Source organism: Streptomyces sp. MA5143a (genome assembly GCF_900290235.1).
Taxonomy (GTDB): Bacteria; Actinomycetota; Actinomycetes; order Streptomycetales; family Streptomycetaceae; genus Streptomyces.
In genome coordinates, this window is sequence record NZ_OLMK01000029.1 from 56,784 (window position 1) to 112,751 (window position 55,968).

52 protein-coding genes (2 of these 52 running past the window's edge) are annotated in these 55,968 nt (G+C 71.9%); 23 read left to right on the plus strand and 29 right to left on the minus strand.

Annotated elements, in window-relative coordinates; all coding sequences use genetic code 11:
* The 6 genes from SMA5143A_RS15010 to SMA5143A_RS15035 form a co-directional block, all read right to left on the minus strand.
* On the minus strand, positions 1-1,171 hold the 5' portion of the coding sequence (locus SMA5143A_RS15010) for an ArnT family glycosyltransferase (RefSeq protein WP_107463419.1). The gene continues 488 nt to the left of window position 1, outside the view; the window shows 1,171 of its 1,659 coding nt (coding positions 1-1,171); it begins with the start codon at positions 1,169-1,171; its stop codon lies off the left edge, out of view.
* The gene (locus SMA5143A_RS15015) at positions 1,168-2,430 is read right to left on the minus strand and encodes a glycosyltransferase (RefSeq protein WP_107463420.1); all 1,263 of its coding nucleotides are present in this window, start codon (positions 2,428-2,430) and stop codon (positions 1,168-1,170) included. Before SMA5143A_RS15015 ends, SMA5143A_RS15010 begins: the two co-directional genes overlap by 4 nt.
* 234 nt (positions 2,431-2,664) lie before the next feature.
* Entirely contained in the window at positions 2,665-4,707 is a 2,043-nt protein-coding gene (locus tag SMA5143A_RS15020; RefSeq protein ID WP_181361860.1) for a thioredoxin domain-containing protein, read from the minus strand.
* 96 nt (positions 4,708-4,803) lie between these two features.
* Positions 4,804-5,577, minus strand: a complete 774-nt coding sequence (locus SMA5143A_RS15025) for a peptidoglycan recognition protein family protein (RefSeq protein WP_107463422.1) — start codon at positions 5,575-5,577, stop codon at positions 4,804-4,806.
* Positions 5,578-5,599: 22 nt separating this feature from the next.
* Entirely contained in the window at positions 5,600-6,031 is a 432-nt protein-coding gene (locus tag SMA5143A_RS15030; RefSeq protein ID WP_107463423.1) for a peptidoglycan-binding domain-containing protein, read from the minus strand.
* A gap of 89 nt (positions 6,032-6,120) precedes the next feature.
* Complete coding sequence (locus SMA5143A_RS15035) at positions 6,121-6,585, minus strand: peptidoglycan-binding domain-containing protein (RefSeq protein ID WP_107463424.1); 465 nt, start codon at positions 6,583-6,585, stop codon at positions 6,121-6,123.
* 183 nt (positions 6,586-6,768) lie between these two features.
* Between SMA5143A_RS15035 and SMA5143A_RS15040 the strand changes: the two genes are divergently transcribed.
* Together SMA5143A_RS15040 and SMA5143A_RS15045 are read left to right on the plus strand one after the other, a co-directional pair.
* Positions 6,769-7,779: an ArsR/SmtB family transcription factor gene (locus SMA5143A_RS15040; protein WP_107463425.1), complete on the plus strand. Its 1,011-nt coding sequence runs from the start codon at positions 6,769-6,771 to the stop codon at positions 7,777-7,779.
* 262 nt (positions 7,780-8,041) lie between these two features.
* On the plus strand, positions 8,042-11,287 hold the full coding sequence (locus SMA5143A_RS15045; protein WP_107463426.1) for a tetratricopeptide repeat protein: 3,246 nt from the start codon (positions 8,042-8,044) through the stop codon (positions 11,285-11,287).
* Between the two features lie 223 nt (positions 11,288-11,510).
* Here SMA5143A_RS15045 and SMA5143A_RS15050 read toward each other — a convergent pair whose 3' ends face one another.
* Together SMA5143A_RS15050 and mca are read right to left on the minus strand one after the other, a co-directional pair.
* Positions 11,511-11,762, minus strand: a complete 252-nt coding sequence (locus SMA5143A_RS15050) for a hypothetical protein (protein WP_107463427.1) — start codon at positions 11,760-11,762, stop codon at positions 11,511-11,513.
* Positions 11,763-11,783: 21 nt separating this feature from the next.
* On the minus strand, positions 11,784-12,635 hold the full coding sequence (mca, locus tag SMA5143A_RS15055; RefSeq protein ID WP_181361864.1) for a mycothiol conjugate amidase Mca: 852 nt from the start codon (positions 12,633-12,635) through the stop codon (positions 11,784-11,786).
* Positions 12,636-12,882: 247 nt separating this feature from the next.
* Between mca and SMA5143A_RS15060 the strand changes: the two genes are divergently transcribed.
* The 3 genes from SMA5143A_RS15060 (at position 12,883) to arr (ending at position 14,548) form a co-directional block, all read left to right on the plus strand.
* Entirely contained in the window at positions 12,883-13,281 is a 399-nt protein-coding gene (locus tag SMA5143A_RS15060) for a DUF4307 domain-containing protein (RefSeq protein WP_107463429.1), read from the plus strand.
* Positions 13,282-13,468: 187 nt separating this feature from the next.
* Positions 13,469-13,969: a transcription elongation factor GreA gene (greA, locus tag SMA5143A_RS15065; RefSeq protein ID WP_099967197.1), complete on the plus strand. Its 501-nt coding sequence runs from the start codon at positions 13,469-13,471 to the stop codon at positions 13,967-13,969.
* A gap of 168 nt (positions 13,970-14,137) precedes the next feature.
* Positions 14,138-14,548, plus strand: coding sequence for an NAD(+)--rifampin ADP-ribosyltransferase (gene arr / locus SMA5143A_RS15070; protein WP_107463430.1), 411 nt, complete (start codon positions 14,138-14,140; stop codon positions 14,546-14,548).
* Positions 14,549-14,587: 39 nt separating this feature from the next.
* Here the strand turns inward: arr and SMA5143A_RS15075 are convergent, their stop codons facing one another.
* The 3 genes from SMA5143A_RS15075 to ilvA form a co-directional block, all read right to left on the minus strand.
* Complete coding sequence (locus SMA5143A_RS15075) at positions 14,588-15,385, minus strand: ABC transporter permease (protein ID WP_107463469.1); 798 nt, start codon at positions 15,383-15,385, stop codon at positions 14,588-14,590.
* 5 nt (positions 15,386-15,390) lie between these two features.
* The gene (locus SMA5143A_RS15080; protein ID WP_107463431.1) at positions 15,391-16,407 is read right to left on the minus strand and encodes an ATP-binding cassette domain-containing protein; all 1,017 of its coding nucleotides are present in this window, start codon (positions 16,405-16,407) and stop codon (positions 15,391-15,393) included.
* A gap of 194 nt (positions 16,408-16,601) precedes the next feature.
* A complete protein-coding gene (ilvA, locus tag SMA5143A_RS15085) occupies positions 16,602-17,831 on the minus strand; it encodes a threonine ammonia-lyase (protein ID WP_107463432.1) in 1,230 nt (409 codons plus the stop codon).
* A gap of 164 nt (positions 17,832-17,995) precedes the next feature.
* Between ilvA and SMA5143A_RS15090 the strand changes: the two genes are divergently transcribed.
* The 3 genes from SMA5143A_RS15090 to SMA5143A_RS15100 all read left to right on the plus strand — a co-directional run bounded on the left by SMA5143A_RS15090 (position 17,996) and on the right by SMA5143A_RS15100 (position 19,419).
* A complete protein-coding gene (locus SMA5143A_RS15090; protein ID WP_180303777.1) occupies positions 17,996-18,490 on the plus strand; it encodes a MarR family winged helix-turn-helix transcriptional regulator in 495 nt (164 codons plus the stop codon).
* 192 nt (positions 18,491-18,682) lie between these two features.
* The gene (locus SMA5143A_RS15095) at positions 18,683-19,174 is read left to right on the plus strand and encodes a sigma factor-like helix-turn-helix DNA-binding protein (protein WP_181361861.1); all 492 of its coding nucleotides are present in this window, start codon (positions 18,683-18,685) and stop codon (positions 19,172-19,174) included.
* Positions 19,171-19,419 (plus strand): hypothetical protein, encoded by a 249-nt coding sequence (locus SMA5143A_RS15100; protein ID WP_107463433.1) that lies wholly within the window; start codon positions 19,171-19,173, stop codon positions 19,417-19,419. Before SMA5143A_RS15095 ends, SMA5143A_RS15100 begins: the two co-directional genes overlap by 4 nt.
* A gap of 16 nt (positions 19,420-19,435) precedes the next feature.
* Here the strand turns inward: SMA5143A_RS15100 and SMA5143A_RS15105 are convergent, their stop codons facing one another.
* On the minus strand, positions 19,436-20,584 hold the full coding sequence (locus SMA5143A_RS15105) for a cystathionine gamma-synthase (protein WP_099967193.1): 1,149 nt from the start codon (positions 20,582-20,584) through the stop codon (positions 19,436-19,438).
* Positions 20,585-21,061: 477 nt separating this feature from the next.
* Between SMA5143A_RS15105 and SMA5143A_RS15110 the strand changes: the two genes are divergently transcribed.
* From SMA5143A_RS15110 to SMA5143A_RS15130, 5 genes are all read left to right on the plus strand, one after another.
* Positions 21,062-22,180 carry a hypothetical protein gene (locus tag SMA5143A_RS15110; protein ID WP_107463434.1) on the plus strand — a complete coding sequence of 373 codons (1,119 nt, stop codon included), beginning with the start codon at positions 21,062-21,064 and terminating at the stop codon, positions 22,178-22,180.
* A gap of 209 nt (positions 22,181-22,389) precedes the next feature.
* Complete coding sequence (locus SMA5143A_RS15115) at positions 22,390-24,033, plus strand: M48 family metalloprotease (RefSeq protein WP_107463435.1); 1,644 nt, start codon at positions 22,390-22,392, stop codon at positions 24,031-24,033.
* Complete coding sequence (locus tag SMA5143A_RS15120) at positions 24,030-25,124, plus strand: hypothetical protein (RefSeq protein ID WP_107463436.1); 1,095 nt, start codon at positions 24,030-24,032, stop codon at positions 25,122-25,124. The genes SMA5143A_RS15115 and SMA5143A_RS15120 overlap by 4 nt, the downstream gene beginning before the upstream one ends.
* Positions 25,125-25,214: 90 nt before the next feature.
* A complete protein-coding gene (gene msrA / locus SMA5143A_RS15125) occupies positions 25,215-25,880 on the plus strand; it encodes a peptide-methionine (S)-S-oxide reductase MsrA (protein ID WP_107463437.1) in 666 nt (221 codons plus the stop codon).
* Between the two features lie 35 nt (positions 25,881-25,915).
* Positions 25,916-26,563, plus strand: a complete 648-nt coding sequence (locus tag SMA5143A_RS15130) for a hypothetical protein (protein WP_146193907.1) — start codon at positions 25,916-25,918, stop codon at positions 26,561-26,563.
* Between the two features lie 39 nt (positions 26,564-26,602).
* Here SMA5143A_RS15130 and SMA5143A_RS15135 read toward each other — a convergent pair whose 3' ends face one another.
* The 3 genes from SMA5143A_RS15135 to SMA5143A_RS15145 form a co-directional block, all read right to left on the minus strand.
* Positions 26,603-27,055 (minus strand): DUF5707 domain-containing protein, encoded by a 453-nt coding sequence (locus SMA5143A_RS15135; RefSeq protein WP_107463439.1) that lies wholly within the window; start codon positions 27,053-27,055, stop codon positions 26,603-26,605.
* Between the two features lie 220 nt (positions 27,056-27,275).
* Positions 27,276-27,560 (minus strand): hypothetical protein, encoded by a 285-nt coding sequence (locus SMA5143A_RS15140; protein WP_107463440.1) that lies wholly within the window; start codon positions 27,558-27,560, stop codon positions 27,276-27,278.
* A 91-nt stretch (positions 27,561-27,651) separates the two neighbouring features.
* On the minus strand, positions 27,652-28,488 hold the full coding sequence (locus SMA5143A_RS15145; RefSeq protein ID WP_107463441.1) for an MBL fold metallo-hydrolase: 837 nt from the start codon (positions 28,486-28,488) through the stop codon (positions 27,652-27,654).
* A 275-nt stretch (positions 28,489-28,763) separates the two neighbouring features.
* On the opposite strand from SMA5143A_RS15145, the gene SMA5143A_RS15150 reads away from it, so the two are divergent.
* Complete coding sequence (locus SMA5143A_RS15150; protein WP_107463442.1) at positions 28,764-29,585, plus strand: hypothetical protein; 822 nt, start codon at positions 28,764-28,766, stop codon at positions 29,583-29,585.
* 192 nt (positions 29,586-29,777) lie between these two features.
* Here SMA5143A_RS15150 and SMA5143A_RS15160 read toward each other — a convergent pair whose 3' ends face one another.
* A complete protein-coding gene (locus tag SMA5143A_RS15160; RefSeq protein ID WP_107463444.1) occupies positions 29,778-30,821 on the minus strand; it encodes an NAD(P)-dependent alcohol dehydrogenase in 1,044 nt (347 codons plus the stop codon).
* Positions 30,822-30,994: 173 nt separating this feature from the next.
* Between SMA5143A_RS15160 and SMA5143A_RS15165 the strand changes: the two genes are divergently transcribed.
* Positions 30,995-31,921 carry a helix-turn-helix domain-containing protein gene (locus SMA5143A_RS15165; RefSeq protein WP_107463445.1) on the plus strand — a complete coding sequence of 309 codons (927 nt, stop codon included), beginning with the start codon at positions 30,995-30,997 and terminating at the stop codon, positions 31,919-31,921.
* Between the two features lie 72 nt (positions 31,922-31,993).
* On the opposite strand, the gene SMA5143A_RS15170 is transcribed toward SMA5143A_RS15165, so the two are convergent.
* The 5 genes from SMA5143A_RS15170 to SMA5143A_RS15190 all read right to left on the minus strand — a co-directional run bounded on the left by SMA5143A_RS15170 (position 31,994) and on the right by SMA5143A_RS15190 (position 39,839).
* Entirely contained in the window at positions 31,994-35,377 is a 3,384-nt protein-coding gene (locus SMA5143A_RS15170; RefSeq protein ID WP_107463446.1) for a S8 family peptidase, read from the minus strand.
* Between the two features lie 202 nt (positions 35,378-35,579).
* The gene (locus SMA5143A_RS15175; RefSeq protein WP_107463447.1) at positions 35,580-36,263 is read right to left on the minus strand and encodes an ABC transporter ATP-binding protein; all 684 of its coding nucleotides are present in this window, start codon (positions 36,261-36,263) and stop codon (positions 35,580-35,582) included.
* Positions 36,264-36,328: 65 nt separating this feature from the next.
* Entirely contained in the window at positions 36,329-37,825 is a 1,497-nt protein-coding gene (locus SMA5143A_RS15180) for an ABC transporter permease (RefSeq protein ID WP_107463448.1), read from the minus strand.
* 180 nt (positions 37,826-38,005) lie between these two features.
* Positions 38,006-39,274: a L,D-transpeptidase gene (locus tag SMA5143A_RS15185; RefSeq protein ID WP_107463449.1), complete on the minus strand. Its 1,269-nt coding sequence runs from the start codon at positions 39,272-39,274 to the stop codon at positions 38,006-38,008.
* Between the two features lie 220 nt (positions 39,275-39,494).
* On the minus strand, positions 39,495-39,839 hold the full coding sequence (locus SMA5143A_RS15190) for a hypothetical protein (RefSeq protein WP_107463450.1): 345 nt from the start codon (positions 39,837-39,839) through the stop codon (positions 39,495-39,497).
* Positions 39,840-39,949: 110 nt separating this feature from the next.
* Here SMA5143A_RS15190 and SMA5143A_RS15195 point away from each other — a divergent pair, with 110 nt between their 5' ends.
* Positions 39,950-40,288: a hypothetical protein gene (locus tag SMA5143A_RS15195; protein WP_181361862.1), complete on the plus strand. Its 339-nt coding sequence runs from the start codon at positions 39,950-39,952 to the stop codon at positions 40,286-40,288.
* A 90-nt stretch (positions 40,289-40,378) separates the two neighbouring features.
* On the opposite strand, the gene hutH is transcribed toward SMA5143A_RS15195, so the two are convergent.
* The 4 genes from hutH to SMA5143A_RS15215 form a co-directional block, all read right to left on the minus strand.
* Positions 40,379-41,917 (minus strand): histidine ammonia-lyase, encoded by a 1,539-nt coding sequence (gene hutH, locus SMA5143A_RS15200; RefSeq protein WP_107463451.1) that lies wholly within the window; start codon positions 41,915-41,917, stop codon positions 40,379-40,381.
* Between the two features lie 435 nt (positions 41,918-42,352).
* Positions 42,353-43,534 (minus strand): GGDEF domain-containing protein, encoded by a 1,182-nt coding sequence (locus tag SMA5143A_RS15205; protein ID WP_107463452.1) that lies wholly within the window; start codon positions 43,532-43,534, stop codon positions 42,353-42,355.
* Positions 43,535-43,630: 96 nt separating this feature from the next.
* Positions 43,631-44,458, minus strand: a complete 828-nt coding sequence (locus tag SMA5143A_RS15210) for an enoyl-CoA hydratase/isomerase family protein (RefSeq protein ID WP_107463453.1) — start codon at positions 44,456-44,458, stop codon at positions 43,631-43,633.
* 406 nt (positions 44,459-44,864) lie between these two features.
* Complete coding sequence (locus SMA5143A_RS15215) at positions 44,865-45,380, minus strand: hypothetical protein (protein WP_146193909.1); 516 nt, start codon at positions 45,378-45,380, stop codon at positions 44,865-44,867.
* Here SMA5143A_RS15215 and SMA5143A_RS15220 point away from each other — a divergent pair.
* A complete protein-coding gene (locus tag SMA5143A_RS15220; protein ID WP_258193536.1) occupies positions 45,370-46,038 on the plus strand; it encodes a hypothetical protein in 669 nt (222 codons plus the stop codon). The genes SMA5143A_RS15215 and SMA5143A_RS15220 overlap by 11 nt on opposite strands.
* Before the next feature lie 228 nt (positions 46,039-46,266).
* Here SMA5143A_RS15220 and SMA5143A_RS15225 read toward each other — a convergent pair whose 3' ends face one another.
* Entirely contained in the window at positions 46,267-47,403 is a 1,137-nt protein-coding gene (locus SMA5143A_RS15225) for an adenylate/guanylate cyclase domain-containing protein (RefSeq protein ID WP_107463455.1), read from the minus strand.
* Positions 47,404-47,685: 282 nt separating this feature from the next.
* A complete protein-coding gene (locus tag SMA5143A_RS15230; protein WP_107463456.1) occupies positions 47,686-48,555 on the minus strand; it encodes a biotin--[acetyl-CoA-carboxylase] ligase in 870 nt (289 codons plus the stop codon).
* 188 nt (positions 48,556-48,743) lie between these two features.
* Here SMA5143A_RS15230 and SMA5143A_RS15235 point away from each other — a divergent pair, with 188 nt between their 5' ends.
* The 4 genes from SMA5143A_RS15235 to SMA5143A_RS15250 all read left to right on the plus strand — a co-directional run bounded on the left by SMA5143A_RS15235 (position 48,744) and on the right by SMA5143A_RS15250 (position 51,442).
* A complete protein-coding gene (locus SMA5143A_RS15235) occupies positions 48,744-50,342 on the plus strand; it encodes an acyl-CoA carboxylase subunit beta (protein WP_107463457.1) in 1,599 nt (532 codons plus the stop codon).
* 14 nt (positions 50,343-50,356) lie between these two features.
* Positions 50,357-50,566 carry an acyl-CoA carboxylase epsilon subunit gene (locus SMA5143A_RS15240; RefSeq protein ID WP_055521845.1) on the plus strand — a complete coding sequence of 70 codons (210 nt, stop codon included), beginning with the start codon at positions 50,357-50,359 and terminating at the stop codon, positions 50,564-50,566.
* 71 nt (positions 50,567-50,637) lie between these two features.
* Entirely contained in the window at positions 50,638-50,766 is a 129-nt protein-coding gene (mmpB, locus tag SMA5143A_RS43860) for a morphogenic membrane protein MmpB (RefSeq protein WP_107463458.1), read from the plus strand.
* Between the two features lie 52 nt (positions 50,767-50,818).
* The gene (locus tag SMA5143A_RS15250; protein ID WP_107463459.1) at positions 50,819-51,442 is read left to right on the plus strand and encodes a Maf family protein; all 624 of its coding nucleotides are present in this window, start codon (positions 50,819-50,821) and stop codon (positions 51,440-51,442) included.
* Between the two features lie 64 nt (positions 51,443-51,506).
* Here SMA5143A_RS15250 and SMA5143A_RS15255 read toward each other — a convergent pair whose 3' ends face one another.
* Entirely contained in the window at positions 51,507-51,977 is a 471-nt protein-coding gene (locus SMA5143A_RS15255) for a hypothetical protein (RefSeq protein WP_258193537.1), read from the minus strand.
* Between the two features lie 380 nt (positions 51,978-52,357).
* Here SMA5143A_RS15255 and SMA5143A_RS15260 point away from each other — a divergent pair, with 380 nt between their 5' ends.
* Together SMA5143A_RS15260 and SMA5143A_RS15265 are read left to right on the plus strand one after the other, a co-directional pair.
* The gene (locus SMA5143A_RS15260; RefSeq protein ID WP_107463460.1) at positions 52,358-54,133 is read left to right on the plus strand and encodes an acetyl/propionyl/methylcrotonyl-CoA carboxylase subunit alpha; all 1,776 of its coding nucleotides are present in this window, start codon (positions 52,358-52,360) and stop codon (positions 54,131-54,133) included.
* Positions 54,134-54,340: 207 nt separating this feature from the next.
* Complete coding sequence (locus SMA5143A_RS15265; RefSeq protein WP_107463461.1) at positions 54,341-54,904, plus strand: TetR/AcrR family transcriptional regulator; 564 nt, start codon at positions 54,341-54,343, stop codon at positions 54,902-54,904.
* 711 nt (positions 54,905-55,615) lie between these two features.
* Here SMA5143A_RS15265 and SMA5143A_RS15270 read toward each other — a convergent pair.
* Positions 55,616-55,968: the 3' end of a DeoR/GlpR family DNA-binding transcription regulator gene (locus SMA5143A_RS15270; protein WP_107463462.1), read on the minus strand. Its footprint extends 655 nt past the window's final position; only the last 353 of its 1,008 coding nucleotides appear in the window; its start codon lies beyond the right edge, outside the window — the gene reads right to left on this strand; it ends in the stop codon at positions 55,616-55,618.

Genomic DNA, 55,968 nt, shown 5'->3' on the forward strand with positions numbered 1-55,968 from the left:
GTCGGCGGCGCAGGACCCCGTGGGTGACGCTCGCGGCGCCGCCCGCGAGGACCAGGGCGAGGAAGGGCAGCGCCTGGATGACGTACATCGCGGGCAGATAGCCGGGGCGCAGGGCCATGCCGGCGAGGATCGCGACGGCGAGGGCGGGTCCGGCGAGGGCGCGGGCCGTCACCGACCAGCGCCAGGTGACCAGGAGCAGCAGGGCTCCGGCGAGTCCGCCGAGGGGCAGGACGCGGTCGTAGTAGAGCCAGGACCGCAGGACGCCGTACGAGCCGGTGCCCTCGGTGAGGATGAAGCCGGAGCCGGGGCGGCTCATCTGGTAGACGATGCCGTCCCAGAGGGAGACATGGCCGGCGCCGGGGAACAGCTCTCCCTTGAGGAGCGCGAACAGCGGGTACGAGACGCCGATCAGGGTGCAGGCGGTGATGGCGCCGGTGAGGGCGAACTTGCGGGTGTCCCGGTGGCTGTGCCGCCACATGGTCAGCAGCACGGCGGGCAGGACGAGGAGCATCGTCTCCTTGGTGAGGACGGCCGCTGCGGCGGCGATGCCCGCGCCGAAGTGGTGCCAGAGGTGACGGCTCGGGGAGGCTGCGAGGCAGAACGCGAGCAGCGTCCACATGACCGCGAGGTTGTCGAGGAAGATCTCCCGCTGGAGGACGACGGACAGCGGGGAGAGTCCGAAGAGGGCCATGCCGAGGCCGGCGGCCCAGCGGGGCAGCGACAGACGGCGGCCGAGGACGTAGACGAGGATCGCGCTGACGGCGCTGACCAGCAGCATCACCGCGCGCATCGAGCCGACGGTCATGGACTCGGGGGCGAGCTGGGCGGGGATCCAGGTCAGGACGGCGATCTGGATCCAGCCGAGGGGCGGGTGGTCGTACCAGTAGGTGTAGTGGGCGAGTCCTCTGCCTTCCTGCACCGCCCAGGCCTGGGCGAGGTAGGTGCCCTCGTCGTCGCTGAGGGTTGGGTAGTCGGCGATGTTCCAGCCCTGCACGATCATGATCCCCACGAGGAGGAGTCCGCACAGGAGCAGGTCGGGGCGCGCGTCGCGCAGGCGGCCGGGCGAGGCGGAAGGAGTTGTTCGACCGGCCGAACGGGTTGTGGGCGCAGCTGTCCGCTGCGCGGGGACCTTGACTTCCGTCTTGGTCTCCGCGGGAAGTGTGGAGGTCACGCAGGAACGTCCTCTCGGTTCACGTTCGCGAGATGTGCGCCGACATGGCTGGTCAACTCCCAGTCGTTGCGGCCGCGTTGTTCGCGCCAGACGGCTCGGACGGCGGCGAGGGCGAGGAGCACCTGGTAGAAGGGGCCGCCCACGATGAGCTTGACGTAGTGGGAGAACCGGACGCGCAGGCCGTACTGCTTGCCGAAGTCGTGCAGTCCGACGACCTCGAACACGAAGGTCACGAGCGCGGTGACGGCCGGCAGGAAGGTGATGAAGGCGATGCCGACGGGCACGTCGAGGAAGAGCGCGATGGCCACGTTCAGCGGGATGATCACACCGGAGACGGCCTGGAGGTACGGCGTCATGAGGGTGTAGCGGGCGAGCAACCGCTGCCGGAATCCGGGGAGCTGCTTCCAATCCCGCTTGCGGTAGACCTGGAGGAAGCCCTGGTTCCAGCGGGTGCGCTGCTTCATCAGCGACATCAGGCTGCCGGGGGTCTCCTCGCGGGTGACCATGTCGGAGTCGTAGGCGACGACGACCTTCTTGCCGACGCTGGAGAGGCGGACGCCGAGGTCGCAGTCCTCGGCGAGGCAGTCGGGGTCCCAGCCGCCGGCGTCGCGCAGCACTCCGGTGCGGACGAAGACGGTGTTGCCCCCGAGCGGGATGAACCCTTTCTGCGCGTGCAGATGCAGTCGGGAGCGGAACCAGAAGAAGTACTCCAGGCAGTTGCGCAGGCTGTACCAGCTGGAGTGGAAGTTGATCAGCTGCACCCCGCCCTGGACGACGTCCGCGCCGGTGGTGCGGAAGGCGTGGTCGACGTGGGACAGCAGCTCCGGGTGGACCTGGTCCTCGGCGTCGAAGACACCGACGACGTCACCGCGGCAGTGCGGCAACGCCGTGTTCATCGCTTTCGGCTTGTTCTTCTTCTCATGGTGGTCGACGACGACGCGGACGCGCGGATCGCGGGCCTCGGCCGCTCGGGCGACCGCCGTGGTCTCCGGATCGTCGTGGCCGACGATCACGATGATCTCGAAGTCGTCGTGGCTGGATTCAAGTAGTCGTTGGATGGTGTGGTCGAGCACGGCTTGTTCATGGCGTGCGGGCAGCAGCAACGAGAAGGACACATGTTCGTCCCCGTCGGGTCTGCTGAACCGGGTGGAGGCGAGCACCTCGGGCGTGCGCCACGCGTGCATCTGCCACCACAGGGTGAAGGCCGCCATCCAGAACAAGGCCAGCGAGACGACGGCGATGAAGACTGACGTCAGCAAGAAAGATCCCCCCAGATCCCAAATCCCCCTGCCACGACCGGAGTTCACACCCCTGACGGGGTGTCACTCCGGCCGCGTACCAGTGCAGAAGACTAGGGGGAAACTGTGAATCCCGTGGACCCTTCCGATAAATAGCGTGTTTCCGAACGACAGACACCACAAACGGACGAGTCCGAACACTCGCCCAATTCCAGCCAGTTGTTCGGTCTCGTCCCCGCACGTCAGGGGCGTTTTTCAGCCGTTCAGTGCTGTTCGAAGGGCCGTACGAAGACGGTCGGTGTCCGTCGTGGGCGCGTCACAGGTGAAGTCACGGCAGACGTACGCCGCCGGTGCGCCGCCGACGAGCGGACGGTCGGCGAGCAGCGGCAGCTCGTCACTGCCCTCGGACCCCACGGCGACGACCGCGCCCGGCGCCGTGCCGAGCAGGGCCGTGCGGTGCAGCTCCCTCGTTCGCGGATCACCGTCCGGTCCGACGATCGCGACCTCACGGGGCCCGTCGAGCAGGGCCTCCGCGGTGGCGAGCCCCCAGCCGGTGAACCTCGGCGCCCGCGGCCCGAGCGCCTTCACCACGCCCAACGCCCGCTCGGCGGCGGTCCGATGGGGCTCGGACCCGGTGTGGGCGGCATACCCGAGCAGCGCCCCGGCCGCCGCGCTCCACCCCGAGGGGACGGCGTTGTCGGTGGGGTCCTGGGGCCGCCGGATGAGCTTCTCGGCGTCGGCCGCCGTGTCGTACAGCGCGCCCGACTCCTCGTCGACGAACCGGTCGAGCACATGGTCGAGCAGGAACCCCGCGAACTCCAGCCACACCCCCTCACCGGTCACGGAGGCGAGCGCCAGGAACCCCTCGGCGACGTCCGCGTAGTCCTCCAGCACGCCCGCGTGGGCCCCGGCTTGCCCGTCCCTGCTGGTACGGGCGAGCCGCGCCTTCTCGTCCAGGTGCAGCCGTACCAGGAGGTCGGCGGCGGTGATGGCGGCGTCCACGAGGTCGGGCCGGTCGAAGTAGGCGCCGGTCTCGGCCAGCGCGGCGACGGCGAGCCCGTTCCAGGCGGCGACGACCTTGTCGTCCCGGCCGGGGGCGGGGCGCTCCGCGCGGGCGCGCAGGAGCCGCTCCTTGACCGACGCGATCCGCTCGGCGTCGAACACGCCCTCTTGCTGAGGGAGTTGCAGGACGGAGGCGCCGTGCTCGAAGGTGCCCTCCTCGGTGACGCCGAAGTACTGGGCGGCGAGCCGCCCGTCCTCCTCCCCCAGCACCTCGGTCAGCTGCTCCGGGGTCCACACGTAGAAGGCGCCCTCGACGGACCGGCCGGTCCCGTCGTCGCTGTCGGCGTCCAGCGCGGAGGCGAACCCGCCCTCGGAGGTGCGCAACTCCCGGACCATGAAGTCGGCGGTCTCCAGCGCGACCCGCCGGGCCGGCTCGGAGCCGGTGGCCCGCCAGAGGTGGGCGTAGACCCGGCAGAGCAGGGCGTTGTCGTACAGCATCCTCTCGAAGTGCGGCACGACCCACTCGCGGTCCACGGAGTAGCGGGCGAAGCCGCCGCCGAGCTGGTCGTAGATGCCGCCGCGGGCCATGCGCTCGCAGGTGTCCCGCGCCATCTCCAGGGCGCCCTCGGAGCCGGTGCGGGCGGCGTGCCGCAGCAGGAACTCGATCACCATGGACGGCGGGAACTTCGGCGCCCCGCCGAAGCCGCCGTGGGAGGCGTCGTACTCGCGGGTGAGGCCGAGCAGCGCCTGGGCGAGGTCCTGCTCGCCGGGCACCTCCACGGCGCCGAACTTCAGCTCCCGGCCGGCCAGGTCCCGGGCGATCTTCCCGGCGACCTCGGCGACCTCGTCCCGCCGGTCCGTCCAGGCCGCCCGCACGCCCTCCAGCACCTGCCGGAAGGAGGGCATGCCGTGGCGGGGCGCCGGCGGGAAGTACGTACCGAAGTAGAAGGGCTCCGCGTCCGGGGTGAGGAACACGGTCATGGGCCAGCCGCCGTGCCCGGTGGCCGCCTGCACCGCCTCCATGTACACGGCGTCGACGTCGGGCCGCTCCTCTCGGTCGACCTTGACGTTGACGAAGTGGGCGTTGAGGTAGGCGGCGGTGTCGTCGTCCTCGAAGGACTCGTGGGCCATGACGTGGCACCAGTGGCAGGAGCTGTAGCCCACGCTCAGCAGGACGGGGACGCCGCGCCGCCGGGCCTCCTCGAACGCGGCCGGCTCCCAGGGCCACCAGTCGACAGGGTTGTCCGCGTGCTGAAGGAGGTACGGGGACGTGGACTGGGCGAGTCGATTGGACATACCTCCATCCTTGCGCACCCACCGGACCGCCGCCCGCGCGGCACGGGGGCCAGGGGGTGCTGTGCGGGACCTCCACAACGGCCCCCTGGTGCCGGGTCACCCGGTCATCAGCGCCGCGACCTCCTCGCGGAGGGAGGGCATGGCGGTGTACAGCGAGCCGGGGCAGTCGGTGTTCGCCCAGTGACGGTGCCCGCCGATCGCGGGCGCGACCCGGCCGACGCCGCTGACGGGGTTGCGGTAGGCCACCTTGCCCAGGGGATCGATCGAGTGGCGCTCGGCGAGTTCGGCGAGCAGCCGGACCAGCGTGGCGCGGGCGGCGGCGGACGCGGGCCGGTCGGTGAGCGTGCCCAGCAGCGCGATGCCGACGTTCCCGGCGTTGTAGCCCCGTACGTGTGCCCCGGTGACGAGGCGCCCCGCGGCGTCGTGGGCGGGCGTGCCGTCGGTGCCGGACCAGCGTCCCTCGTACACCCTGCCGTTCTCGTCGATCAGGTAGTTGTAGCCGATGTCCCCGTAGTCGTCGGCGCCGACCGCCTCCTCGCGGTAGATCGCGCGCACCCGGGCGGCCGGGTCCGGGTCGGTGCTGCCGTCGGCGGTGTGGTGGACGGTGAGCGTCTGGACCGGGTGGTACTCGGGCGGCCAGAGTTCCCTGCCGTCGGCCGCGAAGCGCAGTGTCTCGTCCGCGCCCCAGTCCCTGCGGGACAGCAGCGTGTACGGGGCCGCCGTGGCGGCCGCCGCCGGCGACGGGCCGATGACCGCGGCCGTGGCGGCGGTGGCTCCGAGTGCCGTCAGGAACGCACGCCGGGGCAGGGGGGAGGCCGGGGAGGTCCCCTGCCGTCCGCTTCGGGAGCCCGTGGAGTCCGAGTGCCTCATCTTGCGCTTCTCCCTGTCCGTCTCAGGCGTCGTGTGCCGACTGCCGCGTCTGTTCCGCGTGTTCCGCGGTGGCGCTTGGGAAGGCGCACTCCGGCTTGGGGGTGTAGAGCCGGGACCAGGTGCTGGGGCCGACGATGCCGTCGGGACCGCCCGTGGTCCCGTTGCAGTTCTGTACCCAGCGGACGCCGTCCTGGGTCCTCGGGCCGTAGGTCCCGTCCTCCTCCAGCCAACGGGGGTAGCCGCTGTACTGGTTGACGAGGCACTGCACCTGACGCACCGCGGGGCTCACGTCGCCCGGGCGGACCGTGGGCCGGGCGGAGTCGTCGATGTGGTCGCAGTGCGGCTCGGACGGCGCGGCGCTCGCCACGGGCGTCCCGGTCAGGAGCGTGCCGGCGACCACTGCGGCGATCGCGGCGATACGGAGGCGCTCTGGGCGGTGCGTGCGTGGGCGCATGGCTTCTCCCCGGGTCGGGTGACTGCCCCCACCGAGCGGCGCGCGGCCCGGCGAGGCCGGGGTGCGCCGCTCGGCTCGGGACCAGGACACTAGTAGGTGTTCACACACCAGTTGGCGAAGGTCTTGAACGCCGCCTGGGTCTGGGACCCGGCCCGGCCGTCGATCTCGCCGGCGTAACCCCAGCCGTTGTTCTTCAGGAAGCGTTGCAGCGCGCTCACCGTGCCGCTGCCGACGATCCCGTCGATGGACCCCCCGTAGCCGTGGTGCGCCTTGAGGTGACGCTGGAACGCCTTCCAGCTGTCCGTGCCCAACTGGCCGTCGATCGAGTCGTTGTAGCCCCACTCGGCCCTCAGCCAGCGCTGGACACCCTTGGCCTGGTTGGTGCTCAGGCCGAGGTTGACCACCGCGAGAACCGTGGCGTCGGCTGTCACCGCCTGTCGCGGAGCCGACCCGGACGCCGCGAAGCCGGCGCTCGCACCGGCCAGGCTCCCGGCGGCGATTCCGACGACGGCGGTGAGGCTGACAAGCGTCCGGCCCATGACATTCGGTCGCATTCGTTCCCCCTTGGGGTCGTAGGGCGGCACCCGGAGCTATTGCCGTACGGGATGCCACGGTCCCTTCCGGATTGGTTTTCGGCCGATCCGTATCGGGCTCTGTGCGCACCTTGTCAGCCTCCCCGCCGCATCGAAATAATCTTGCGCCTGAGCGTAAAAGCCCAGTTCCACGACGGGAATTGAATGCTCCGCATACACTTCACGGACGCCGATCTCGCACGCGTCCAGGTCGCGTCCCGACCTGATCCGCTCTGGGAGATCTTTTTCAGCCTCCTCCGCTTCCAAAGTCGTCGGGGCCTGTGGTCCTACGCGGACTGGCATCGGACCGCCCGCGCGGATCTGCACGAGAAAGGGCTCGCACCCGCCGTCCGCAATGTATTGCTGCCCCTTTACCCGCGTGGCGCCTATTTCCCGGATTTCCTGACACCGGGTGAATCATCCGAGGGCCTGGAGGCGGGTCTGGAAGCGGTCCTCGGCATTCCCCGTCGACGGGTCCTGCGGGAACTGGCCATCCTGGACCGGGTGAGCGGTGCGCCCGCGTGGTCCCGGGGGCTGGCGGACAGCCGGGAGCGCAAGGAGTTCGTCCACACGATGCGGACCTACTACGACACCGCCATCCACCCCCACGGCGAGCGCATCCAGGCGCACGTCGACGCCGACCGCTCCCTCCGCGCCCGCGCCCTGCTGGAGGGCGGCGTCCACGGGCTCCTGGCCGGGCTGGGACCGTACATGCGCTGGCAACCCCCCACGCTGTCGGTGGAGTACGCCGCCGAGGACCGTGATCTGCACTTACGGGGGCGGGGCCTCACGCTCGTGCCGTCGTACTTCTGCTGGGGTGGCCCGGTGTCGCTGGCCGATTCCGGTCTTCCGCCCGTCCTCGCCTATCCGCTGCGCCACCGGGCTCCCCGCGCCGACGACGCCGAGGCCCGGCAGGCACGGGCCCCGCTCTCCGCCCTCCTCGGCGCGACCCGCGCCGTCATCCTCCAGGCGACCGTGACCGGCGCCACGACCGGTGAACTCGCCCGTGCCGCGGGGGTCTCGGCGGCCGCCGCCACCCGCCACACCACCGTCCTGCGCGACGCGGGCCTCATCGTCAGCCACCGCCAGGGGCAGTCCGTCCTGCACACCCTGGCTCCCGCCGGCGCCGCCCTGCTGCGCACCGGCACCAGGAGCCCTCGTACGAACCTGATCTGACCCTCCGTCCGCCACGGCCCCCACGGCCCCCCGACCGCCACGGCCGCCACGGCCGCCACGATCGACGCACGCGGCACGCCACACGCGGCACGCGGTGCGCGGTGCGCCGGGAAGGCGGCATACGGGAACGTCGTCCACGCGTCCGCGTGAACGCCTGTGCGCCCGCGCATGCGACCCCGGGCTGATCCACGCCCTCTCGCCAGTGCGCCCCATCCGCTCCACACTGGCCTGGGAAAGCCGTTTCGGCGAAGGGGGACGTGTGATGCGGGACAGCCACCGGGGGGACGCCGAACGGCTGTTGGTCCGGGCGGTCGAGGAGGAGGTCCGCAGATCGGGTGGCCGTACCGACGGCGTCGTCCTGCTGGGGCGCGCACGGGCCGCGCTGGACACGATGGCGCGGAACGCGGCGGAGGAGTACGAGGCGTACACCCGCGCACTGGACGAGTCGGAGGCGGGCCGGCTGACCTTCGGCCAGCGCTACGCGCGTGAGGGCTCCGGAACTCCCCTGCTGGTGGCGGCCGTCGCCGCCGGCACCGCCGTGGTGACGGACCTGGCGTTCGGCGTCGACGCGGGTACCGCCGTGAGCACCGGTCTGATCGTCGGCGTCGCGAGCGCCGTCGCGACGGTGCTGAAGGTGACCGCCTCGCATCTGCCTGCCGCGCACCACCACGCGGGCGCCCTCGGCCAGCCCGGCGGCCCGGAACAGCTGCGGTTGCAGTGGCTGACGGCGCTGGAGGTGCGCGGGATACGCCCGTTCCTCGACCAGCAGCGCGTCCTGACCGCCTCCACCGCGCAGAAGAAGGCACCCCGTCTGCGGGGCGCCGACAAGAGCGCGGCGGCCCGCCGGCGCAATGTGCTGGAGCAGTCGTTCGCCCAACTCCCCGAGACGGACGACCGGTTCGCAGGCCGGCGGGCGGAGATGGCGAAGATCCGCCAGTGGGTGCAGGCGGCCCGCGCCGAGACCGAGACCCGCCCGACGGTGGTCGTCCTGCACGGCGCGCCCGGCTCCGGACGTACCGCTCTCGCCGTCCACGCCTCCCACGACCTGCGGGACTACTTCCGCGGCGCCTGCGTCGTCGATCTGCGCGCCGACAGCCCCGAGGAGACCCCGCTGTCGACGCGGGACGCGCTGATGCATCTGCTGAACCGGCTCGGCGCGCCCCGCGAGCAGTTGCTGTTCCGTGAGCGCACCTCGCAGGACCAGCAGGTCAAGCGGCTGAGCGAGCTGTACCACCAGCATCTGACGGCGCTGCCGGTGACCATCGTCCTGGACGACGCCTCCGACCCCGAGCAGGTCCGCACCCTCGTCCCCGAACGCTCCGACAGCCTCGTCCTCGTCACCGCCCGCGCCCCGCTGACGCTGCCCGCCGACCTGCCCGCCTGGGTGCACCAGCTGCCCGTCGAGGCGCTGGACGGCGACGGCACGCGGGAACTGCTGGGCACGGCGGCCCAGGACGCCTCCGCCCTGTCGGCCGGGGCGCACGAGGGCTCGGCCCGCGCGGGCGCCGCGCCCGCGTACGACGTCGAATCCCTGTCCCGTATCCGGCAGTTGTGCGGCGGCCTGCCGCTCGCGCTCCGCGTCGCCGGTTCGTCCCTCGGCCCGCGCACACCGCGCCGGCTCGCCACGGACCTGGGCGCGTACGGTCCGGTCGAGCCGATCGAGCGCGCCCTGTGGCTGCGGTACACCGACCAGTCGGAGCCGTCCCGCCGGCTGCTGCGGAGGCTGGCACTGGCGGGCCGGGCCTCCCTGGGCGCGGCGGCGGCCGCGTCGCTGCTCGCCACGGACGAGACGGAGGCGACCCGCCATCTCACCGCGCTGGCCCGCGCCGGGCTGATCGACCATGTGCACGGCAACCGCTACCGGCTGCACGACCTGGTGCGCGCGTTCGCGCAGGCCCGGCTGGTGGACGAGGAGGAGCCGAGCGAGCGCACGGCCGCGCAGGAGCGGCTGATCGTCACGTACGCGGACCTCGCCGACTCGGTGCTCCGCCTGGTCGACGGCAACATGTCGACCCGCTCGGACCGCTTCGGCTCGCACGGCTTCGTGTCGCTGGACGAGGCGCTGCGCTGGCTGGACGACGAGACGAGCTTCATCACCTCCACGCTGCGGCACGCGGAGGGCGTGAACCAGGCGGCCGTCCTGAGCCTGCTGGGCGCGCTGTGCGACTACTGCCTGCTGCGCGGCGACCTCTACCGCCTCGGTGAGCTGAGCGAGCTCGCCCAGTCGGTGGACCAGGGGCTGCTGACCCGCTCGGTGCAGTGGCGCACGGGTATCGCGGCCCGTCAGCTGGGCGAGCTGGACAAGGCCCGTACGACACTGGCGTCGGTGGTCGACCTGTACATGGAGACCAACCACGACGCGGGCGCCGCCCGGGCCCTGTGCTCCCTCGGCATCACCCTGCACCACCAGGGCAATCTGACCGAGGCGGCGGCCAAGCTGCACGAGGCCCTGGACATGCAGGCGGTCCCCCAGCTGGCGGCCGACCGCGCCTGGACGATGCACGCGCTGGCGGCGGTGGAACGCGACCGCTCCCGGCTCGCCGACTCGCTGGACCTGCTGACCCGCGCCCTCGTCGTCCACCGTCAGCAGGAGTCCCTGCACGGTGAGGGCTGGGCGCACTTCCAGCTCGGCCAGCTGCTGCTGCGCATGGGCGACGTCCCGCGCGCGGAGGGCGAGCTGCGCACCGCGCTGGACCTGTTCGGCCGTACCCGTGACCCGCGGGGCCAGGCCTGGAGCATGACGCAGCTCGCGCGGGCCCGTCTCGTCGCCGGTGACCCCTCCGCCGCCGTCGACGGCCTCCGTCAGGCGCTCACCCACCACCGCGACAACGAGGACGCCCGCGGCGAGGCCTGGACCGGCTACTACCTGGGGCAGTCGCTGGAGGAGACGGGCAACCTCGACCAGGCGGTCAGGGAGCTGGAGCGGTCACGGACGATGTTCTCGCGGATGCGTGACGTGTACGGCCTGGCCTGTGCCCGGCACCACTCGGCACGCGTCACCCGGGACCAGCGGGCCGTGCAGACGGGGTCCCTGCGCAACTCGGGCTTCGCCCGTCAGCTGCTGGTCGACGCCCGCGCCGACTTCCAGCGCGTCGGCGTCGCCCACGGCGAGGCGTGGACCTGTCTGGAACTGGCGGTCGTGGACGCCGGCAACGCCCGCATCCCGCAGGCGCTCGCCCTGTGCGACGAGGCCACGCGCCTCTTCGCCTCCTACGGGGACCGCCGCGGCGAGGACTGGGCGCGCTTCCTGCGCTGCACGATGCTGCCGTACGGCGCCCCGGGCGGCGTCGAGATCGGCACGGCCGTGGCCCAGGAGGAGCTCACCCAGCTGTCCCGCACGCCCCATCCGCTGCGTGACGAGAAGCTCACCGAGTACATCGAGGCGTACGAGCTCCTCCTCGAACGCGGTGTGAACCTGGAGGCCGGCTGGCGCGCCTGGACCCTGGGCATGGTCCCGAACCGGCACGCCCGCGAGGTGATGGGGGTGGCGGTGACGGCGGGCCAGTGACGACGCGACCGCGTGCCGGTGGCGGCGAGCCGGTGACCGCTTGCCGGTGGCGGCGAGCCGGTGACCGCTTGCCGGTGGCGGCGAGCCGGTGACCGCTTGCCGGTGGCGGCAGCACAGCATGACTCCATGACCCGGTGCCGGTTCCGATGTCGGCGTCGCTGTCTGCCGATGTCGGTGCGGTCGCGGTGTCACGGAATCATGCCGTCGGACCGGCCCGGGGGGCTCAGCCCTTCGCCGGGGACGTGCTCCCGGACGCCGGGGACGTGCCGGCCCCCTTGCCGGAGGCGGCCGGGTCGGGCGTCTCCTCGAAGTCGACCTTGCCCATGTGCTTGTTCATGGACTTCATCAGGCCCCAGACGGCCAGGGCCATCACCGCGAAGACGATGAAGCCGAGGACGCCGGGGGTGACCTTGTCCTTGTCCAGCTCCTTGGCGAGGGGGAGGACGTGCGTGGTGACTGCCAGGCTGAAGCTCATGTCTGGCATTGTCCCCCAGGGCTAGCGGATGCCCGCAAAGAGGTCGTCCTCCGGGAGCGAGGTGTCCACGAGGGACTTCGCGAGCTCGTACTCCTCGGTGGGCCAGACCTCCTTCTGGATCTCCATCGGGACGCGGAACCAGCCGCCGTCGGGGTCGATCTGCGTGGCGTGGGCGATGAGGGCCTTGTCACGGATCTCGAAGAACTCGGCGCACGGGACGTGCGTGGTCAGGGTGCGGTTCCGGTGGTCCGACTCGTCCCACCGCTTGAGCCAGTCCCCGTACGGGGACTCCAGGCCGCGGGCCAGCAGGGCGTTGTGCAGGGCCTCGGTGCGGGGACGGTTGAAGCCCTGGTTGTAGTACAGCTTCTGCGGCTGGTACGCCGGGCCGTAGGCGTCCTCCGGGTACTTCTCGGTGTCCGCCGCGCCCTCGAACGCCACCATCGAGATCTTGTGGGTCATGATGTGGTCCGGGTGCGGGTAGCCGCCGTTCTCGTCGTAGGTGGTGATCACCTGGGGACGGAACGCCCGGATCTTCCTGACCAGCTCACCGGCCGCCTTGTCGACGTCCTCCAGGGCGAAGCAGCCCTCGGGAAGCGGAGGCAGGGGGTCGCCCTCCGGGAGACCGGAGTCGACGAAGCCGAGCCACTCCTGCTCGACGCCGAGGATCTCGCGGGCCTCGTCCATCTCCTTCTTGCGTACCTCGTGAATGTGCTCCTCGATGTACTTGTCGCCCTGGAGCTTCGGATTGAGGATGGAGCCGCGCTCCCCGCCCGTGCAGGTCACGACCAGCACGTCCACCCCCTCGGACACGTACTTCGCCATGGTGGCCGCACCCTTGCTCGACTCGTCGTCGGGGTGTGCGTGCACGGCCATCAGTCGCAGCTGGTCAGTCAAGACTCATTCCCTCGTCAGTCGGCGCCCGGCCTGTACTTCGGTGACTCGGCCCGGCGCGATCCGGTGAGTCCATACTGCCGTCCCGCGCGGACACCCCCGTCGGGGCGGCCGTCAGGCGCTGGGCGGGAGGCTTCTATAGTGACCGAATCGGGGGGCGGGATATTCCCGGTCCGGACCTTGGACCCCCGTGGGGGACCGTGTTCCGGCCCACTCCGAGAGGACGATCATGAGTACGGCGAGCACTCAGCTGCCCGAGGGCCGCTACGGCCGCTCCGCGGACCAGCGCGCCGACCGCAAGCTCAAGGTCATCGGCGCCGTCCTGGGCGCGGCCCTGCTCGTCCTCGTCGGCTGGTTCGCCTACCACTATGTCGCCGGGAACAGGATCAGCGTCGAGATCTACACGTTCGAGACGTCCGCGAAGTCGGTGAAGGTGCACCTCACGGGCGACAAGGACGCCGGTGTCGAGGGTTACTGCACGGTCCGCTCCCAGGCGGAGAACGGTGCCGAGGTCGGCCGCGCCGACTTCCGCTTCGACGCCGCCACCACCGACATCGACGAGGTCGTCACCCTCCAGACCACCTCCCGCGGCGCCACGGCGGAACTCATCGGCTGCCACGTCGGCTGATCCGCTCGGAACCTCCAGCGTGTGACGCCCGGAACAACGCGCTGATCTGCGGTGACGTAATGCTTGTGGTTTATGTCCTCCCCCTGGGGCCGCTGAATTGTTAGGCTCGTGGTTTCGCCCACTCATGAAGGAACATTCTTCTGGGTAGGGCGATGCTTTGTATTCCCAGTACCTACGAGGAGCACCTGTGACCCAGACCAGCGAGAACGTCACCTGGCTGACCCAGGAGGCGTACAACCAGCTCAGGGCCGAGCTGGAGTACCTGTCTGGTCCTGCGCGCACGGAGATCGCAGCCAAGATCGCGGCCGCGCGCGAGGAGGGCGACCTGCGCGAGAACGGCGGGTACCACGCGGCCAAGGAAGAGCAGGGCAAGCAGGAGCTCCGTGTGCGCCAGCTGACCCAGCTCCTGGAGAACGCCAAGGTCGGCGAGGCACCCGCGTCGGCGGACGGCGCGGTGGCGCCCGGCATGGTCGTGACGATCGCCTTCGACGGCGACGAGGACGACACCCTGGCGTTCCTGCTCGCCTCCCGCGAGTACGCCAGCTCGGACATCGAGACCTACTCGCCGCAGTCCCCGCTCGGCTCGGGCGTGCTCGGCAAGAAGGTCGGCGAGGACGCCCAGTACGAGCTGCCGAACGGCAAGCTCGCCTCCGTGCGGATCCTCAAGGCCGAGCCCTACCAGAGCTGATCGGCACCGGAGCCGGCCCGCGCGACCGCGCCGCCGCCTCCGGTCACCCCCGGCCCCCGGCTGGCCCACGCGGCCCCCTGCGCCCTCCGGCGCCGGGGGCCTCGTCATGGCCGCCGGAGGGCTGCTCGGGGCCGCCGGCGCCTCTCCGCCGGTTGTTAACCTGGGCCGATGAATGAGGCGTTGGACGAGGGGCCCTTCTACCACGGTACGAAGGCCGAGCTGAACGTCGGGGATCACCTGACCGCCGGTTTCCGCTCCAATTACCGGCCCGAGATCGTGATGAACCACATCTACTTCACCGCGCTGCGCGACGGGGCGGGGCTCGCCGCCGAACTCGCCGCCGGTGAGGGAACCCCGCGGGTGTATGTCGTCGAACCCACCGGGGACTTCGAGAACGACCCGAACGTCACCGACAAGAAGTTCCCCGGCAATCCCACCCGCTCCTATCGCAGCAGGGACCCGCTCCGGATCGTCGGCGAGGTCACCGACTGGACGCGACTGACCCCCGAAGCCCTCCAGATGTGGCGGGACCGGCTCGCCGCGATCCGCCTGGACGACCGCGCCGAGATCATCAACTAGCCGCCCGTCGGCCCACCCCGCCCGCCCGGACCACCATGATCAGCCGGCGGCTCGGCGGTACTTGCGGACCGCGAGCGTGCGGAAGACCGCGATGATCACGACCGAGTAGATGATCGAGGCCCAGACGGGATGGGCCATCGGCCAGGCGTCGGACGGGGAGACGCCCGGGTCGCCGAACAGTGTGCGGCAGGCCTGGACGGTGGCGCTGAACGGGTTCCACTCGGCGATCGGCTGCAACCAGGACGCCATCTGCGAGGAGTCCACGAACGCGTTGGAGATGAAGGTCACCGGGAAGAGCCAGATCAGGCCCCCCGATGTGGCCGCCTCGGGGGTGCGGACGGTCAGGCCGATCAGAGCGCCGATCCAGGTGAAGGCGTAGCCGAGGAGCAACAGCAGGCCGAAGCCCGCCATGACCTTGCCGAAGTTGGTGGGTTCCGCGAAGCCGGGGCGCCAGCCCACGACGAGCGCGACGGCCGCCAGAACGAGCAGGGTCAGCGCCGTCTGCACGAGGTCGGCCATGGTGCGACCGGTCAGTACCGCGCCGCGCGCCATGGGCAGGGAACGGAAACGGTCGATCAGACCCTTGTGCATGTCATCGGCGATACCGGCGCCCGCGCCCGCGGTGGCGAAGGTGACCGTCTGCGCGAAGATGCCGGCCATCAGGAAGTTCTTGTAGACGTCCGGGTCGGTGGAACCGCCGATGTTCATCGAGCCGCCGAAGACATACGTGAAGAGCACCACGAACATGATCGGCTGGATCAGCCCGAAGATGACCATCTCCGGGATCCGGCTCATCCGGATCAGATTTCTGCGGGCGATGACCAGGGAATCGCTCATGGTGCTCACGTCGCGCTCTCCTTTCTGCGCCCGCGCCCCTTGGCGTCGACCGCCTCGCCGTCCGTCTCGGCCTCGGCCCTCACCTCGGCGGTGTGGCCGGTCAGGGAGAGGAACACGTCGTCCAGGGTGGGGCGGCGCAGTCCGATGTCGTCGATCTCGATACCGCGGGTGTCCAGCTCGCGGATGACCTCGGCGAGCAGCTTGGCGCCGCCGGTGACGGGCACGGTGAGCTGGCGGGTGTGCTGCTCGACCGTCGTCTCGCCCTTGCCGAAGCCGTTCAGCACCTCGACGGCGGTCGGGATGTGCTCGCGGTCGTGCACGACGACCTCGACGCGCTCACCGCCGGTGCGGGCCTTGAGCTGGTCGGAGGTGCCGCGGGCGATGACCCGGCCGTGGTCGACGACGGCGATGTCGTGCGCGAGGTGGTCGGCCTCCTCCAGATACTGGGTGGTGAGCAGGAGGGTCGTACCGCCGGAGACCAACTGCTTGATGACGTCCCACAGTTGCTGCCTGTTGCGGGGGTCGAGGCCGGTGGTCGGCTCGTCCATGAACATCACCGGCGGTGAGACGACGAGCGCGGCCGCCAGGTCGAGACGGCGGCGCATACCGCCGGAGTAGGTCTTGGCGGTGCGGTCGGCGGCGTCGGCGAGGTGGAACTGCTCCAGCAGTTCGCTCGCGCGGGCCTTCGCGGCCTTGGCCCGCATCTGGTAGAGCTGGCCGACCATCTGGAGGTTCTCACGGCCGGTCAGATATTCGTCGACCGCGGCGAACTGGCCGGAGAGGCCGACGGAGCGGCGGACGGCGTCGGGGTGCTTGAGGACGTCGATGCCCGCGACCGTCGCGGTACCCCGGTCGGGGCGCAGCAGGGTGGTGAGGCAGCGGACGGTGGTGGTCTTGCCCGCGCCGTTCGGCCCGAGCAGGCCCAGGACGGTGCCCTCGGGTACATCGAGGTCGACACCGTCCAGAGCCCTGACGTCACCGAAGGTCTTGACCAGACCTTCGGCATGGATGGCGCCTGGCATGTGATTTCTCCACGTCGTCGGGGTTCCTTCGCAAAGCCTAGGTTTGTACGTTTCGTTCCGCGCCGGGGCGGACGCGACTTGTGCCGCACCGGTGGCATGACACACACCATAACGCGATGTATCGCGTCTCTCAATGGACTTCCCCGAACGAGTGACACAAGGGAGCGTGACCTGGGGTTTCGCCGAGCGGGGCGTCAGTCGATGACCGTGTAGCCCGCCTCGCGGAGGGCGTTGCCGACCTCGACACAGTGGGCCGGGCCCCTCGTCTCCAGGTGCAGTTCGACCTCCACCTCCGTGAGGCCGAGCCGGGGGTCGGTCCGGACGTGGCTGACGTCGAGGACGTTGGCGTCCGCCGCCGACAGCACCCCGAGGAGGGTGGCGAGGGCGCCGGGGCGGTCGGTCAGCCGGAGGCGGACCTGGAGGTAGCGGCCACCGGCGGCCATGCCGTGGCGCAGGATGCGCTGCATCAGCAGCGGGTCGACGTTGCCGCCGGAGAGCACCGCGACGACCGGCCCCTCGAAGGACCCCGGTTCACGCAGCAGGGCCGCGACGGGGCTGGCGCCGGCCGGTTCCACGACCAGCTTGGCCCGCTCCAGGCAGAGCAGCAGGGCGCTGGACAGGTTGTACTCGGAGACGGTGCGGACCTCGTCGACCAGGTCGGCGACGATCTCGAACGGCACGTCGCCGGGCCGGCCGACCCTGATGCCGTCGGCCATCGTCGCCGGATTCGTGACGGCCATGGGCCTGCCGGCCGCCAGCGAGGGCGGGTACGCCGCGGCGCCCTCCGCCTGCACACCGATGATCCGCACGTCGGGCCGTACCGACTTCACCGCGACGGCGATGCCCGCGGCGAGCCCGCCGCCACCGATACCGACGACGATCGTGCGCACCTCGGGGCACTGGTCCAGGATCTCCAGGCCCACCGTGCCCTGGCCCGCGATGATGTCGGGGTGGTCGAAGGGATGGATGAACACCGCGCCCGTACCGGCCGCGTACTCCTGCGCGGCGGCCAGCGTCTCGTCGACCACCGTGCCGTGCAGGCGTACCTCGGCGCCGTACTCCTCGGTCGCGCTGATCTTCGGCAGGGGCGCGCCCTTCGGCATGAAGACCGTGGAGCGCACACCGAGCAGGGAGGAGGCGAGCGCGACGCCCTGGGCGTGGTTGCCCGCGCTCGCCGCGACCACTCCGGCGGCGCGCTGCTCCGGCAGCAGGCCCGCGATGCGCACGTACGCGCCGCGCAGCTTGAACGAACCCGTCCGCTGGAGGTTCTCGCACTTGAAGTGCACCGGCGCGCCGACGAGCTGCGAAAGATGCCTGCTGCCCTCCATTGCGGTGACACGTGAAATGCCCGTCAACATCTTCTGGGCGCCTCGCACGTCGTCGAGCGTCACCCCCGGCAAGGAGTCAGCCGTGCTGTAGCTCATGGCACCAGTCTCGCAGTTCACAGGGTCGGGACGCGGGTGTGACCAAGGCGCGGGACGGGTTTCAGCGGCGCCGGTACACCCCGCGCCCGGTCCGCGTACTCTGTCCCCCACCACCAGCGCCCCACGCATGAATTGAGCCTTTGGCCATGCCCACAACACCTGAAATGTCGATGGACATGACGACCGTCGGTGACACCGGTCTTCTCGACACGTTGCAGCACGAGGTCGCGGTCTTCGCGCGCCGTGCCGAACAGACGCGGCTCGGCGGTGTCGGGCAGGTGCGCAACTCCATGGACCGCGCCGCGTACCTGCTGCTCAACCGCCTCGACAAGGAGGGGCCGATGGGCGTCAAGGCGCTCGCGGCGAGCATGGGGATCGACTCGTCGACGGTCACGCGGCAGGTGGCGCCCCTCGTGGACACCGGTCTCGTCAAGCGCACCTCGCACCCGGAGGACGGCCGCGCGGTGGTCCTCCAGCTCTCCCCGCGCGGACTCTCCCGCCTCGAGGAGGTGCGTTCCTCCCGGCGCCAGTTGATGGCCGAGCTGACCCAGGACTGGGCGCCCGGGGAGCGCGAGGCGTTCTGCTCCCTCCTCACCCGGTTCAACACCGCGCTCTCGGCCCGTATGGCCTCCGCCCCCGAGGCGCCGTCGCCGTCCTGAGCACCGGGCCGTACCGGTCGCGGGTACGCGCGCGCACCCGCGCGTCCGTCCTCGGTGCCGCCAGGCTGGGCGCCGCCCGACTGTGTACCGCCCGAGTCTTGACCGGGCGCCCGCTCCTGGCCTCATATGAGATCGGGCCCCGTCGTGCGTGGCCGGGCCCGCCTGCTCAGGTCGGCCTCAGGGGGAGGCGCGGTGCGCGAACGGAATGTGGCCCAAGCCTCCCGCAGGGACAGGGAGTTCGAGGCGTTCGTCGCGGGTGCGGCGGGGCGGCTGCTGCAAACCGCCACCCTGCTCACGGCGGAGCCGCCGGACGACAATCCGCGCGCGCGGCGGCTGCTCACGCACGCCCTCGCCCACACGTACGCCGTCTGGGACGGTCTGCGCGGCGAGGACCCCTACGACCGGACCCGCCGTGAGCTGGCCCTCCGCTTCGAGCGCGGGGTCTGGCACCACCACGGTTTCTTCCGACCTCCGCCCGGTGGTGTGCTGAGGGCGCTCGGTCCGCAGGAGCGGCTGGTCCTCGTCCTCAGGCTGTACGAGGGGGTCGCGGAGGAACAGACGGCGGCGCTGCTCGGGATGCCCGCCGAACGTGTCCGGGCGATCTGCCTGCGGGCGATGGCGACGGTCCTGCATCCGCGGCGCGAGAAGCCCGTCCCCCCGGTGGTGGAGGTGGCACCGTCATGAACCTGCGGGAGCGGGAGGCCGCCGTACGCCACATCCTGGACCGTCGGCCGCCGCCGGTGCCGCCCGAGCTGTGCGCGGACGCGGTGCGGCGGGGCGGCCGCATGCTGCGGCGCCGGACGACGGCCCGGCGCGTGATGTGGCTGGTGCTGCTGGCCGCCGTGGTCGCGTTCGCCGTGTGGGCGTCGATGGCCCACCCCTGGGTGGAGCCGCCGTCCACGACGACCCCACCCGTGACCGGCTGGTGAGCGCGGCCGGCGGAAACTAGCCGAGCGCCTGCTGGAGGTCTTCGAGCAGGTCGTCGACGTTCTCGATGCCCACGGAGAGGCGGACGAGGTCGGCGGGGACCTCCAGGGCCGAGCCCGCGGCCGAGGCGTGCGTCATCCGGCCGGGGTGCTCGATCAGGGACTCGACGCCGCCGAGGGACTCGCCGAGGGTGAACACCTTGGCGCGGTCGCAGACCGCGACGGCCGCCTCCTCGCCGCCCTCGACCTGGAAGGACACCATGCCGCCGAACGCCTTCATCTGCTTGGCGGCGACCTCGTGGCCCGGGTGCTCCGGGAGGCCCGGGTAGAGGACGCGGGACACGCGCGGGTGGCGGGTCAGCATGTCGGCGATCTTCGTGGCGTTCTCGCTGTGGCGGTCCATGCGGACGGCGAGCGTCTTGGTGCCGCGCAGCACGAGCCAGGAGTCGAACGGCCCGGCGACCGCGCCCATCGCGTTCTGGTGGTACGCCAGTTCGTCCCCGAGGGACTGGTCGCTGACGATCAGGGCGCCGCCGACGACGTCGGAGTGGCCGCCCATGTACTTGGTGAGCGAGTGCACGACGACGTCCGCGCCGAGCGCCAGCGGCTGCTGGAGGTAGGGGGTCGCGAAGGTGTTGTCGACGACGAGCTTGGCGCCGGCCTCGCGGGCGATCTGCGCGACGGCCGGGATGTCGGTGATGCCGAGCAGCGGGTTGGAGGGGGTCTCCACCCAGACCGCCTTGGTCTTCGGGGTGATGGCGGCCCGGACGGCCGACGGGTCGCTGGTGTCCGCCACCGACCAGTCCACGCCCCACCGGGAGACGACCTTCGCGAAGAGGCGGAACGTGCCGCCGTACGCGTCGTTGGGGATGACCACGTGGTCGCCGGGGCTGAGGAGCGTACGCAGCAGGCAGTCCTCGGCGGCCAGTCCGGACGCGAAGGCGAGGCCGCGGCTGCCGCCCTCCAGGGCGGCGAGGTTCTCCTCCAGCGCGGTGCGGGTGGGGTTGGCGCTGCGGCTGTACTCGTAGCCGCCGCGCAGGCCGCCTACGCCGTCCTGCTTGTAGGTCGAGACCTGGTAGATCGGCGGGACGACCGCGCCGGTGAGGGGATCCGCGGTGTTGCCGGCATGGATCGCGAGGGTCTCGAAGTGCGTGTAGCTGTCGCTCATGCCCCCGAGGGTATGTCGTCCGACGGGCAAGGGGCGCGCGGTGGCTCCGGCGAGCACCCGGCGACTCCCCCAGAACCCCTGCGGCCCCGACGGACACCCCGCAGCTCGGGCGGACACCCGGCGGCGGCTCGGGCAGCCGCCCGGCGACTCCAGCCCGCACTCCGCGGCTCCAGCCCGCACTCCGCAGCTCCAGTCGGCACCCCACGGCTGGGGCCGGCACCCTGTGACTCCGCCAGTACCGCTGCGACTCGGGCCGACACCCTGCGGCTCGGGCGGACGCCCCGCGGCCCCCATCACTACCGCTGCGGCTCGGGCGGACGCCCCGCGGTTCCGGCCAGCACCTCACGGCTCCGGGCAACACCCCCGCGCCCCCGACGGACACCCCGCAGCTCCGGCCAGCACCCCCGCGCCTCCGGCGGGCGCCCCGCCCCCCGGCCTCGTTCGCCATTTGTCGGTGGTGTCTGGAACCCTTGGCGTATGGAGATTCTCTGGGGGCTGATGGCGCTGCTCATGATCGGCATGGTGGTGTGGCCGATCATGGCGCGCAGGCGGGCCGGTATTCAGCAGGTGCACGCGGGGCACCCGGACGCGGCCGATCCGGCGAACTACGGGTTCGTCCGGCAGGAGCTGCTGGACGTCCGGATGCCCGGCCCCGACCAGGATCTGCTGGACGTGCTGGACGTGGTGCAGCGCACCCAGGACTACCGGGCGGCGCAGCAGCTGCTGGCCGGGACCGAGGCGGACGGCGAGGTGCGCTGGCAGCGGGTGCAGGCGTTCGCGGGCGCGGCCTCGCTGGAGCTGGCGCAGCGGCCGGGCGGGGTGAGCGACTCGCCGGGCGGGCAGTGGCTGCGGGTGTGGCGGACCGAGGCCCCCAAGGACGCGGGCGGCGCCGCGGTGCACGCGGAGTTCCTGGTGCAGCAGGCGTGGCGGACGGCGACGCCGGGCACGGACGACTTCCGGATCATCATGGAGGAGGCGAGGTCGGCGTGCGGCGACGCGGCGCTGCTCGCCCCGGGCGACCCGATCCCGTACATCATCGAGCTGTCGGTCGCGCGTGGACTCGGCTACCCGCGCGAGGAGTTCGAGCAGCTCTGGCTGAGGATCCTGGACCGCGCGCCGGCGCACATGGGCGCGCATCTGGCCGCACTGCACTACTGGTGCGAGAAGTGGCACGGCTCGCGCGAGCAGGCGTACGCGTTCGCCGAGGCGGCCGCGGCGCGCGCGCCGCAGGGGTCGCTGCTGGCGGCGATGCCGCTGTTCGCGGTGTTCGAGCACCTGCCCGAGGTGATCGTGGTGCAGGGCTTCTACGAGAGCGAGGTCGTCACCAAGGCGATGCACGGCGCGCTGTACGCGGTGCACTCGGCCCGGCCCGACGACCCGATGCTGGCGCATGTGCGCCATCTGCTGATCTTCTTCCTGGTCCGCGCCGAGCGCTGGGCCGAGGCCATGAACCAGCTCGTGCACGTCGACGGCCATGTGGGCGCCCTCCCCTGGACGCTGGCCTCCGAGCCCGCCTCGGACTACGCGATATACCGGGCCCTGGCGGTCGCGGGCTACGAGGCGAACGGCGGCAGCCCGGCGACGCTGCTGCACTGACGCCCGGGGCCGGGCCACGCACCCCACGCACGCCGCCCGGCCCGTGGAAGCCGCACCTCCTGGCAGCCCCTCCAGAAAGGCCTTGCCACCTTCACATCCCTTGAGAAATACTCCGCCCCCTCACCTTTTGGTCATGGACACGTCCCAGGCCGACCGATTTAGTTGATTTTGTGATCGTTCGCGATCACATCGTGGGGGGAAACTGCCCGATGGGCGCAACCTTGCGCGCGCTGCGCGCTCTCGTGTTGCTCGCCGGCTTCTATCTGCTCGGCGTCATCCTGCTCGCGGCGCTCGCCGGCGCCGACTATCTGCTGTACCTGCACGCGCCGTCCGGCGTGGCACTCAAGCTGTACGTGGTCTCCGTACTCCTGGCCCTGCCGCTGATCCGCGGCCTGTTCATGCTGCGGACCCCGAAGGGCGAGGAGCGGCCCGGCCTCGCGGTGACCGACGTCGACGAGCCCACGCTGTGGCGCACCGTGCGGGAGCTCGCCGACCAGGTCGGCACCCGCGCCCCGACCCGCATCCTGCTGACGCCCGATGTCAACGCCGCCGTCAGCGAGGACGCCCGGCTGCTCGGCCTGCTGCCCGGCCGGCGCCGCCTCTACCTCGGCGTACCGCTGCTCCAGGGCCTGACCGAGGCGCAACTGCGCGCGGTCCTCGCCCATGAGCTGGGCCACTACTCGAACTCCGACACCCGCCTCGCGGCCATCACCGCGCGCGGCCGGGCCCAGGTGCTGCGCACCATCGACACCTTCGAGGAGCGGGCCGACAAGACCGCCGGACGCGAGCAGGCCAGGCAGGAGAAGAAGAACGCCAAGGCCGCGGCCAAGGGCAAGAAGACCAAGGAGATCGACACCCGCCACTCGGGCTTCACGTACCGGCTCATGGCGCGGATCTACGTCGCCTACGCCCACCTCTACTTCCGGGCCACGCTCGCCGGTTCACGCCGCCAGGAGTACGCCGCCGACGCCGCGGCCGCCCGGATCGCCGGACGCGACGCCACCGCCTCGGCGCTGCGCGAGATCCCGGCGCTGTCCGCCGCGTTCGGGTTCTACATGAACAGCTACGCCACCCTCGGCTCCGAGGCCCGACTGCTGCCGCCGCGCGGCGAGTTCTTCGGCGGGTTCGGCCGGATGCTCACCGCCCGCCAGCTCGAACTCGTCGGTCTGCGCACCGACCTGCCGAGCGAGCCGTCGTCGCCGTACGACTCGCACCCGCCGATCGCCGACCGTGTCGCCCGGATCGAGGCGCTGCCCGCCGACGGCCGTGCCGACGAGGCGAGGGGCGCCGCACTGACGCTGCTCGCCGACCCGGAACGGACGCTGGCGGAGCTGGAGGACGCGGTCCTCACCGACGACGTGCTCCGGTTCGCCCGCACCGCCGACTGGCAGGAACTGCTCGACGGTTCGATGGCCGCGAACTTCGTCTCCGCCGACACCGCCCTGCACCGGGCACTCGCCATGTACACCAAGGAGCACCCGTCCCTGCGGGGGCTGCTGAAGGTGATCGACGACGGTCAGCTGTGGCAGCTGGCACGGCGGCTGCCGGTGTCCGACCAGGCGGCGGAGGCGAAGGGGCGGGCCTTCCGCGAGTTCGTCCGGCCCGCCCTGGCGGACGGGCTCCAGACCATGGTGCTCGCCGAGCTGAGCGCCCACTCCCGGCTGCGCTGGGAGTTCTCCTGGGCGGACGCGGCCATGGTGCACCTGCCGCCCGCACCGGACGGCACCGAGGCCGACCTCGGCGCCGCGATCGGAGCGGCGGTCGCCGACCATCCGGACACCGGGCCGCTGCGCGCGCTGCTGCCCTCCGCCCCCCAAGGCCCCGCCGCGCGAGAAACGGACGCCCCGCGATGACCGTACTGCTGTGGATACTGGCCGTCCTGGCCGTGCCCACCCTCCTGATCGGTCTGTGGCTGGCCGGGGTCTTCCTCAAGGAGTTCTTCCGCCCCAGCGGCGACGCCGACCCGGACGCCGCCGAGGCGCTGGGACTGCTCCCCGCCGAACGACAGAACACCCAGTACGCCGGTCCGCTGCCGGCGGCCGTCGACGCGACGCTCGCCGCCGTGCGCGGCGGCGACTGGAAGGCCGCCGCGAAGCTGCTGCACGACATCGGCCGGGACTGGGACCGCCGCTCCTGGGCGACCGGCCTGCTCGGCGGGATCGCCGCCGACGACGACGAGTGGCTGCTCGCCTGGGAGGCCGACCGGCCCGACGACCCGGACGCGGCCGTCGTCCGCGCCCGCAGCACGGTGATCCTGGCCGGGCAGATGCGGGGCGCCAAGCGCGCCCAGTACACGACCGGCGAGCAGTTCGCGGGCTTCCACCGGATGCTGGAACGTTCCCGCGAGGAGATCGCGCGGGCCGCCGCGCTGAACCCCGACGACCCCACGCCGTACGTCACGGAGATCACCGTCGCCCTGGGCCTCGGCTACCCGCACGCCGAGATGGACCGGCTCTGGACGGAGATCACCGCGCGTGCCCCGCACCACTACGAGGCGCACTACATGGCGCTCCAGTACTGGTGCGCGAAATGGCGGGGCTCGGAGAAGCTGGCGACGGACTTCGCCGAGCGGGCGGCGGCGAACGCGCCGCTGGGCAGCCTCCTCACGGTGCTGCCGCTGATCGCGCACTTCGAGCACGACCAGTCGGACGACAGCGAGGTGGACCGCACACCCACGATGATCGGCCGGGTCGACGCGGGTCTCGCCGACGCCGCCGCGGCCGACCAGACCCACCCGCGCCTGCCGGAGCTGCGCCACCTCCTCGCGTACTACCTCGCCCTCCAGAACCGCGACGCCGCCGCGCTCGAACAGTTCCGCCTGGTCGACGGCCACGTCGACGCGCTGCCGTGGCGCTACCGGGGCAGCGACGAGGAGATGGCCGCGTTCTACTGCCGGATCCGCAACGCCTCGGCGCAGGCGGTGGCGGCGGAGAGCGCCGGCTGACAGCGCCACCTCGGCGACCGGAATTCGGGCGGTACCCGGAGCGTTCTCCTGGTACCGCCCGCTCGTTCCCGCACGTTCCTAGGAGTCACGATGCTCTTCGGCCGCACGCCCCAGCTGCCCACCCCCGAGCAGGCTCTGCCGGGCCGCGCCGAGCTGCCGTTCACCGTGCCCGACCGGCACACCGTGCTCGGCACCCCGCTCCTCGGCCCCTACCCGGAGCACCTGGAGATCGCCGACTTCGGCCTCGGCTGCTTCTGGGGCGCGGAGCGCAAGTTCTGGCAGCTCCCCGCGGGCGTGTGGACCACGCTCGTCGGCTACCAGGGCGGCTTCACCAAGAACCCCACCTACGAAGAGGTGTGTTCGGGCCTCACCGGGCACACCGAGGCAGTCCGCGTCGTGTACGACCCGTCCCTCATCTCGTACGAGCGGCTCCTCCAGGTCTTCTGGGAGTCCCACGACCCGACCCAGGGCTTCCGCCAGGGCAACGACGTCGGCACCCAGTACCGCTCCGCCGTCTACACCCACACCCCGGCCCAGGAGAAGGCCGCCGCGGCGTCCCGCGAGGCGTATCAGAAGGTCCTCACCGGCTCCGGCTACGGCACGATCACCACGGAGATCCTCCCGGCGGAGGGCCGCGCGTTCTACCCCGCCGAGGGATACCACCAGCAGTACCTGGACAAGAACCCGGCAGGCTACTGCGGCATCGGCGGGACCGGGGTGTCCTGCCCGATCGGCGTGGCCAAGGCCGAAGGCTGACGTCACGGGTGGCCTTCGGAACGTACGCCCGCAGAGTGCGTGACGAGCGGTTGCCGCTCGTCCGACGGCACAGGGCGCTGAGGTGTGCCGTCGGGGACTACGGCCCGCTCGGCTTCCACGCGACCTGGGCGTATCTGAGCGCGACGGCGTGCCCCGCCCCCGATCTGCGCAGGGATTCCGCGGCGTTGTCGCGCGCGCTGGGCACGCTGGAGGAGAGCCGCGCCGCGCACCTCGCCGAGATGGCCGTCTTCGCCGCCCGCCGCGGGGTGGAGAAGGCGGCCGGCCGCCGCACCCCACGAGCGTCCGACGCGGCCGCGCTGCGCGGTCCGCGCTGGCCGAGTTCGACGCCCCCTTCCCGACTGGGGTTGATCGCCGCCGTGGCGAATCGGCACTCGGCGTTCCAGCGCGCCCCGTACCCCGACGAGACGCTCTCCCCCGACACCGACGTACGCCGACTCAGCCACCTGCACTCCCGGCTCGATGACTGCGCCTCGTCCTACCTCAAGACCCTCGGCCGCCTCGACCACCCGGCCGCGGCGGAACTGACCGACACCGTCCACAGCATCCGCGGCCTCACCCGGCCCGGCTACTCGCCCCTGAACATGTACCTGGTCCCGTGGCTGCGCTTCGCGAACCTGCTCACGTACGCCGCTGCGGCACCGGAGGCACGGGGAGGAAGCTGAGTCCCCACAGGCGACAGCGGTGCGGCGTGCCCGGCCGGGTCACCTGACGGTGAAGTCGGCTGCCTTCCCGACCAGGGTCGTGGTGCCGTCCTTGGCGGTGGCGAGGACGGCGACGTGCCAGGTACCGCGCGGGGAGGACTTCGCGTCGGACGCGGTGACCCTGACGCGGTACGTGCAGTGCACGGTGTCCTTCCCGGAGGGCTTGCAGACCGCCGACTCCGCGTCGGCCATGTCATCGGCGGTCAGCTCGTCCTTGGCGAGGGACGAGTCCTGCGGCCATGCCAGCACCTTCACGCTCTTGACACCGGAGGATGCCGTGACGTCGGTGTCGAAGGCGAGCGAGCCGTCGCGGTCGCCGGCGGGAGCGGTGTAGCGGGCAGTGCTGTGCGCCAGCTTCAGCGGCTGGTCCCCGGCGTAGGCAAGAGTGAGGGCACCGGCGCCACCGAGGACGACGAGACCGGCGGCCACGGACAGGGCAGTACGTCGGGACATGGGAATCTCCGTAAGGGTCTTGTATCGGGTCGGCGCTTCTCGGCCGCGCCGCTTCACCGATACTCGCCGTACGGAGGTCCGCCGGACATGAGCACACCTACTCAACTCAGGCTGAGTAGGCCGGTGTTGCCCCCCACAGGGCACCTCGCGGCTGAGGCTCCGCGGCACCGGGGTCTCCTGCCCGATCGGCGTCGCCGAGGCCGGCGGTTGATCCCTGCCGTCACGCGGAGGCGACCACCTCGCCGGCCATGACCGCTGGTGGGTCGGGAAGCAGGGACGCGAGGTTGTCCCGCACGAAATCCGCGGCCCTGGAGATCGACTCCTCGGCGCCGGCCCGGTCCTGGAAGACGCTGGTCGAGACCATCACTCCGTCCCCGGCGTCGACGAAGTAGTAGGCCACGAAGCCGGGGACTTGGCGCATGAGCGGCACGAACCCCTCGTTCACGAGGCGTGCCGCCTCGGCCGGATCGGTCACCCCTTCGTACCGCCGCACTGCTGCGTACATCTCCGAGCTCCTCACTGAGTGGTGGGTTCGTCCTCGGCCGGGACGTCGTGCCCCGGCGGTCGTCTGCCCTGGATCACCTGAGCCACGGGGCTCAGGGGCCGCCCCCGTCCGGCTGGAAGCTCGCCAGCATCTGTTCCAGGGCCGCCTGGTCCGGGCCGACGAAGGGCGGCGCGGACGGGGCGGTGGTGAGCGTGTCCAGCATGGCGCCGGTGATGCCGGCGGCCGGGGGCAGATGTGTCGAGAGGACCAGGTCGGGCTTGCGGTCCCTCAGGGAGTCGAAGGTCCTGAGGTACTTCTCCACGTCGACCGTCTGGACCCAGGGGCTGTCGACCGTCGCCCACAGCAGCTGGGCGGTGCGCAGGTCCTCGGCCGCGACATCGCGGACGTCGTCGGCCTGGGCGAGGTCGGCGGTCGGCAGCGGGGCGCCGAAGCAGTCGGAGCTGAAGCAGACCCCGGAGTGGTCGTCGAAGAAGCCGACGGTGGCGGGGTTGTCGTACAGCGGCGGACGGAACCCGGTGAGGGTGCGGTCGCCGATGTCGAGCGTCTCCCCGGGGTTCACGAGGTAGGCCCGGTCGAGGGGCAGCGGGTGCTCGCAGGAGAGGATCCCGGCGCCGATGAACGTCGTCACGACGCGCGCCTTCGGGGCTGCCGCCAGCAGGTCGAAGATCCCACCGGTGTGGTCGCGGTCGGGGTGGGTGAGCCAGATCCAGCGGACGTCGGCCGGGTCCAGCACGGCGCTGAGGGCCTCGACGAAGTTCCGGTCGGGCAGCCCCAACCCGGTGTCCACCACCACGGGTTCGGCGCCGAGCAGTACGAACGCGTTCACCGGGATGTGCCCGATGCCCGGCACCTCCAGGCTGTCGGCGAGAACGCTGATGTCCGGGCGCAGCCGGTGCACGGTGCCCGGGCGGACCTTTTGAAGGGGCATGTCACTCACACCTCGGAAACCCCCCGGCGGGTGATCGTCGCGACCGCATGCCTCCGCTGTTGCTCCCGCCTCCATCGTCCGGCCGTGCGAGCGCGGGCGCATCCGCTGCCGTGACCGCCCGTGCGCGGGGAGAGCGACGACGCGACGCCACGCACGAGGGGGTGCCCATGCTGTTCGGACGGGGCCGGGAGCCGCGGATGCCCTGGGCCGAGGAGGCGATACGAGGGCAGACGGCAGACCGCGTGGCAGTCGGCGGTGTCCGATAGCTTTCCGGCATGTGTGTCTCCCTGGCCCCGGCCGAGTTCACCGGCACCACCCTGTACTGCGGGCGGCTGCACCACCCCGAGCACGGGCTGATCCACGTTCTCGGCTACCAGAACACGGCGGCGAATCTCGCCGACGGCCCCAACGCCATGCTGCTGCACCTGCCGGCGCGGCAGATGAGCCGACGCAACTTCCTGTCCGTGGGGCGCAGTTCCGAGGTGCTGGAACGGATGGTGGACGCGGTACGTCCGGTCTCCGTGGGCATGGTCGACGACTCGATCGCCTGGATGGGAGCGGCTCGGGGGCCGGCAGTGGAGGTGTTCGAGCACGACGTGTACACGGTGGTCCTGGCCCGTGACCCGCGTGCCGTGCCGGAGGCGCTGGCCGAGGTGCCGGAGCACCGGCGGCCCACGCTCGCCCCGGAGCTGTTCGCGTTCTACGCCGAACGCTGTCCCGCGCACGCGATCGCCGTCTGCTGCTTCGACAACGCGGAGGCCACGCAGGCCAAGCCGCTGCTCATGTGGTACCCGCCGCACGATCCCGATGTGCTGACCCTGCCCGCGCTCGACTGCCACACCGGGGCCGTGCCCGATCCGGACGCGCTGGTGGACACGGACCACTGGGTGGTCCTCGGTACGGACGAGGCGCCGGACGGCTGGGGTTCGCCTGTCGACCACGACCCCGCGATGCGGCACGCGCTGCGGAGCTATCTGCCGGACGTGGTCGTGGGCCGCCACTTCGGCGGGCCCCTGCGCAACGGGGACTTCACGATCAGCCACGAGGAGCTGCTGCGGGTCGGCGAGGCAGGGGTGAGCCGGGTGGGGGTGTTCTAGGGCCGCCGGGGGTGGGGGCCATGTCGGGTCGAGTGGCGGGTGCGGGTGGGTGGGGGCTGGTCGCGCAGTTCCCCGCGCCCCTGGAAGGACGGCCCTGCGGGCCGGTCCTTCCCCGGGCCGCCCCGGCGCCCGCGCCCGCACCAGCACCAGCACCAGCACCAGCACCAGCACCAGCACCCAACCCTGATCGAATCAGATCGTCGCCGTGTCGATCACGAAGCGGTAGCGGACGTCGCTTGCCAGGACCCTCTCGTACGCCTCGTTGATCTGGTCCGCGCGGATCAGTTCGATCTCGGCGCCCAGGCCGTGCTCGGCGCAGAAGTCGAGCATCTCCTGGGTCTCGCGGATGCCGCCGATGCCGGACCCGGCGAGGGTCTTGCGGCCTGCGATCACCGAGAACAGGTTGAGGGCGACCGGCTCCTCGGGCGCGCCCACGTTCACGAACGCGCCGTCGGTCTTGAGCAGCGACAGGTACGCGTCCAGGTTCAGCGGCGCCGAGACCGTCGAGAGGATCAGGTCGAACGAACCCCGAAGCTCCTCGAAGGTCGCCGGGTCGCTGGTCGCGTAGTAGTGGTCGGCGCCCAGCTTCAGCCCGTCCTCCTGCTTGCGCAGCGACTGGGACAGGACGGTCACCTCCGCGCCGAGCGCGTGCGCGAGCTTGACGCCCATGTGGCCGAGGCCGCCCAGACCGACGACGGCGACCTTCTTGCCGGGGCCGGCGTTCCAGTGCTTGAGCGGGGAGTACGTGGTGATGCCCGCGCACAGCAGCGGCGCGGCCTCGTCGAGGGCGACGCCCTCGGGGATGCGTACGGTGAACGCCTCGTCGACGACGATCTTCTCCGAGTAGCCGCCGTAGGTGGGCTCACCGTTCTTGTCGAGGGCGTTGTACGTGCCGACGTTGCCCTTGAGGCAGTACTGCTCCAGCCCGGCCTCGCAGTTCTCGCACTCGCGGCAGGAGTCGACCATGCAGCCGACGCCCACGCGGTCGCCGACGGCGAACTTCGTGACGCCGGAGCCGACGGCCTCGACGAGACCGGCGATCTCATGGCCCGGCACCATCGGGAAGATCGCCTCGCCCCAGCCCTCGCGGGCCTGGTGGATGTCGGAGTGGCAGATACCGGCGAACTTGATGTCGATCAGGACGTCGAACTCACCGACCTCGCGGCGCTCGATCGTCGTGCGCTCCAGCGGAGCCTTGGCGGAGGGGGCCGCGTAGGCGGCGACAGTGGTGGACATGCCGAGGGTTCTCCTAGCCGTCGTAACCGTGCCCGGCCTGCCTTCCGGCCGGGCACGGCTGTCAGCCTGCCCGAGATCACCGCGTTCACCCAGGTCACGGTTGTACCTACGTCCGCTGGTCCTACCACTGGCGGGGTCAGGCTGCCGGGCGTACGACCGTGAATACTTGACGTATGGACGCACAGCCCGAAGCCGCACAGGACCGGCAGCCGCCCGGTGGCCCCACCGGAGCCGCCCTCGACCGGCGTGCCGAGCTCAGTGAGTTCCTGCGGACGCGACGGGCCCGGCTGAAGCCGGAGGACGTCGGGCTGCCGGAGTTCGGCCGGCACCGGCGTGTGCCCGGACTGCGGCGGGAGGAGCTGGCGCAGCTGGCGGGGGTGTCGGTGGCGTACTACACGCGGCTGGAGCAGGGCAACGGCCGCAATGTCTCGGCGGAGGTCCTCGACGCCATCGCGCGCGCCCTCCGGCTGAGCGACGCCGAGCACAACCATCTGACGCACCTCGCCAAGCCGAAGGCCCACAAGAAGAAGCCGTCGGCCCGTCCGCAGCAGGTCAGGGGCGCGCTGCGGCAGCTGATCGACTCCCTGGACGGCATCCCCGCGTACATCACCGGACGGCGCTCGGACATCCTCGTCTGGAACCGGATGGCGGCGGCGGTGTTCGGGGACTGGTCGGAGCTGCCCGCGCAGGAGCGGAACTGGGCGCGGATGGTGTTCCTGCGGCCCGAGTACCGGGATCTGTACATCGACTGGGATCAGAAGGCCGCCGACATCGTGAGCTATCTGCGGATGGACGCGGGCTGTCACCCGGACGATCCCCGGCTGTCGGCGCTGGTGGGCGAGCTGTCGGTGAAGAGCGAGGAGTTCCGGCGGCTGTGGGCCACGCACGACGTGAAGGAGAAGAGTCACGGGGTGAAGCGCATGCGGCATCCCCTGGTCGGTGATCTGACGCTGTCCTTCGAGGCGTTCCCGCTCCCCGACGACCATGAGCAGACCTTGGTCACCTATCACGCCGAGCCGGGCTCCCCGTCCGCCGAGGCCCTGCGGCTGCTGGCCAGCTGGGGCACGGACGCCGCCCGCGCCCGGACGGCGACGCCGTAGGAACGGCCCGCCGGGAGGTGCCTTCCCCGGCGGGCCGTCGCTCTCAGCCGTGTCCTGCTCCGCGCCCGTGTCTCACGCGCCGACGTACGCGTCGTGGATCGTCACCGTCGACCGGTTCCCGTCCTTGTCGATCACCTCGGCGCGGAGCGACACGCTCTTCCCCACACCCGGTGTCACGACGGTGACCTTGCCGTTCTTCACCGCGGCCCTGGTCCACCTCTCGCCGTCGCGCGACACGTACACGGTCAGCGACTTCCGGTTCCCGTCGGCGGCCGCGCCGTGGACGGTGACGGGGACGCCGATCCTCGTGCCGGCCGGGGCCGTGCTGTCGAGGCCCAGATACGCGCCGCCGAAGCGGACCGTGGAGACCGGCAGTCCCCTGTCGCTCGTGGTCCTCGCGGACCTGAAGGTCCAGCTCGCGTCGACCCGTGAGGAGGCCCTGGCCAGTGCCGGGTCCCGGATGAGGCTGGTCGTCAGTCGGTAGGTGGCGGGCGCGGAGGGGACCGTGAAGCGGGCAGAGCCGTCCAGCGGGTCCTCGCCCGCGGCGATCTTCTTCCCGTCGCGGTGGAGGGTCGTGGTGACCTTCTTGTAGAAGGACGCCCCGGCGTGCCCGGCGCCGTCGGCGACCATCGGCAGCAGGCCGTACAGCTGGTTCCCGTCGCGGCGGATGCCGAGGGACCGGCTGATCCTCGGGCCGAAGACCCCGACGTTGAAGGTGTGGGTGTAGGTGCGGCCCGCCGTGACGGGCCTGCTGTCGCCGGTCGTGTAGTACGCGTCCAGCAGCGGGAAGCCCTGTTCGTCCTCCGCGCCGTACTGCTCGAAGTCGAAGCTCCACTTCACCTGGTCCGTGGCGGACACGTACAGCGTGCGGGTGCCGGGCAGCGGCCCCGGGACGGCGAGGGCGGGCGAGCCGGGGCTGCCGGGGAGCCAGGCCCAGGCGCTGACCGCGCCCTTCTTGCCGGGGGTGGAGGAGCCGAGGCGGGCTTTCACGGTGGCCAGTTCGCTCTTCCTCCAGTGCCTGGCGTAGCCGGTGGCGAGCCGGGTCACCCTGCTTCCGGTGGCGGTGGCGTACTGCGTGGTGCCGCCCCCGGTCCACTGGCCCGCCCAGGTCTGGCCGAGCCGTCCGCCGGTGACGGGCGGGCCGAGGTGCGCGGTGCGGAACCCCTGGTAGGAGTCGAGCAGCCAGCCGTACGTGTAGTCGTTGGCGCCGACCCTGAGGGTGTAGTCGGGTGCCGCGAGGACGGGTTCGGCGGTGGGGTCGGGCACGGTGATGTCCACCGGCTTCGCCGTGCGGGCGTCGAGGGTGAGGGAGGTGTCCCGGTCGACGGTGAGCGTCGGCCGGGCCAGCCAGGCCACCCCCTTCGTGGGGTCCTCCGGGTCCACGACGATGCCCGCGTTGAGGATGTAGGTCCCCTCGGGCACCCGCAGTTCGACCGTGCCGTCCTTGTCGTACGGCGTGAACCACGTGTCCCGGGCGAGTCCCGAGACGCCGGTCAGGTCGAGCAGGTGGTGCACGGCCGGCGCGCCGGCCGGGTCGGTCATCCGGAGCGTGAGGTCGTACGACTCCTTCTCGCGCTCCACGGCCGCGGCGGTCCGCATGCTCTGGCCGCCGCCCGTGGCGGTGACGTACGCCGTGTACACGCCGTCGAGTTTCCCGCCGAGCCGGGTGTTCACGGTGAGGCGGGCCTCGGCCGCGCCGCCCGCCGGGACGGTGATCCTTTTCGCGCCGACCCTGAAGAACCCGGCGGGGGCCGCCTTGCCTCCGGGGCCGGTGCCGGTCACCGAGAGGTCGAGGGTGACGTCCTTCTTGCCGACGTTCCGGTAGGTGATCTTCTTCGACACCGGCTTGTCGTCGGTGTGCGGCCACCGCTGGACGCCGAAGTTCACCGACAGCGGGGTGGCGAGGACCGTCTGCCGGACGGCCCGGTCGACGCGGATGCGGCCCGCCCCCTGTTGGAACGGGGTGTACGCGCCGCCCTTGGCGGACGCGACGAGGGCGGCCTTGATCCGGGTGTACGACCACGACGGGTGCCGCTGCCTGAGGAGGGCGGCGGCGCCCGCGACGTGCGGGGTCGCCATCGACGTACCGGAGATGGTGAGGTAGCCGGCGGGCCCCTCGCCGACCTCGCGCGCGAGGACGCTGCCCTTGGCCGAGGCGGCGGTGACGGCGACGCCGGGCGCGGTCACGTCGGGTTTGATCCGCCCGTCGAGACCGGGGCCCCGGCTGGAGAACGGGGCGAGCCCGTCCTTGCCGTCGACGGCGCCGACGGTGAGGGCGGCGGCCGCGCTGCCCGGTGAGCCGATCGTCCGCTCGCCTCCCTGGCCCTCGTTGCCGGCGGCGACCGCGAAGAGGATGTCCTTCTCGGCGGAGAGCTTGTCGATCTCCGCCTCCATCGGGTCGATCCCGGGGCTGTCGGGCCCGCCGAGGCTGAGGTTGACGATGTCGGCGCCCTGCGCGGCGGCCCACTCCATGCCGGCGATGATGCCGGAGTCGTCGCCGTACCCCTCGTCGCTCAGTACCTTGGCGTTGAGGAGCTTCGCGCCCGGCGCGACGCCCTTGTAGGCGCCCTTGGACCGCTTCCCGGTGCCGGCGGCCGTGGAGGCGACATGTGTGCCGTGGCCGAACCTGTCGGTGGTTCCGGGCGAGGTGGAGAAGTTCTTCTCCGCGACGACCTGGCCCTTGAGGTCGGGGTGGGTGGTGTCGACGCCGGTGTCGAGGACGGCGATGGTGACGCCCTTGCCGTCGTAGCCGGCCTTCCACACCTCGGGGGCGCCGATCTGCGGGACGGACTTGTCGAGGCTGACCTCGCGGACGCCGTCCAGCCACACGTGCGCTACTCCTCCGGCGGTGGTGCCGTCGCCGTCGGTGACCGCCTTCCACAGCGCGGCGGCGTCGTCCTCGGGGATGAGGACCGCGTCGGCGTTCAGCGTCCGCAGGGTGCGCCGGACCTCGGTGCCGCCCGCGCCCCGTACGTCGGCGCGGGCGCCGGCCGCGGTGCCCCGGTACCCCACGATCAGTTTCAGGCCCTGCCGGTGGGATCTGCGGGTGGCGGAGCCGCTCAGTACGGTGACGTCGAACAGCCGCCGGTCGACCCTGCCCGTGGCGATCAGCCGGGCCGCGTCGGCCGGGAGGACATAGGTGTGGCCGTCGGCCCGGCGGACCTGGACGGGGACGCCCTCACGGCCCTTCGCCCGCTCCAGACCGAGGACCCGTCCCTCGGCGTCCACGAGGACCCGGTCACCGGTGACGAGGGTGAGGCGGTGTCTGCCCTCGCCCTCCGCACCGCCACCGGGCTGGAGGCCGGCCGCCCAGGCCGTACCGGACGTACCCGCCGTACCGGACGTGCCCGCCGTACCGGGCACGTCCCCCGGGCCCGCGGTCGCCGGGCCGGTCGTGGACGCCGTCAGTGCGACGGCGGACACCACGGCGATCACGGCCGTCCCCACCCTGTTCATTCGTCTGCGCAAGACTCCCCCTCGGTCCACCCGGGGGACGTATCGCACACATACGCGTCAATTTCCCCCGGTCTTCGCAGTATGACCGGGCGTCAACTCGCGTCACATACCGCGCGACTGGCGCAAAGCGGCGAAACCGAGGACACCCGCAACCGCACGCGCCCCGGTCTCCGCTCCCACGCGCCCCGCGCCAAGGCCGGTCTCACGCCCCGGCGTTCTCCTTCACGGTGATGCGCCCCTTGCGGATCGTCGCGACCCTCGGGGCCTTCCTCGCCAGTGCCGAGTCGTGCGTGACCATGACGAAGGTGAGCCCGTGCTCCTTCCACAGGCCCTCCAGCACCTCCATGATCTCGTCGCGCGTCGACTCGTCGAGATTGCCGGTGGGTTCGTCGGCCAGCAGGACCTTGGGCCGCTTCACCAGCGCGCGGGCGATCGCGACCCGCTGCTGCTGACCGCCCGAGAGCTCCGCCGGCAGATGCCCGAGCCGCTCCCCCAGCCCCACCGACTCCAGCGCCTCGGCGGCGCGTCGCCGCCGCTCGCCGGCCTTCACGCCGAGCGGTACGAGCGCCGTCTCCACGTTCTCCCGCGCGCTCAGCGTGGGGATCAGGTTGAAGCTCTGGAACACGAAACCGATGCTCTCGCTGCGCACCCGGGTGAGCCTGGCCTCCGACAGCCCGGCCAGGTCGGTGCCGTCGAGTTCGACGCTCCCGCCCGACGGCTTGTCGAGCCCGCCGAGCATCTGGAGCAGCGTGGACTTCCCGCCCCCGGTGGGCCCTTGGATGACGAGCCGGTCCCCGTCCTCGATGGTGAGGTCGACGCCGTCGAGCGCGTCGACGGTGTCCTTGCCCCGGGTGTAGCGCTTGGTCACGCCGGTGAGTACGTACATGGTGCAACTCCTGGTTGGTGTGAGGACGCGGTCGACGTGTCGCTCGGGTCGGGGACGGCGGCCTGCTACTCCACCCGCCGCAGGGCGTCGGCGGGGCGCAGCCGGGAGGCGCGCCAGCCGCCGAACGCGCCCGCGATCAGTCCGCCGGTGACGGCGAGGCCCACCGCGAGGGCGATCGTGGAGACGCTGACGGGTGCGGTGAGCGCGACGTCGAGCGCGTTCGACGCCGCCTGGCGCCCGCCGCCCGCACCGCCGGCGCCCGGGAAGCCGCCCGCGCCGGGTCCGCCGCCCGCGCCGCCGAACCCGCGTCCGGCCGCACCGACCTCCGCCTGAAGCGTCGGGCTGATCGCCGTGACGGTGTACGCCCCCGCGAGGCCCAGCGCGATGCCGAGCGCCCCGCCGACGAGGCCGTTGACCATGGCCTCGCCGACGACCTGCCGGGTCACCCGGCCCGACCTCCAGCCGAGCGCCTTGAGCGTCCCGAACTCGTGCACCCGGCGCGAGACCGCCGAGGAGGTGAGCAGTCCGGCCACCAGGAACGCGGCGGCGAGCACGGCCACCGAGAGCCACCTGCCGACGTTGGAGGCGAGGTCGGAGGCGGTGGACAGCGACCCGGACACGGTGTCGGCGAGATCGGCGGAGGTGGTGACCGTGGTCCCCGAGATGTTCTTCTGGATGGCCGACTTGACGGAGTCGATCCGCTGGGAGTCGCTCGCCTTGACGTAGATCGTGGTGACCTCGCCCTGGGAGTCGCTGAGCGTCTGGGCCTGCTTCAGCGGCATGTACAGGTCGGCCGCGGCGTCCCCGCTGTCGGGGGTGGCGATGCCGATGACCTGGTACTTCGTGGAGTCGATGGTGACGCTGTCACCGACCTTCAGCTCTTTCTCCCGCGCGTAGGAGGCGTCGGCGACGACGACCCGCGCGTCGGTCTCGGAGGTCTTGAACGTACGTCCACCGGTGATCTTCGAGGAGGTGAGGGGGCCGAGGTCCGGTTCGGTGACGTCGGTGCCGTAGACGGAGTAGTTGTCGACGTCGAACGCGGCGCCGCCGCCCTCGACGCGCCCCTGCGGCTGCCCGGAACTCCCACCGTTCTGTCCGGGCCCGCCCTGCTGTCGGCCGCCCGCGCTCTCGTCCTGCTGGAACTGGCCGCGCCGGAACTGCCCGTCGACCTTGATGACCTGGAGGCTGAGGCCGCCGACGGCCTCCGCGACGCCCTGCTGCTCGCCGACCTCGGTGACGGTCGAACTCTTCAGGGTCTGGAAGCCCTGGACGCGGACGAGGTCGCTGCTCTGCTCCTCGTCGGAGTCCTCGTCCTGTGCGTCGAACTCGAAGCGGGGGCGTTCGGCGCCGTTCTCGCCGGGCGCGGCGGCGGCCTTGGTGACGGTCATGTCCGTGCCCAGGCCGTAGAGGGACGCGAGCACCTTGTCCTGGGCCTTCTCCATGCCGGACGACACGGAGCTGACCACGATCACCAGCGCGATGCCGAGGGCGAGCCCGGAGGCGACGACGAGCGCCGCCTTTCTGCGGCGGCGCAGTTCGCGCCTCAGGTAGGTGAGAAACATGGCCGAAAGCTAGGGAGTCCACGTGACGGTGGGATAAGCCCCTCATAAGAGCGGGATGAGAACGCCGCACCCGGCCCGGAAAACGCCGAAGCCGCCCCTGGGGGCGGCTTCGATGTCAGGAGGCCGGGAGAGGGCCGGTGCCGCGTCCGGTGATCGGGGCGGCACCGCTCGGGTGGCGGGTCAGGCCGCCGAACCCGCCTTCCAGTCGGCCCAGCTCAGGTTCCAGCCGTTGAGGCCGTTGTCCGGGGCGACCGTCTTGTCGCCGGTGTTCTCGACGACGACCACGTCACCGACGATGGAGTTGTTGTAGAACCAGGCGGCCGTGGTGTCGGGGTCGTTGGCTCCCTTGGTGTCGTTCAGGCCGATGCAGCCGTGGCTGGTGTTGACGTTGCCGAAGATGGAGTCGGCGCCCCAGTAGTTGCCGTGGAGGAAGGTGCCGGACGTCGTCAGACGCAGCGCGTGCGGTACGTCCTTGATGTCGTACTCGCCCTTGCCGTCGTCGTCGGTGAAGCCGACCGTCGCGCCGTTCATCCGGGTCTCCTTGAACTTCTCGGAGATCACCATCTGGCCCTCGTACGTCTTGTTCTCGGGCGAGCCGGCGGAGATCGGGATGGTCTTGACGACCTTGCCCTCCTGCATGACCTTCATCTGCTTGGTCTTGGCGTCGACGACCGAGACCTGGTTGCGGCCGATCTTGAAGGTGACCGTCTTCTGCTGGACACCGAAGACGCCGTCCGCGCCCTCGACACCGTCGAGCGCGAGCTTCAGCGTGACGGTGGAGCCCGCCTTCCAGTAGTCCTCGGGCCGGAAGTCGAGGCGGTTCGCGTTGAACCAGTGCCCGACGACCTCCTGGCCGGAGCTGGAGGAGACGGTGATCCCCTTCTGCACGGCGGCCTTGTCGGTGATCGCCTTGTCGAAGTTGATCGAGACCGGCATGCCGACGCCGACGGTGGAGCCGTCCTCGGGCGTGAAGTTGCCGATGAAGCTGTTGGCGGGCGAGACCGTGGTGAACGCCGCGTTCTCGTGGGCCTCGCGGCCCTCGGAGTCCTCGGCGGTGGCGGTGATCTTGTAGTTGGTGGACCGCTCCAGCTGCACGCTCGGCGCCCAGCTCTTCTTGTCGGCGGATATCTCACCCTGGACGGCGGCACCGTCCGTGGTGGTCATCGTCACCTTGGTGAGCTCGCCCTTGCTCACGGTGACCTTGGCGGAGTTGTTGATGGAGGCGTTGTTCGAGCCGTCCTTCGGGGTGATCTTGATGTCGGCCTCGGAGGTCTTCTTGGCCGCCGCCTCGTCGACCTTGGACTGCGAGGAGTCCCCGCCGTCGCCGCCGGACGCGTTGTCGCCGTCGCCCCCGCTGCACGCAGAGAGCACCAGCACCCCGCCGAGCAGTGCGGACGCGACCGTCAGGCCCTTGCGCCGCTTACTGTTCGTCATCACACGCTTCTCCATCGTTGCCGAAATCCCCAAGAACCGAGAATCCCCGTAAGCACTAAAACACCACTACGGCACCGAGCCGTTCCGCTTGGCGCCCATGTGTGGGGTACGCCACTCCGCCTGGGCCGGGTCGCCAGTGACCCCGGCGGTGGTGCGCGAGTGACCAGTGCGCCCTGTGGGACGAGAGAACCCCGGGCGGCGGTTGCCGCCCGGGTCATGATTTCCCCAAGGCGCCTCAGCCGCGTCCGACTTCCTCGTCGTCCTCGCCGTCATCATCCTCGTCGAGGCCCCATTCCGGCGAATCGGGGTCGTAGTCGATGGCCTCACTGCTCCAGGAGGCCTGGGCGAGTTCGACGCCCGGCACCTCACCGACCAGGTCGAACGGGTCGATCAGATACGCGAGAGCCTCCGCTGTGTCCTCCGTCACCGCGCTCTCGGCGTGTACCCGTTCGTCGCCCGGCATATCAGGATCGTCGGCGATCCGTCGCAACGCGGCGCCGGTGACCGCCTCGACGTTCTCGACCTCCACCACCAATTCCACTCGAAGGCGGACAAACTGTGACGTCTCATCTGTAGTCATGCTTCGGAGCGTACGGCTCACACACCCCGCGACTTTCCCGCGACCCGCGACTTTCACTAGCATCGCAGTCCACGGCCAATTCGCCAGCGTCACAAGGGGATCGATATTCCGTGTCCGTCGCACGTCGCGCGTCGTCCACCGCCCGCCGATCGCTGTTGACCGCCACCGCCGCGGGGACCCTTCTGGCTGCCCTGTGGTTCGTGCCGTCGGCCAACGCGACCCAGGAGGCGCCGGACATACCGCAGGAGACGACGACCACGACCGATACGGACGGGACGACCGTCTCCGGCTCGGCCGAGGACGGGGAGTCGCCGGGTCGCACCGCCCAACTCGCCGACACGGGCAGCCCCAACACCACGCCGTACATCGTCGGCGGCACCCTCTTCCTGGGCCTCGGCGCGGGATTCGTGGCGTACTCGGTGCGCCAGGGACGCCTGGAGGCGTACTGACGCGCCCGGCACTGACACGCGTACGCAGGGGGGCACCGCCACGTCGGCGGTGCCCCCCTGCGCGTCCCGGCCGGGCACTCCCCCCTCAGGTCAGGCCAGCGGACCGGTGACCGACTCGGCGGCCGCGACCAGCCGGCCCTCGCGGACGAACGTGTCGGCGAGTGCCAGGTCGGGAGCGAGGAAACGATCCGGCCCGGGGCCCTCGACCCCGAACTTCCGTACGGCCTCGATGACCGCCCGGGTGGCCGGCGCGGGCGTGAGGCCCTCGCGCAGCTCCACGCCACGCGTCCCGGCGTAGAGCTCGACGGCGAGCACCCGGGTGAGGTTGCCGACGGCGGTGCGCAGCTTGCGGGCGGCCGACCAGCCCATGGAGACGTGGTCCTCCTGCATCGCGGAGGACGGGATCGAGTCCGCCGAGGCCGGGACGGCGAGTCGCTTCAGCTCGCTGACCAGCGCCGCCTGCGTGTACTGGGCGATCATGAGGCCCGAGTCCACACCGGCGTCGTCCGCGAGGAACGGCGGCAGCCCGTGCGAGCGGTTCTTGTCGAGCAGCCGGTCGGTGCGCCGCTCGGCGATCGACGCCAGGTCCGCGACCGCGATGGCGAGGAAGTCCAGCACGTACGCGACCGGGGCGCCGTGGAAGTTGCCGTTGGACTCGACCCGCCCGTCCGCCAGGACCACGGGATTGTCGACGGCGGACGCCAGCTCCCGCTCGGCGACGAGCCGCGCGTGGGCGAGGGTGTCCCGTCCGGCGCCGGCGACCTGCGGGGCGCAGCGCACCGAGTACGCGTCCTGCACACGCGGAGCGTCGTCCTGGTGGTGCCCGGTGAGCTCCGAACCGCGCAGCACGGCGAGCATGTTGGCGGCGGAGGCGCCCTGCCCGGGGTGCGGGCGGATGGCGTGCAGCTCGGGGGCGAGGACCTTGTCGGTGCCGAGCAGCGCCTCCAGGGAGATGGCGGCGGTGACGTCGGCCGACTTGTACAGCGTCTCCAGGTCGGCGAGCGCCATGACGAGCATGCCGAGCATGCCGTCGGTGCCGTTGAGGAGGGCGAGTCCCTCCTTCTCGCGCAGCTCGACGGGGGTGATGCCGTGCGCGGCGAGCAGCTCGGCGGCCGGCCGCACGACGCCGTCGGGGCCCTCGGCGTCGCCCTCACCCATGAGGGTGAGCGCGCAGTGCGACAGCGGCGCGAGGTCACCGGAGCAGCCGAGGGAGCCGTACTCGTGCACGACGGGGGTGATCCCGGCGTTGAGGAGGTCGGCCATCGTCCGGGCGACCTCGGGGCGCACACCGGTGTGGCCGGAGCACACCGTCTTCAGCCGCAGGAACATCAGCGCGCGGACGACCTCGCGCTCCACCGCCGGGCCCATGCCGGCCGCGTGCGAGCGGACGATGTTGCGCTGGAGCCGGCCACGCAGCTCCTGGCTGATGTGCCGGGTCGCGAGGGCTCCGAAGCCGGTGGAGACCCCGTAGACGGGATCCGGTTTGGCCGCCAGCGCGTCCACGATCCCGCGGGCCGCGGCGAGGGCCGCCAGCGCCTCCTCGGAGATCTCGACCCGGGCGCCGGCGCGCGCCACGGCGAGGACGTCGGCGGCGGTGACACCGGACGTCCCGAGGACCACCGTGTCCACAGAGTGCATATCCATATTCAGGATCGTAGGGACTGAATCGCCGAATGTCACGAGCGGAGGCCGGGTGGACTCCTTACCGGACCGGCGACTCCTGACACGATCCGCGACATTCTCGGACGAAGCAATTCGCGTAGATCAGAGAACGATCAGAGCGTTATGGGAATCCGATCAAAGAACGATCAGAAACTCACAGGTAACAGACGTATCCGGCAGGGCCGAGGGTTACGGTCATCACTACCTGACGCGTCGACGCCTCAGTGCACGCCACGTCCCCCGTGCGCGCACATGGGCGGGTCGACGCCTCGGACGACCCCAGGTCCCCACGGCCACCACTCCCCCCTGTCGGCCGTGGGGCCCCTGCGGCCCCGGCGACACGACCGGAGTCCGTAGGCGTCCCAGGGCCGCGCGCAACCTCGAACAGTCGCGCGGACCGCCCTAGGACCGGCGCCCTCGAATGCGGCGCCGGTCCCCGGGGTGAGCCGGGTCGACGGGCGCGGGCGGCCGGTCGGCGAGCCGGACGACCGGGTCCTCGCCCTCGTCGCCCTCCCGGCCCGCGACGACCGGCTCGATGGAACCGGCGGCCTTGGCCCGGTACTGCGCGGCGTCCGCGAGCCGGAACAGCCGCCGCGCCGAGCGCAGCGGCCCGATCGGGTCCCCCGTGGAAGCGACCCCGCAGGCGACCCCGTCACCGGGCTCCAAGTCGCGCGCCCGCGCGCACAGATCACCGGCGACCCGCACCACCTCGTCCGCCGAGGGCCCCACCGCGAGCAGACAGAACTCGTCGCCGCCGAGCCGCGCGGCCAGGACGTGCGGCAGCTCCGCCGCGCAGCGCGAGAGCACCGAGCCGAACCGCTCCAGCACCTGGTCGCCCACGGCGTGCCCGTAGGAGTCGTTGACCTTCTTCAGCCCGTTGAGGTCGCAGACCACCAGACTGATCACCGTGCCGTCGCGCCGGTGCGCCTCCATCGCCTCGTCCAGCCGCAGATCGACCGCGCGCCGGTTGCCGAGGCCGGTGAGGGAGTCGGTGAAGGCGAGCCGCCGGGCCTCCTCCAGCCGTTCCGACTGTGCGATCCCCGCTGCCACGACCGAGGCGAGGACCGTCGCGAACGCGGCGTCGTCGCCGTGGAAGACGGGCTCCCCGGCGGGCCGGGCCACATACAGCTCGCCCCACGCCCGGCCGTTCAGCACGACGGGCGCCACCACGCAGCAGCCCCGGCCGCGCCGGCGCAGCGCCGCCACCCGCTGATGGCAGTAGCCGCCCCGGCGCCGGTCCACGACCGGCCCGACCGCCGTCCCGGCCGCCGTCTCCACCCAGGCGTTGGGCTCACCGCCCTCCAGCCACCGCTCGTGCAGGAACTCCGCGATCTCCGGGAACTGGTGCACGGGGTACGTCTCGTCCTCCGGGAACTCCTCCTCGTCCACCGACCGGTTGCCCACGTTCACGAGCACGCGCAGCAGCCCGCGCTCCCGCTCCCACACGGACAGCGCGGCGAAACTGCCGGACAGGGCCCGGCACGCCCCGTCCGCGGCGGCCCGCCACGACTCCTGCGGCGTGTGCGCGGCGGCCATGCCCCGCGCCAACGCCACCACGGCCCTCAGCCGTCTGTCCTCACGCACGACTCCAGGCTAGGGAGCTTTGCGCCGGTTTGAGACGCTGGTGAGGCGAACAGGGGTACGGCCCGACCGCGCCCGCCGCCCGGCGGAGCCCACGGCTCACTCCCCCGGCCACTCCGGCTTGCGCTTCTCGTTGAACGCGGCCACGCCCTCCGCCCGGTCGCCCGAGAACGCCACGGAACGCCACGCCGCGTCCTCGACGTCCAGCCCGGCCCGCAGATCGAGCCCGTGGCCCAGCCGCAGCGCCCGCTTCGCGGCCCGCAGCCCCACCGGCGAGTTGGCGGCCATCCGAGCGGCCAGCGCCAACGCCTCCGTGCGGTCCTGCCCCTCCGCGACCAGTTCGTCGACCAGGCCCAGCTCCCGCGCCTCCGCGGCCTCCAGCCGTCGCGCGGTGAAGATCAGCTCGGCGGCCCGCGCGGCCCCCGCACGACGGGGCAGCAACTGCGTACCGCCGCCGCCCGGAATCACCCCCACCGACACCTCCGGCAGCCCCACCACCGCCGTGCGGTCGGCCACGATCACATCGCAGGACAGCGCCAGCTCGAACCCGCCGCCCAGCGCGAAGCCGTGCACGGCGGCGACGGTCGGCATCGGCAGCTCCAGCACCCCGGTGTACGCCGCGCGCGCGACGGGCCGCTGCCGCACCAGCTCCGCGTCACTGAAGGAGTTCCGCTCCTTCAGGTCGGCACCCACGCAGAACGCCCGCTCGTGCGTCGAGGTCACCACGACCACCCGTACGTCCCGGTCGGCGGCCAGCGCGTCGCACGCGGCGGCGATGGAGCGGGCCATGTCGGTGGACACGGCGTTCATGGCCTTCGGCCGGTCGAGGGCGAGTTCGGCGACGTACGCGTGCCGCCGTACGACCACGAACTCGCCGTACCGCCGCTCGCCGCCCGGCCCCTCTGCGACATCGACACCGACACCCATGACACCCTCCGGTTAACGCGGGTTAACTACCGTCACTCCGATCATCGCAGCCCGGCCCGCCCCGCAACACCCCGGTCCCGGCGCGGGCCCGGCGACGACGCGTTCGGCAACCGCGCACGGCAACGCGCCGGCCCGTCTCCCCGTACGAGTGACATCCGGCCCTTCTCGGGCCACATCCCCCACTTGGCCGCATAGCCTGCGCTCCGCCAGGCGCACCGGGGGGCTCGGGCGCGGAGGGAGGACGGACCATGACGACGAACACGGTGACCAGGCCGACGACACCCACGGGTGGGGGACGCCCGAACACCCCACCGACGGCGCCCCAACCGCCGACGCCACGCCCACCCGAGACCCCCACGACACAGCCCCGCAAAGCCCCGCCCTCGTCCCAGCCGCAGCCTCAGCCTCAGCCGCAACCACCGGCATCCTCACCCCGGGCGAGCACCGGCACGTGGCCCCGACCCTCGACACCCGAGGCCGCCCAGTGGCCCCCCGGCGCCTGGGCCACGACCGGCTCACCCGCCGCCCCGCATGCCTCGCCGGGCTCGCCGACGCCGCAGGCACCCCCGTCAGGGGCGGTCCGAGGCGCCTCGGCGCCCTGGACCCCATCGACCGCACCCGGACCGACCACCGCCACCACCACCACCGCCACGGCATCCTCGGCGGCGCCCACAGAGCAGACGTCATCGGGCTCGCCCAAGCCTCGAATCTCGCCGTCAGGGGCGGTTCGGGGTACCTCGGCGCCCTGGACCCCATCGACCGCACCCGGACCGACCACCGCCACCACCACCGCCGCGGCATCCTCGGCGGCGCCCACAGAGGAGACGTCATCGGGCTCGCCCAAGCCTCGAATCTCGCCGTCAGGGGCGGTTCGGGATACCTCGGCGCCCTGGGCCCCGTCGGCCGCGCCCTTGTCGTCCATCGCGATCGCTGCGGCGGACGCGTACGACGATCAGCAGGCTCCTGTCGTCCTCGCCGCCCGGCCCCGGGGGCGGCACCGGCGGCCCCGCCCCCGGAAGGTGCTGTTCGCGGTCGGGGGGATGGCTCTGGCGGCCAGTGCGCTGAGCCTGCTGCGGCTGGCCTCGGACCCGGTCTCGGGCGGCGGCGCCGCCGGTAGCGCGCCGAGGGCGGCGGACGACCTCTCGGACGAGGCGACCGGCTCCGGTGCCTCTCTGGGCGGCGTGCCCTCGGCGGAGCCGACCGCCGACGCACCCATGGGCGATACGGGCGCCCCGCCGGCGGCACCTCCGGCACCGGGTTCGGCCACCGCCGTACCGACGCCGTCGGCGACCTCGTCCGTCCCCTCCATCGGCGTCGAACTCCCCGAGAACCCGGGCGCCCGACGCACTCCCTCTGCCCGCGCCACGCTCCCGGAGACCCCGGCGGCCCCCGAGGCCCCCCGCCCCACCCAGGACACGCCCACCCGACAGCCGCCCGCCGCCAGGCAACCCGCCGCATCTGACGCACCGGACTCCGCGACCACCCCCGACGCCACGCCCGAGCCGACCCAGCCGCAGCGGCCGGGCCTGTGCGTCCCGATCGTCGGCCTGTGCGTCGACGACACACCGGTCGGCAGGTGAGAACGGCCCTCCAGGGAGACGTGCAAAGTCCTGAGCCCTCGGCCCGAGCACTCTTGGATGAACGCGGCGCCTCGCCCGGCTCTCCTCCCGGCGCCGTACCGCTCATCCGCCCGGTCGCCGGCTCGCACCCTCGGTCCTGTGTCCCTCAGCCGGAAACCCACCGCTCCGTCACCCGCGTCACCGGCGGATCGCGGCGGTCGCCCGTGTCCGGGCCGCCCGCGGTGGGGCCTACGCCTTGCCCGGTCGGCGGGTGAGGAGCCACGGCTGGACCACGCCGAGACCTCGTACGGGGCGTTGCCACATGGGCTGGAGGGCGAAGCGGTAGGTCGGTGGTTCCTCGCCCTCCTTCTCGGCGGCGGCCGCGGCCTCGGCGGCCTCCGCCTCGGACGCGGGGGCCTCACCGGCGCGGATGAGTTCCTCGGCGAACGCGGCGTCCACGAGGACCGCGTCCTTGGGCGCTATCGAGGTCAGCCGGCTCGCCAGGTTCACCGTGGAACCGAACACGTCGCCCATGCGGGTCGTGACGGTCCCGAAGGCCATGCCGACGCGCAGCTCGGGCATGGTCTCGTCGTTCGCCATGGTCTCGATCAGCCGCAGGGCGATCTCCGCGGCCACACCCGAGTCGTCGGTGGCGTAGAGGACCTCGTCGCCCAGCGTCTTGATCAGCCGGCCCCCGTTCGCGGCGACGAGATCCGCCGCCGTGGTCTCGAAGGCCTCGACGAGTTCGCCGAGTTCCTCCTCCTCCATACGGCGGGTCAGCCGGGTGAAGCCGACCAGGTCGGCGAAGCAGACCGCGAGCCGCCGGTCGACCATCTCCTCGTCGTCGGCGGCCTGCACGACCCGGCCGGTCGCGGCGGCGAGCTGGCGCCGCCAGACGTAGACGAGGAACTCCTCCAGCTCGGGCAGGAGCAGTTCGACCAGGGGGTACGTCACCTCGGTACGGGTCATGCCCGGCTCCGGCGGCTCCGTCAGCCCCTCCAGGAACGAGTCGATCTGCCACTCGGCGAGCCGCGCGGTGGTCTGACCGGTGGAACGTGCCACCTGCACGGCCATGGCCTCGCTGAGCAGTCCCGCCTCGACGAGACCGGCGAGCCGCCGCAGGGCGAGGACGTCCGCCTCGGTGAGCGCCTTGGCCTGGCCGATGTCCGCGAAGCCCATGGCCCGCCAGAACCGGGACGCCAGTTCCATGGAGACGCCCGCGCTCCGGGCCGCCTGGAAGGGGGTGTAACGACGCTCGGCTCCGAGGATGAGCCCTTCGAGCCGCAGCGCGAGCGGGTCCTCCTCGCCGCCGTCCGCGCCCTGGGGGTCCGGCGGGTCCACGCGGCCCTGCGCGTCCGTGCCGGAGCCCGTGTCCTCGACGCTCACGCCAGCTGCCCTTCCGATCTCCCGCGGTCACGTACTCGACCGGCCTCAACTCTACGGCAGGTGTGCGCCAGCTCACTCCGTGAGGTGTGGCCGACAGGGGTGCCCTCCTTGACCGTACGGCCCCGGCGTGATCGCTGCCCCCGGGAGCGGAACCCCCGAGGGCCTCACCCGCACCCCCGTCCGGCGACCCGCCTTCCGGCGGCGGGGCGGCTGGACGTCGTCAACGGGTGCCCGGACATCAGGTGCCCCACACACCCCACCGCCCCCTGCCGTCTCCTCTTCTCACACGGCACGCAGATGCACGATGTCCCCGGCACCCACCGGCTCCTGCACGCCGGCACCGGTGGCCAGCACCAGCCGCCCGTCCCCGTCGACGGCCACGGCCTCCCCGACGATCGACCGGTCACCCGGAAGCTCGGCCCGCACCTTGCGCCCGAGGGTCGCGCAGCCGGCCGCGTACGTCTCCTGAAGCCCGCTCACCGCGGGGTCGCCCCCGGCCCGCCGCCAGCGGCCGTACCAGTCCTCCAGCGCGCGCAGCACGGCCCGCAGCAGGGGATCGCGGTCGGTGGTCACGGCGCCGGCGAGGGCCAGCGACCCGGCGGTGGGCACCGGCAGCTCGTCCTCGCGGAGGCTGACGTTGACACCGATCCCGATGACGACGCCGCCGTCACCCGCGCGCTCGGCGAGGATGCCGCCGGCCTTGCGTTCCTCGCCGCCGACGGTGACCAGCACATCGTTGGGCCATTTGAGTGATGTGTCGACGCCGGCGGCCCGGGACAGCCCCGTGGCGACGGCGACCCCGGCCAGCAGCGGCAGCCAGCCCCACTGGTGGACGGGCACCTCGGTGGGCTTGAGGAGGACGGAGAAGAAGAGACCGGAGCGGGGCGGTGCCGTCCACTGCCGGTCGAGGCGGCCCCGGCCGGCCGTCTGCTCCTCGGCGACGAGGACGGCGCCCTCCTCGGCGTCCCCCCGGGCCGCGAGGTTCACCAGGTCGTGATTGGTGGAGCCGGTGCGCTGCACGACCTCCACATCGCAGTACAGGCCCCCGTGCCCGCCGTCCCGCACCAGCCCGCGGCGCAACGCGGCACCGTTGAGCGGCGGGCGGTCGAGGTCGGACCAGCGGCTGTTGTCTGAGGCATCTCGCGGCGTCATGCAACCCACCCTAGGTGTGGTAAACGCCGCACTGCCGAACCGTAGGCGCAGCACTACGCTACGGATGAGTAACCACCGCCACTTCTGAGCACGTAACGAGACAGCACACGCCGTCGCCCCGAGCACGCGCGCACCGCGAAGTTCTCACGTCCCCATGTCCCACTGAGCAGGCAGGGAGCCGCATCCCGATGTCCGAGCCGGAAGAGCCAGCGACCATCGACATCCACACGACCGCGGGGAAGCTCGCGGATCTGCAGCGCCGTATCCACGAGGCGACGCATGCCGGCTCCGAGCGCGCGGTCGAGAAGCAGCACGCCAAGGGCAAACTGACGGCCCGTGAGCGGATCGAGCTGCTCCTCGACGAGGACTCCTTCGTGGAGTTCGACGAGTTCGCCCGCCACCGCTCCACCGACTTCGGCATGGAGCACAACCGCCCCTACGGCGACGGTGTCGTCACCGGTTACGGCACGGTCGACGGCCGCCCGGTCGCCGTGTTCTCGCAGGACTTCACCGTCCTCGGCGGTTCCCTGGGCGAGGTCTTCGGCCAGAAGATCATGAAGGCGATGGACTTCGCCCTGAAGACAGGCTGCCCCGTGATCGGCATCAACGACTCCGGTGGCGCCCGCATCCAGGAGGGCGTCATGGCCCTCGGCATGTACGGCGAGATCTTCCGCCGCAACACCCACGCGTCCGGCGTGATCCCCCAGATCTCCCTGGTCGTCGGGCCCTGCGCGGGCGGAGCGGTCTACTCCCCCGCGATCACCGACTTCACGGTCATGGTCGACCAGACCTCGCACATGTTCATCACCGGCCCCGACGTCATCAAGACGGTCACCGGCGAGGACGTCGGCTTCGAGGAACTGGGCGGCGCCCGCACCCACAACGCGACCTCGGGCGTGGCCCACCACATGGCGGGCGACGAGAAGGACGCCATCGAGTACGTCAAGCAGCTCCTGTCGTACCTGCCCTCGAACAACCTCAGTGACCCCCCGGCCTTCCCCGAGCAGGCGGACCTCGCGGTCACCGACGAGGACCGCGAGCTGGACGCCCTCGTCCCGGACAGCGCGAACCAGCCGTACGACATGCACACGGTGATCGAACACGTCCTGGACGACGCCGAGTTCTTCGAGACCCAGGCCCTGTTCGCGCCGAACATCCTCACCGGCTTCGGCCGGGTCGAGGGCCACCCCGTGGGCATCGTCGCCAACCAGCCGCTTCAGTTCGCCGGCTGCCTGGACATCGACGCCTCCGAGAAGGCGGCCCGCTTCGTCCGCACCTGTGACGCCTTCAACGTCCCCGTCCTGACGTTCGTCGACGTCCCCGGCTTCCTCCCGGGCGTCGGTCAGGAGCACGAGGGCATCATCCGCCGCGGCGCCAAGCTCATCTACGCCTACGCCGAGGCCACGGTCCCGCTGATCACGGTCATCACCCGCAAGGCCTTCGGCGGCGCCTACGACGTCATGGGCTCCAAGCACCTCGGCGCCGACCTCAACCTCGCCTGGCCGACCGCCCAGATCGCCGTCATGGGCGCCCAGGGCGCGGTCAACATCCTGCACCGCCGCACCATCGCCGCCGCCTCCGACGAGGAGCGCGAGGAGGTCCGCGCCCGCCTGATCCAGGAGTACGAGGACACCCTCCTCAACCCCTACACGGCCGCCGAACGCGGTTATGTCGACGCCGTGATCACGCCCTCGGACACCCGCCGCCACATCGTCCGCGGTCTGCGGCAGCTCCGCACGAAGCGGGAGTCCCTGCCCCCGAAGAAGCACGGCAACATCCCCCTCTAGACCCGACGGGAGCCATCGTGATCAAAGTCGTACGGGGCAACCCGACCCCCGAGGAGTTGGCCGCCGCCCTGGCGGTGGTCCAGGCGCGCGCCGCGGCGGCGGCCACACAGCCGTCCGGCGCGCCCACCCCCCGGGACTCCTGGTCCGACCCGTCCCGCATCGCCGCGCACCGGCTGCCCGCGCCGGGCCCCACCTCCTGGAGCCGCAGCTACTGGCCCGGCTGAGCGGAACCGCCGCCTCAAGTTGAGTACGCGTACTCAGGCGTCCGGACCACAGCGCCCCGCACCATCGGAGCATGCTGTGGTGCGACCCTGAGAACAAGCCGCCGAAGGAACTCCGCGACACCCAGGACATGCTCCGCCGGCTCAGCATCCTCATGGCCCTGGCCATGGTCCTGGCGATGCTGGTCCTGGGCATCCTCTGAGCGACGGCCGGCGACGGCCCGGCCGCCCCGCGCCCGCCGCTACCCTGACCGCATGACCGAATCGCACCCCCGGCGCCGTCTGGTGCTCGCCTCGCAGTCCCCCGCCCGCCTCAACCTGCTCCGCCAGGCCGGCCTGGACCCCGAGGTGATCGTCAGCGGAGTGGACGAGGACGCCGTCACCGCCCCCACCCCCGCCGAGCTGGCCCTCGCCCTCGCCGAGGCCAAGGCCTCCGTCGTCGCGGCGAAGCCCGAGGTCAAGGGCGCCCTCGTCATCGGCTGCGACTCGGTGCTCGACCTGGACGGCGAAGCCCTCGGCAAGCCCGCCGACGCCGAGGAGGCCACGGCCCGCTGGAAGGCGATGCGCGGCCGCGCAGGCACCCTCCAGACCGGCCACTGCGTCTACGACACCGCCACCGGCCGCTACACCTCCGCGACCGCCTCCACGGTCGTCCACTTCGGCGAGCCCAGCGACGAGGAGATCGCCGCGTACGTCGCCTCGGGCGAACCCCTCTACGTCGCGGGCGCGTTCACCCTCGACGGCCGCTCGGCCCCGTTCATCGACGGCATCGACGGCGACCACGGCAACGTGATCGGCATCAGCCTTCCTCTGGTCCGCCGCCTGCTGGCCCAACTGGGCGTGGCCATCACCGACTTGTGGACTCCCCGAGTCCCCTAGGGCCCTTCTGACGGATCTCCGCGGCGTCGCCCACGGAGACCCATCGGAAGGGCCCAGCGGCGGCTCAGGACGCTCCGGCGGCCGGCGGCGCGACGGGCGCGGCCGGCGCGCCCTCCTCGTCCGGGCCCGGCTGCCCGGCGCCCGCCTTGCGGTCGTAGGTCATCAGGGTGAGCACCACGAGCGCCAGCACCACCATCATGAAGACGAACGCGCCCCACCCGACCAGCCCCACCGTGAGCGCGCCGAGCAGTCCGTGCACCACGGCCGCGCTGATGAGCACGACACGCCCGAGCCCGGCGGCGGGCCGGTCGCGTACCGCGACGAGCAGCGCGACGAACCCGCAGAACGCGAAGTAGAGCCCGAAGACGACACCCCCGGCCTTCGAGGACAGGGACATCGCGTCGGGGTCGAGCCCGGCGAGGGACATCTTCTGCCGGTCGACGACGGTGCCGAGGAACCACTGGAGCAGGGCGATCCCCAGCCCCTCCGCGAACAGCACGATCGCCGTGACCACCGCCACCGGTCTGCGGATCACCGCCACCCACCCACTTTCCCTGCCGCGCCGTTCCCGCCGGGGCATCGTCACCCCACGTACGTGTTCGAGACATCGCGAACGCTACTAACGGGTAAACCCGGGGACAAGGGTTCTCACGAGAGCAAAGAATCGTTGGGCCATTAGTAGGGATTCCACAAAGAAACCCAACTTGCCGCAGCGCGGCCGCACAGAGACCTTGACCACAGTAGAGGGCTAGGGTTTTCGGGTGGAGTCCTGCGTGATGCGGTACGACAAGGGATTTCGCCGGTCGAGCGAGCCTCGATTCACGCTCCGTGTGGGCAAGGTCACCATTGAGGACGGGTCGAAACGCCGTGTCGGCAGTCCCTAAACTCGGCTTGTTTCAAGGAGAGGGAGCCATCGTGCGCAAGGTGTTGATCGCCAACCGAGGCGAAATCGCTGTCCGCGTCGCCCGGGCGTGCCGGGACGCCGGGATCGCGAGCGTGGCCGTGTACGCGGATCCGGACCGGGACGCACTGCATGTGCGTGCCGCGGACGAGGCGTTCGCCCTGGGCGGTGACACCCCCGCCACCAGCTACCTGGACATCTCCAAGGTGCTCCAGGCCGCCAAGGACTCCGGAGCGGACGCGATCCATCCGGGCTACGGCTTCCTCTCGGAGAACGCGGAGTTCGCCCAGGCGGTGCTGGACGCGGGCCTGATCTGGATCGGCCCGCCGCCGCAGGCGATCCGCGACCTCGGCGACAAGGTGGCGGCCCGTCACATCGCCCAGCGCGCGGGCGCCCCGCTGGTCGCGGGCACCCCGGACCCGGTGTCGGGCGCCGACGAGGTCGTGGCGTTCGCCGAGGAGCACGGTCTGCCCATCGCCATCAAGGCGGCGTTCGGCGGCGGCGGTCGCGGTCTGAAGGTGGCCCGCACCCTCGAAGAGGTCCCCGAGCTGTACGACTCGGCGGTCCGTGAGGCGGTCGCGGCGTTCGGTCGCGGCGAGTGCTTCGTGGAGCGCTACCTGGACAAGCCGCGACACGTCGAGACCCAGTGCCTGGCGGACAAGCACGGCAACGTGGTCGTCGTCTCGACCCGTGACTGCTCGCTCCAGCGCCGCCACCAGAAGCTGGTCGAGGAGGCCCCGGCGCCGTTCCTCTCCGAGGAGCAGAACGCGGAGCTGTACCGCGCGTCGAAGGCCATCCTGAAGGAGGCCGGTTACGTCGGCGCCGGCACGGTGGAGTTCCTCGTCGGCGTGGACGGCACGATCTCCTTCCTGGAGGTCAACACCCGCCTCCAGGTCGAGCACCCGGTCACCGAGGAGGTCACCGGCATCGACCTGGTCCGTGAGATGTTCCGGATCGCCGACGGCGAGGAGCTGGGCTACGACGACCCGCCGATGCGCGGTCATTCGTTCGAGTTCCGCATCAACGGCGAGGACCCGGGCCGCAACTTCCTCCCGGCCCCCGGCACGGTCACCACGTTCACCCCGCCGTCCGGCCCCGGTGTCCGTCTGGACGCGGGTGTGGAGTCCGGCAGCGTCATCGGCCCGGCCTGGGACTCCCTCCTCGCCAAGCTGATCGTCACCGGCGCCACCCGGCAGCAGGCCCTACAGCGCGCCGCGCGTGCCCTGGAGGAGTTCCAGGTCGAGGGCATGGCCACGGCCATCCCGTTCCACCGCGCGGTGGTGAAGGACCCGGCGTTCGCTCCCGAGCTCACCGGCTCGACCGACCCGTTCACGGTCCACACCCGCTGGATCGAGACGGAGTTCGTCAACGAGATCAAGCCGTTCGCGGCTCCCGCGGACACCGCCGAGCCCGAGGACGAGACGGACCGCGAGACGATCGTCGTCGAGGTCGGCGGCAAGCGCCTGGAGGTCTCCCTCCCCGCCGCTCTCGGTATGACCCTGGCCCGCACCGGCCTGGCCGCGGGCGCCAAGCCCAAGCGCCGCGCGGCGAAGAAGTCGGGCCCCGCGGCGTCCGGCGACACCCTCGCCTCCCCGATGCAGGGCACGATCGTGAAGGTCGCCGTCGAGGAGGGCCAGGAGGTCAAGGAGGGCGACCTCATCGTGGTCCTGGAGGCCATGAAGATGGAGCAGCCCCTCAACGCCCACCGCTCCGGCACGGTCAAGGGCCTGAGCGCGGAGGTCGGCGCCTCCATCACGTCGGGCGCGGCGATCTGCGAGATCAAGGACTGAGCACCGGTACGACGAGACGACCCCCGCGGCTGTCAGGGCCGCGGGGGTCGTCTCGTCCCCGCGACAACTCACCCGGCCGCCCGAGCGACCTAGGCTGAGGAGACCCCAGCGAGGAGAGCAGGTGAGGCCACGGTGAGCACCACCCCGGCCGGGCCCCCGGCAGGAGCGCGGCCGCCTACGACCCGGCCCCCGGCGGGCGCCCGCCCGATGCGGGCCGACGCCCGCCGCAACCACGAGCGCCTCCTCACGGCGGCCCGCCTCGCCTTCGCGGCCCATGGCACGACCGCCTCGCTGGAGGACATCGCCCGCCGCGCGGACGTCGGGATCGGCACGCTGTACCGCCACTTCCCGAACCGGCAGGCCCTCCTGGGCGCGGTCTTCGAGGACGCGGTGCAGGAGCTGCTGGCCCGGGCCCGGGAGCGGCTCGACGCGCCCGAGCCGTGCGCCGCGCTGGTCAGCTGGCTGCGTGACGTCATCACTCGCGCGAGTGAATACCGGGGTCTGGCGAAGGCCTTGATGACGGTGTCGTACGCGGACTCCCGCATCGAGGAGGACGCCTCGGACCTGGCCCGGTGCTGCGCCCCGATCCGCGAGGCGGGCACCGCCCTCCTGACGCGGGCGCAGCGGGCTCACGCCGTACGGGACGACGTGTCGATCGGCGATCTGCTCCAGCTCACCCACGCGATCGCGCTGGCGGCCGAGGAAACCCCGGACGACCCGGAACTGGCCGACCGCCTACTGACCCTGACGCTGCGCGGCCTGAAGCCGTAGCGAAATGGGCGGACCGAGGCGGTGGTGAACCGCTCGGCCCGAGACGTGATGGCCCGGCGGGCCGACGGTCCGCGACCGTGGCGAACGGGCGGCCCAAGGCCGTGGTGGCCCGTCGGGCCGGAACCACGCGGCGCGAACGGCAGGCCGGAGCGGTGGTGAGGCAGCTGCCCGTGGCCGTAGTGGCCCATCGGGCCGGGACCACGCGGCGAACGGCAGGCCGGAGCGGTGGTGAGGCGGCTGCCCGTGACCGCGGTGAACCGACGGCACCCGAACCGCGCGGCGAACGGCCGGCCGGAGGAGTGGTGAACCGGTTCCCCGTGGCCGTGGTGAACCGACGGCACCCGAACCGCGCGGCGAACGGCCGGCCGGAGGAGTGGTGAACCGGTTCCCCGTGGCCGTGGTGAACCGACGGCACCCGAACCGCGCGGCGAACGGGGCGATCCCAGCTGTAGTGACCCGGTCGGCCCGAAACCGTAGTGACCGGCGGGCCGAAACCGTAGTGACCGGCGGGCCGAAACCGTAGTGACCGGCGGCCGGAACCACGGCGAACCGGTGACGCCGGACCATGGTGGACGGCGGCCCCGAACCGCGCGGCCAACGGGCGGTCCCGCGCCGTGGTGAAGCGGCAGCCCGTGGCCATGGCGAACCGGCGGTGGACGGGGGCGGCGCTCGCGTCCTCGGGGCCTGCCCGGGGCGTCGCCGCCGCCGTGTTCATCGGCGGCGCAGGTCCGCCACGCGGGCCGCTCGCTCCCTCTCCCGCTCACCGGTCGGCGGCTGCTCCCCCAGCACCGTGGCGGTGCGCAACTGGGGCGCGGTGCCGTGGACCTGGTTCCGGCGGGGGCCCGGGAGCGGCATGTCCCGGCGGGACTGGCGTGCCGGTACGGGATCGCCGCCTGTGCCACCGCCGCCCGACGCCCCGGCCACGGAGATCTGCACGCCCTGATCGGCCAGGGCCTGCAACTCGGGGACCGCGCGATCGTCGTGACCCGGCGGATCGTCGGTGACCAGTCGGGTGATCACATCGGTCGGCACCGTCTGGAACATCGTGTCGGTGCCCAGTTTGG

Excerpts from the sequence above, each read along its gene's own strand:
- msrA (WP_107463437.1), top strand. The coding sequence starts at position 25,215 with ATGCTCTTCGGCCGCACGCCCCAGCTGCCCACCCCCGAGCAGGCTCTG.
- SMA5143A_RS15040 (WP_107463425.1), top strand. The coding sequence starts at position 6,769 with ATGCTCCGCATACACTTCACGGACGCCGATCTCGCACGCGTCCAGGTC.
- ilvA (WP_107463432.1), bottom strand. The coding sequence starts at position 17,831 with ATGAGCTACAGCACGGCTGACTCCTTGCCGGGGGTGACGCTCGACGAC.
- SMA5143A_RS15025 (WP_107463422.1), bottom strand. The coding sequence starts at position 5,577 with ATGAGGCACTCGGACTCCACGGGCTCCCGAAGCGGACGGCAGGGGACC.
- SMA5143A_RS15110 (WP_107463434.1), top strand. The coding sequence starts at position 21,062 with ATGGAGATTCTCTGGGGGCTGATGGCGCTGCTCATGATCGGCATGGTG.
- mca (WP_181361864.1), bottom strand. The coding sequence starts at position 12,635 with ATGGCCGTGCACGCACACCCCGACGACGAGTCGAGCAAGGGTGCGGCC.
- SMA5143A_RS15250 (WP_107463459.1), top strand. The coding sequence starts at position 50,819 with ATGACCGAATCGCACCCCCGGCGCCGTCTGGTGCTCGCCTCGCAGTCC.
- SMA5143A_RS15210 (WP_107463453.1), bottom strand. The coding sequence starts at position 44,458 with ATGGGTGTCGGTGTCGATGTCGCAGAGGGGCCGGGCGGCGAGCGGCGG.
- SMA5143A_RS15060 (WP_107463429.1), top strand. The coding sequence starts at position 12,883 with ATGAGTACGGCGAGCACTCAGCTGCCCGAGGGCCGCTACGGCCGCTCC.
- SMA5143A_RS15030 (WP_107463423.1), bottom strand. The coding sequence starts at position 6,031 with ATGCGCCCACGCACGCACCGCCCAGAGCGCCTCCGTATCGCCGCGATC.
- SMA5143A_RS15075 (WP_107463469.1), bottom strand. The coding sequence starts at position 15,385 with ATGAGCGATTCCCTGGTCATCGCCCGCAGAAATCTGATCCGGATGAGC.
- SMA5143A_RS15150 (WP_107463442.1), top strand. The coding sequence starts at position 28,764 with ATGTGTGTCTCCCTGGCCCCGGCCGAGTTCACCGGCACCACCCTGTAC.
- mmpB (WP_107463458.1), top strand. The coding sequence starts at position 50,638 with ATGCTGTGGTGCGACCCTGAGAACAAGCCGCCGAAGGAACTCCGCGAC.
- SMA5143A_RS15265 (WP_107463461.1), top strand. The coding sequence starts at position 54,341 with ATGCGGGCCGACGCCCGCCGCAACCACGAGCGCCTCCTCACGGCGGCC.
- SMA5143A_RS15235 (WP_107463457.1), top strand. The coding sequence starts at position 48,744 with ATGTCCGAGCCGGAAGAGCCAGCGACCATCGACATCCACACGACCGCG.
- SMA5143A_RS15185 (WP_107463449.1), bottom strand. The coding sequence starts at position 39,274 with ATGGAGAAGCGTGTGATGACGAACAGTAAGCGGCGCAAGGGCCTGACG.
- SMA5143A_RS15020 (WP_181361860.1), bottom strand. The coding sequence starts at position 4,707 with ATGTCCAATCGACTCGCCCAGTCCACGTCCCCGTACCTCCTTCAGCAC.
- SMA5143A_RS15190 (WP_107463450.1), bottom strand. The coding sequence starts at position 39,839 with ATGACTACAGATGAGACGTCACAGTTTGTCCGCCTTCGAGTGGAATTG.
- SMA5143A_RS15165 (WP_107463445.1), top strand. The coding sequence starts at position 30,995 with ATGGACGCACAGCCCGAAGCCGCACAGGACCGGCAGCCGCCCGGTGGC.
- SMA5143A_RS15120 (WP_107463436.1), top strand. The coding sequence starts at position 24,030 with ATGACCGTACTGCTGTGGATACTGGCCGTCCTGGCCGTGCCCACCCTC.
- SMA5143A_RS15215 (WP_146193909.1), bottom strand. The coding sequence starts at position 45,380 with ATGGACGACAAGGGCGCGGCCGACGGGGCCCAGGGCGCCGAGGTATCC.
- SMA5143A_RS15175 (WP_107463447.1), bottom strand. The coding sequence starts at position 36,263 with ATGTACGTACTCACCGGCGTGACCAAGCGCTACACCCGGGGCAAGGAC.
- SMA5143A_RS15050 (WP_107463427.1), bottom strand. The coding sequence starts at position 11,762 with ATGAGCTTCAGCCTGGCAGTCACCACGCACGTCCTCCCCCTCGCCAAG.
- SMA5143A_RS15140 (WP_107463440.1), bottom strand. The coding sequence starts at position 27,560 with ATGTACGCAGCAGTGCGGCGGTACGAAGGGGTGACCGATCCGGCCGAG.
- SMA5143A_RS15100 (WP_107463433.1), top strand. The coding sequence starts at position 19,171 with ATGAACCTGCGGGAGCGGGAGGCCGCCGTACGCCACATCCTGGACCGT.
- arr (WP_107463430.1), top strand. The coding sequence starts at position 14,138 with ATGAATGAGGCGTTGGACGAGGGGCCCTTCTACCACGGTACGAAGGCC.
- SMA5143A_RS15170 (WP_107463446.1), bottom strand. The coding sequence starts at position 35,377 with ATGAACAGGGTGGGGACGGCCGTGATCGCCGTGGTGTCCGCCGTCGCA.
- SMA5143A_RS15135 (WP_107463439.1), bottom strand. The coding sequence starts at position 27,055 with ATGTCCCGACGTACTGCCCTGTCCGTGGCCGCCGGTCTCGTCGTCCTC.
- SMA5143A_RS15035 (WP_107463424.1), bottom strand. The coding sequence starts at position 6,585 with ATGCGACCGAATGTCATGGGCCGGACGCTTGTCAGCCTCACCGCCGTC.
- SMA5143A_RS15045 (WP_107463426.1), top strand. The coding sequence starts at position 8,042 with ATGCGGGACAGCCACCGGGGGGACGCCGAACGGCTGTTGGTCCGGGCG.
- SMA5143A_RS15160 (WP_107463444.1), bottom strand. The coding sequence starts at position 30,821 with ATGTCCACCACTGTCGCCGCCTACGCGGCCCCCTCCGCCAAGGCTCCG.
- SMA5143A_RS15145 (WP_107463441.1), bottom strand. The coding sequence starts at position 28,488 with ATGCCCCTTCAAAAGGTCCGCCCGGGCACCGTGCACCGGCTGCGCCCG.
- SMA5143A_RS15180 (WP_107463448.1), bottom strand. The coding sequence starts at position 37,825 with ATGTTTCTCACCTACCTGAGGCGCGAACTGCGCCGCCGCAGAAAGGCG.
- SMA5143A_RS15090 (WP_180303777.1), top strand. The coding sequence starts at position 17,996 with ATGTCGATGGACATGACGACCGTCGGTGACACCGGTCTTCTCGACACG.
- SMA5143A_RS15230 (WP_107463456.1), bottom strand. The coding sequence starts at position 48,555 with ATGACGCCGCGAGATGCCTCAGACAACAGCCGCTGGTCCGACCTCGAC.
- SMA5143A_RS15080 (WP_107463431.1), bottom strand. The coding sequence starts at position 16,407 with ATGCCAGGCGCCATCCATGCCGAAGGTCTGGTCAAGACCTTCGGTGAC.
- SMA5143A_RS15105 (WP_099967193.1), bottom strand. The coding sequence starts at position 20,584 with ATGAGCGACAGCTACACGCACTTCGAGACCCTCGCGATCCATGCCGGC.
- SMA5143A_RS15115 (WP_107463435.1), top strand. The coding sequence starts at position 22,390 with ATGGGCGCAACCTTGCGCGCGCTGCGCGCTCTCGTGTTGCTCGCCGGC.